Origin of the sequence: Paracoccus sp. Arc7-R13 (assembly GCF_004010775.1) — a bacterium.
GTDB lineage: Bacteria > Pseudomonadota > Alphaproteobacteria > Rhodobacterales > Rhodobacteraceae > Paracoccus > Paracoccus marcusii.
In genome coordinates this window covers 2570653-2626183 of the sequence record NZ_CP034810.1, presented here as the reverse complement: position 1 = coordinate 2626183, position 55531 = coordinate 2570653, and the positions used below count along the sequence as shown (strand labels likewise).

Sequence of the window (55531 nt, the reverse complement as noted above, 5' to 3'; positions counted from 1 at the left end):
TCTGTCCGATTAGGGCGGCGCGGGTCAGGTCGCGCGCCGCGGCCTGGGTCGCCAGCGCCTTCCAGAATGCATCTTCCAGCGACACCGACGTTCGGTGCCCGTCTATGGTCACCGACCGCTTCAGCGGCGGCGTCATGGCGGGCAGGTCGATCATTCGTCGGGCGTGTCGCGCCGATGCGCGTCCAGCATGCGGGCCGCGCGGTCGCGTTCGGCCTGGCGCGCGTCGCGCAGCGGCTTGGCCTCTCCGTGCAGGGCGGCGTTCGCGTCGCCCTTGGCACGCTTGGCGTCGCGGTCGCGGGCCTTGCGGGCCTGGCGCAGGTTGATGATGCGGGTCATGGCGGTCCCTGAAACGACGAAGGGCGCGCCACTGTGGCGCGCCCCCCGGCCTTGGGTCAAGAGGGTCAGCCCTTGGGGCTGATCATGTCCTCGGGGCGGACGACGCGGTCGAAGGTCTCTCCGTCGACGAAGCCCAGGGCGATGGCCTCCTCGCGCAGCGTCGTGCCGTTCCTGTGCGCGGTCTTGGCGACCTTGGTGGCGTTGTCATAGCCGATGGTGGGCGCCAGCGCCGTCACCAGCATCAGCGATTCGCGCATCAGCTGGTCGATGCGCTTTACGTTGGCTTGGGTGCCCACGACCATGTTGTCGGTGAAGCTGGAGGCCGCATCGCCCAGAAGCTGCATGGATTGCAGCACGTTGTAGGACATCATCGGGTTGTAGACGTTCAGCTCGAAATGCCCCTGAGACCCGGCAAAGCCCACGGCGGCGTCGTTGCCCATCACATGCGCGCAGACCATGGTCAGCGCCTCGGCCTGGGTCGGGTTCACCTTGCCTGGCATGATCGACGATCCCGGCTCGTTCTCGGGCAGGATCAGTTCGCCCAGACCCGAACGCGGCCCCGACCCCAGCAGGCGCATGTCGTTGGCGATCTTGAACAGCGATCCGGCCACCGTCTTCAGCGCGCCCGAGAACATGACCATCGCGTCATGGGCGGCCAGCGCCTCGAACTTGTTCGGCGCGGTGACGAAGGGCAGGTCGGTGATCTTGGCGATTTCCGCGGCAATCGCCGTGTCCCAGCCCTTTTTGGTGTTCAGGCCGGTGCCGACGGCCGTGCCGCCCTGGGCCAACTCATAGATGTCGGGCAGGCAGGCCTTGACCCGCTCGATCCCCTTGCGGACCTGATGGGCATAGCCACCGAATTCCTGACCCAAGGTCAGGGGCGTCGCATCCTGGGTGTGGGTGCGACCGATCTTGATGATGTCCTTGAACTCGGCCGACTTTGCCTCCAGCGCGGCGGCCAGCTTCTCCAGACCCGGCAGCAGCGTGTCGCGCGCCAGCATGGCGATGCCCACATGCATCGCGGTCGGGAAGGTGTCGTTCGACGACTGGCCCATGTTGCAGTGGTCGTTCGGGTGGACGGGTTTCTTGGACCCCATCTCTCCGCCCATGATCTCGATCGCGCGGTTGCTGATCACCTCGTTGGCGTTCATGTTCGACTGGGTGCCGGACCCGGTCTGCCAGACGACCAGCGGGAAGTTGTCGTCGAACTTGCCCTGGAACACCTCGGTCGCGGCCTGCTCCATCGCATCGGCCAAATCGGCGGGCAGGTCGCCCGAGGCGCGGTTCACCCGCGCGGCGGCCAGCTTGATCGCGCCCAGGGCGCGGATGATCGGCACCGGCTGGCGTTCCCAGCCAATCGGGAAGTTGATGATCGAACGCTGCGTCTGCGCGCCCCAGTATTTCGAGGCGTCAACCTCCAGCGGGCCGAAGCTGTCGGTTTCGGTGCGGGTCTTGGTCATCGGGTCGCTCCCTCACGGTTTCGTGGCGGGTTGTAGCGGTCCGGGCCATCGGGCGCAATTCGTATGCAACGGTATGCTGGCGCAAACAGCGCCTTCAGTCGTCCAGCGCATGCATCGCCGCGCGCAGGCGCGGGGTCAGCGCGTCGGGCAGGGGCAGGATCGGTCGGGGCGGCTGCGCGTCGGTCAGATCCATCAGCCGGGCGCAGGCATGAACGACCCGCAGGCTGCCATGGGCCTGGAACAGGTCCCACATCGGCTGGAACCGCGCCTGCCAGCGGGCCGTTTCGGGGCGGTCGCCCGCACGGGCGGCACAGGCCAAGGTCAGCGTCTGGTCGGGCCACAAGCCCGCCGCCACGCTGAACCAGCCGTCGGCATGGTTCAGAAGCGCGTCGGGACAGCCCCAGTCGCCGCTGTAGCCGATGACGAAATCGGGCGGCAGATCGGCGCGCAGGGCCGCGATCTGGCCCGCGAAGTCCCCGCCCGCGGGCAGCGGCATCTTGACCGCCGTGACGGTCGGCAGCGTCGCCAGCCGGGCGATCAGCACGGGCGAAAAGGTGAAATGCGTGGTCGATGGATTGTTGTAGATGCAGATCGGCAGGTCCGACGCCCCTGCGACAGTTTTGAAATGCCCAAAGACCTCATCCTCGGTCAGGGGGGTGTAGGACATCGGCGCCAACAGCAGGCCCGTCGCCCCCGCATCTGCCGCATGACGCGCCAGCGCGGCCGAGGTGTCGCTGCGCAGCGCGCCCACGCCCGCGATCACCGGCACCCTGCCGCCGGCGGCGTCAAGCGCGGTCTCCAGCACCTCCCGGCGCTGGTCGGCCTCCAGATACGCATAGCCGCCCGTCGATCCCAGCACGCCGATGCTGTCCACGCCCGCCCGCGCAAGGCGCAGGATCAGGCGGCGCAGGTCGGCGGGCAGGGGGTGGCCCGCGGCGTCGGTCGGCGTGATCGGAAAGGCCGACAGGCCGCGCATGGTCATGGCGCTATTTCCGCCAGCGGTCCAGGCGCACGACATCGGCGCCGCCCGACGGGGGCGTGTCGTCGCCGTCATCCTCGGCGTCCAGCTGGTATTCGGCGTCGGCCTCGGCGTCCTCATCCTCGTCGTCGTCGCTGTCCTGCGTCTCGAAGCGCAGGCCGAATTCGACGGAGGGGTCCACAAAGGTACGCAGCGCATCGAACGGGATCTTCAGCGGCTCCGGCTGGTTGCCGAAGTTCAGCGTGATGGTGAAATGGTCGGGCTGGATCGTCAGGTTGTCGAACCAGTGCTGGATGACGATGGTCATCTCCTCGGGATAGCGTTCGCGCAGCCAGTCCGCCATCTCGACACCGTCGTCGCGGGTGTCGAAGGTGATGAAGAAATGATGCTCTCCGGGCAGACCGTCGCGGGCGACCTGGCGCAGCACCTCGGCGATCAGCCCCTGCATCGCGCGATGCATCATTCCGCCGTAATCCAGTCCCGATCGCGCCATGACGTTACCCTACCTTTTCTTGGCGGCAAGCATAGGGATATGACCGGGGATGAAAAGGGGGGCGGAGGTGGATTCCGCGTCCCCTCACGCCGCGCGGTCCAGCAGGTCGCGCCGCAACGCGCGCAGATCGGCCGCCATGGTCGCCGCGGGCTTTGGGCCGAACCATTCCAGCGACGCACCCATCCCCGTCGGCACCACGCGCAGGAACGCCGCATAATCGACGGCACCCGTCAGCAGCGGGCACATGCCGTCCCGGCTGCCGCGCGGATCGTGGACGTTGTCCGGGTGAAAGACCGACAGGCGGTCGCGCGCGGTCACGGATTTCAGGTGCAGGTGATCGACATGTTCGCGCAGCGCCGTGAATGCAGGCACGGGGTCGACCCCCGACTCCCACACATGCAGCACGTCGAAGTTCACGCCGACCGCGGGATGGTCCAGCGTATCCAGCAGGTCCAAGGTCGCGGGCAGGCTGTCGGCCAGGGTCTGCGGATGCGTCTCGACCGCGATGCGCAGGCCGCGGTCATGGGCCATGTCGGCCGTCGTGCCCAGGTCGCGCAGGATCGCGCGGCGCTGGTCCGCCCCCGCTTGATCGCGCCCCACGCCTCCCGCGAACAGCCGCAGCCGTGGCGCGCCCCAGGTCCGGGTCAGGTCCAGCAGGTCGGCCGCGTCGGCGCGGCTGAAACAGGCAGTGCCCAGGGGCAGATAGCCCGCCAGCATCGGCACCGGGGGACGCTGCGGCAGGTCACGCCATTCGACGGCCAACGTGCGGGCATGCGGGGCCCAGATCTCCAGCCCGTCGAACCCCTCGCGGCCGACATAGCGGGCCAAGTCGCGGGCGGTCACGTCCAAGTGGCGGAAGGCCACGGAACAGGCATTGATCCTCATGCGCGCGCCCCCTGCCAGCGGTCGAACCACTGGCCCACGGTGGCCTTGATGCCCCGTTCCAGCATGGTCAGCCGGTCCAGATCGGCCAGCACCTGCAGCAGATCGTCGCCGTCGCCGCCGCGGGCAAAGGCCACCGCGCGCAGATGGGCCGCGTTCAGCCCGCCATGCAGCGCCGCGATCCGGTTGCAGCATTCCTCGAACGCGTCGTGATCGGCGCCCTCGATGTCGCCGAAGATCGCCAGCGCGTGCTCATAGGCGTATTTGCGGATTGCAATGACTGGCAGTTCGCGCAGCGCGGGTTCCAGATCGGCGCGCGGCAGGTCGGCGACATGGGCCTGCACGATGCGGCGGATCGCGTCGATCAGCGGCACGGCCTGCGCGTCGAAGGTCGCGTGGTGCATCGCGGCGATGGTGGCGTCGTCCGCGGGATGCGCGTCCGCATTGTCGAAGGCAAAGCCACCGGCCACGGTCGGCGCCAGGAATGCCGCCCGCAGGTCGCGGGCGGGCAGCGGCCCCTCCCACCGGAAATCCGGGTCGCGCATCAGCCAGGTGTCGGGGTCCGCCGTGGGCTCCAGCAGAGCATAGTGGGGAAAGCTGGCCTGGGCGAACTTGTTGTCGCGCTGCGGCAGCAGCGCCATGTCGACCATCGGCATGACGTAGCGGCCGGGCCGCCAATCGGCCAGCAGCGCGTGCAGGTGGTCCAGGTTCCGCGCGCCCGGCGCGGCATCCTCATGCCAACGCGTCACCTGCAGGCCGAACAGGCGACCAGCCCAATGCAGATAGAAGCCGTGATCGATCCCCGGCGCGTGATAGGACAGGCGCATCCTGTCGTCGACGATCACCTGCCCGTCCCACAGGCCCAGATACAGCGGGCGGTGGTCGATCCCGCCGCGGTCCTTCAGCGCCTGGCACAGGCAGCTGACGACGCAATGGACCTTGATGTCGACAGGTTCATCGGGCGCGGGGGTCACGCCCGCCAGCGCCATCGAAAGCGCCTGCACGGTCATTCCGGGGGCGCGGTCGAACGTATCCTCGGCCATGGTGATGCCCGCCTCGTCCAGGTGCAGCATCAGCGTCATCAGGGCGACCGAATCCAGGCCCAGGTCATGGCCAACCCGCGCGTCGGGACCAAAGGCCGCCATGCGCGGGCAAGCCATAGGACCGGCCAGGATCGCGCGGATGCGGTCCTGCATGTCCTGTGGGGCGGGGATGGGGCGGGGGTCGGTCATGCGGGGGCCTCCGACAGGGTTTCGGCCAGGGCGCGGCGGGCGATCTTGCCGTTCGCGCCACGCGGCAGGGCGGGCAGGCGGACCAGACGCACCGGCCGCTGGCGCGGCGACAGCAGGGCCGCCAGATGGGCATCCAGCCGCGCCTCGGCGATGTCGCCGGAATAGGCAAGTGCCGGGCGCTGATGCGCGACGGGGTCCGGGACGGCGAATGCCACCGCGTCGGTGATGCCCGGCAGGCTCAGGGCCGCGGCCTCGATATGGGCGGGATAGACGTTCAGGCCCGCGACATCGATCACCTCGGCCTGGCGCCCGGCAAAGATCAGGTGGCCGCGGGCGTCGATCACGCCCAGATCGCCGGTCTGCACCGTCGCGCCTGCGGCATGGACGGAGACGGGGCCGGGTGCGTCCCGTCCGGCCTGCAGGCGGACATGCGGCAGGGGCAGGCCCATATCCTCGGGCCGGTCGGGGTTCTGGGCGATGGCCAGGCATCCCGCCTCGGAACAGCCGTACTGCTGGAACAAGTGGCGCGCCGCGCAGCGGATCGCGTCAAACCACGGCTGCGGCAGCACCGTCCCCGACGACATCACCGCGTGCAGCCCCTGCGCCCCGGCCAACCGCGCCAGCACATGCAGCAGCGGCGGTGCGGCATAGATCAGCGGATCGCGGAACTGGGCCAGCTGGCGCAGGATGGCGCGCGGGTTGGCGTGGTCCAGCACCACCGGAGCATGTCCCCGTGCCTGTCCGACCAGCACCCCGGCGATCAGTCCATAGGAATGGGTGATCGGGGCCGCGATCACCGGCGTCATCCCGGCCGCCTGCGGAAAGGCCTGCAGATAGGCGTCGATCTCGGTCTGGATGGCGGCCCAGCTGCGGGCGATGATCTTGGGTGCGCCGGTGGTGCCCGAACTGGTCTGGATCAGCACCCCACCCGGCGCATGCGGCGCGTCCTGTCCCAACCCCTGCAGACCCGTATCGGTCATCATCAGGTCGCAGCCCGCCCGCCTTGCCAGATCGCGCGCCTGATCGGGGGGCGTTTCCGGGTGGATCGGATGACAGGACGCGCCCGCATCCCGCAGGCGCAGGATCTGTGTCAGGCAGGCCGCGCGGTCAGTCATCAACAGTGCGATGCGCGTGCGGTCGGGGTCGCGGCCGGCCAGCAGGTCGGGGGCGTCCGGGCCGAACGGATCGAACAGCGTGTCGTTCAGGTGGAACAGGCGGGTCATGGCGGGCTCCTTCAGCGGGTTCGGCGCAGGGTGGGTTTCGGTGCGGCCCAGCAGCCCCGCGGCCAGGCTCTCCGCCGGAACCGTCGCGGCGTCGGTGCACAGGCTGGGAGCATGGGGCAGGGCGGCGCGGGCCAGCCGCCAGAAGATCGCTTCGGACAGATGGCCGGTGCGGTGCAGCAGATCCGCCAGATCCGACAGCACGTGGGTAACCAGACAGTCGGCCACCAGATCGCGCAGGTCGGTGGCCCGGCCCATGCGGTGATAGGTGCCGTCCGGTGCCCCCGCCATCGCCGGTTCGATGGCCGCAAGGTCCGGGGCGGGCAGGCTCAGCCGGTCCGGCAGGTACTCCAGGCTTTCGCTGAAATCGCGGGCCACCAGCCCGGTCGGCCAGCCGCCGTCATGGGTCATCAGCAGGTTCTGGCCATGCGCCTCCAGCGCGATCCCGTGATGGGTCATCAGGCGCCAGACGGGCTGCAGGATCGTCAGCAGCCGCGCGGTCCACGCCTGGGTGCCATGCGCGGCCAGCCAGGGCGCGATCAGTGCGCGCCCGTCCGGCTGGGTCAGCGACAGGGCCGACAGGGGCATGGCACCTGGGGGCGGGGGGCTGCGCCGGATCGCAGCCAGCCTGCCGCCCAGCAGCTTGCGTGCGACGATGGCCGCGCCATGTTCCGGGAGGATCGTCAGCCCGGCCAGGTGCCGATCGGACGCCACCACGCGTTCCAGCCAGTCCGATATGGCCGGCGCCACCGCCACCGACCACGGCATCAGGTCGCGGACCGAGGAGGTCACCCCCACGCCAAGCGACAGCTTCAGGTGATCGCCCCCGTCGCAGGCGGCCAATGTCCGCAGCGACGCCGTGGCCTGCATCCGCGGCCCCTCCGCCGGCAGCACCTTCAAGGCCCCGCGCGCCATCAGCGCCTGCACCGCCGGGTCACGTTGCAGGCGCCGCCACTGCCACGGGTGGACCGGGATGGCCCCCGGCGGCGCCCAGCCCTGCGCGGGGTCCGTTCCTGCACGCGTCACGATTGCGGGGTCGACCGACAGCCAGACCGGCACGATGGTCCTGCCGCCTTCGGGGCCGAAGGCGGCATTGTCAGTGTCCGAAAACCCGGCGCGGGACTTGAAGCCGGGATGATACGGATGCCCCTCGATCAGGCTCGCCTCCAGCGCCGGGCCGGTCAGCGACAGGCGGTTGTCGCGAACCGGCCCCGCCGCGCGCAGGAAATGCGCGCTGCGCCGCATGGCGGTCATCAGCGCCGCGGGATCGTGGCCGGCCCTGGCCAGCGCGCGTTCCAGGTCGTCCGGTTTCAGCAATCCGCCGGTGGCATCGCGCGGGTCGTCCAACAGCCTGACACGGCCGCTGGCCTGCAGGCGATATGGCGCCTGGATGGCCAGGCCGTCCACCGTCCAGCCGCCCTGCGCCGGGCGCAGGATGCGTTCGAACGCCAGAGCCTCTATCGTCTGGCGCAGGGCGCGGGTCTCAGGCGACATCGGACAGCATCCCGGCATGGGCCAGCGCGGGCAGGGGGTTCGGCACGCGGATCATCGGTGCGCGTTCCCCGGGGATCAGCAGTTCGTCCACACCGCCCAGCTGGGTCAGCAGATTGCCCTTGGCGGGCAGATGCGGCTGCGTCAGCCAGCGGCGGGCCAAGGCACCGCCATGACCCGGCAGGCGGGTCAGACCGCCAAGATGGGCTGCCAGCGCGGATAGCGCCCGCCGCTCTGGCCAGATTCCGTCCAGCGCCATGCGGTGGACCACGCCAAACACCTGGTTCACGATCAGCGAATAGGTCAGGGCGTCCTCTGCCTCGGCGCGCGGATAGACCAGGTTGGGAATGGCGCGCAACGCGGCGCAGGCCATGTCGTCGGCCACATAGAAGCCCTGGTTGTCGCGGATGTCGCAGCGGCGCGGCAGACCTTGGGACAGGTCCAGCAGGGCGTTCTGCTGATGTGCCTCGACCGCGATGCCGGTGGCGTCATACAGGCGTAGCAGGGGGGCGACGGTGCAGTCCAGATAGGCGTCGAACCATGCCGCCGGGTCGTGTCCCGCCATGACCTGCGTCAGCATCGACGGCCGTCCCGGCAGGGGTTCGGCGACCAGGCCCGCGACCTGCATCACCTGCCCCCCGCGTCCCCCGCGCCAAGGGTTGCGGCGCAGGATCACCTCCAGCCCGGATTCGGCGCGACCGGGCAGGGCCAGGGTCAGCCAATGCGGGTCATCGATCAACCGCTCCGCCCGAACCGCCCCTGCAGCGCGCCGATGCGGGCCGACATCGCCGCGCCCGCCAGCAGTTCGTGACGCTTGTTCACGCGCTGCGAGTTGGTGATGGTGACCGGCAGCGACACCTTGACCTGCCACGGGCTGTCGCCGCGCCACAACGTCCGCACCGAGGATGTCGCCCACCATGCCGGTCCCACCGGTCCCAGCTCGCGGATGGCACCCTGCGACAGCAGCGCGGCAACGGCCGGATCGCGGCGGGCGCGGTCCCAGGTCAGCGGATGCGCGGGCAGCAGGATGCGTCCGGGACCGGGGTCCAGATCCATGCCCGGCAGATCGCGCACACGGTCAGGGTCGGTGCCTGCGATCAGGTCTTTGCGGACCGACAGGCCGACAAGGTGCAACGCGCCGCACCAGTCCGGGGTCATCGCGCGTTCCTCGGGCAGGGACATGCCGGACAACGCCTTGGGGCAGGGATGCATCCAGTGGCCAAAGATCACCGCCTGTTCGGCGGTCAACCAGTCGGGTGCGGGGTGCGGCCGCGCCAGGCGCTGTCCGCAGATCGTGGCGATCCGATGACGGCTGGCCTGCACGCGACGGGCCAAGGCGGCGCCTGCAGGTCCGTGATCGCCTGTCAGTCGGTCCAGGATCAACGACAGCGCCAGGGTCGGGTCGATGGGGCGCGATCCGTCCGGCCCGTGCCGGATCAGCCCGCGGATGCGCGGCAGGCCCGATGCCATCGGCGCATCGGTCAAGACCTCTAGCCAGCCGCCGGCGACCGGGACCAGATCGCACCCGCCGCCCACCTCGCGCCTGTCGCAGATCAGAAGGGCGCGCAGGCTGGCCAGATCGGCGATGCCCTGCGCGTCGGACGTAGGGCAAGGATCGTGCGGGGTGCCGGCCCCCGGACCCGCTTGTTCAGGTTGACGGACAGCCAACAGGCAAGGGTCGGAAAAGGTCATCTGCGCCTCGGAGTGCGGCCATGGGCCGTGGGATCACGAGGCTGGCAGATGCTGGCAAGGCGTGGGTTATTATTGTTTATTATTTATGTCAAGTATATCCCATGAACGTGTAGGTACCGCCGCATCCGCTACCACAGGTCGACTGTCGGGGTACTGTCGGCCGCCGGCGCCATCCCGCCAAGGCGAACGGCCTGCGCCCGCAGATCCAGGCCAGCCGCGGCTTGGCCTGGGTTGCAGGGCTGCCCCGGCGGGGTCTGCTGCGCCAGCACGCCCAGAAACCGCGACAGCCCCTCGACCTCCTGACGCAGCAGGTCGGCGGCCTGCAGCGACTGGGCCGCCGCATCGGTCACCTGCAGCATCGCGCCCAAGGCGGCATCGATCCGCCCCAGGCCTTGGGCGATGCGATGCGCCTCGGCGGCGGCGCGATGCAGGGTCGCGTTCAGGCAAGGATCGGGCGTCGCCGTCATTGCAGCTTGCCCGTCACCGATTCGATGCAGCGCAGCAACGCCTCCTTGGTGAAGGGCTTGGCGATGAAGTTGTTCATGCCGGCGCGCTGGCCCCGCTCGATCATCTCGCGCGTGGCGGTGCCGGTGATCAGGATGAAACCGATGCGCTGGGTGCTGGGATTCTGACGCAGCGCCTCCAGCAGGCCAAGGCCGTCCATTCCGGGCATGTTGTAATCCGAAATGACCAGATGAACCGGAGCCGCGGCCAGCCTGCGGAACGCCGTCTCTCCGTTCGCCTCGTACTGGACGTTGACCAGGCCGGCCCAGTCCAGCGCCTGTTCGATCAGCGATCGGCTGATGGTCATGTCGTCCACCACCATCACATGAAGGTTCGATTTCAGTGCCATGTTGTCCCTTTCACGTCTTGGCAGAGGCCGGCGTCGCATTGCGCCGGTATTGGGTTGTGCCTGTTGCGGCGAACAGGCCCGCGGCCGGGCCGTCCAGCCGTTCCGAATGACCGATGAACAGCGCGCCGCCCTCGTTCAGGGCGCCACCGAAGCGCAGCCACAGGCGCTGGCGCGCGGCACTGTCGAAATAGATCGCGGTGTTGCGGCAGAAGATCACGTCGAACTTGCCGGAAAATGGCCAGTCGTCATGCAGGTTCAGTTCGCCGAACCGCATGATGCGCCGGACTTCAGGTTTGGCCTCGAAGCCCGCGGCATGGGGCTGGAAGTACCGCTTGACCTGCGCAGGCGGGACCGGGGCCAGCGCATCGGCTGCAAAGCGGCCCTGCTGGGCGCGGTCCACCATCTCGGGGTCGATGTCGGTGGCCAGGATCAGAACGTCATGCTGCGCCGCATCGGGAAACGCGTCCAGCAGCGTCACGGCCATCGAATAGGGTTCCTCGCCCGAGGAGGAGGCCGCGGACCACAGCCGCAGCCGCCGTCCGGCGCGGGCCTGGGCGATCAGCGGGGGCAGGACCTCATGCGCCAAGGCCTGGAAATGGTGACCCTCGCGGAAGAAGGCCGTGACGTTCGTCGTGATGGCCGACAGCAGGTGGCGGCGTTCCTGTGGACCTTCAGGCCCTTCCAGACGGTCGCAATAAGCACCGTAATCGGGCAGCGTCAGGACCCGCAGGCGGCGGTTCAAGCGCGCCATCAGCAGGCTGCGTTTGGACTCCGACAGGATGATGCCGCTGTCCTGATGCACGATCGCGGCAATCTTGCGGAATTGTCCATCGGTCAGGACCGGCCCCGCTGGTGTGGGGGCCGAAAGGGGTGCCGTTCTCACGCGTCGACCCCGTGGGCCGCGGGCAGCAGCTGCGCCAGGTCGATCTTGCGCAGGATGCGTCCGTCTTCCAACGTGATCATGCCGACGATGAACTCGCGCGCGGGGTTCGACGCAATGTCGGGCACCGCCTGGATGTGATCGTCGTTGATGGGCAGGATGTCGGACACCAGGTCCGCCAGCAGCCCCACGATCCGCCCGGCATGCATCGCGATGATGACGACATGGCGGTGGGACGGCGTCGCGGCGCCGAAGCCGAGCCGCGCCGACAGGTCGACGACCGTCACGACCGATCCGCGCAGGTTGATCACGCCTTTGACGTAGTCAGGCGCGTGGGGCAGCATGGTCGTTGGGGTCCAGCCACGAATTTCGCGGACCAGCCCGATGTCGATGCAGAAGTCCTGGTCGGCCAGCTTGAAGGCCACGACGTCGCTTTTGCCGACGGAATTATGCGAGATGGATTGCAGCATGCGTCACCCGTTCGATGCCATGGCGGCCATGCGGCGGCCCTGGTCGTTGGACATGGAAAGAAGGATTTCTTCGGGATCGATGATCAGGGCGATCTTTCCGTCGCCCAGGATCGTGGCGGCCGACACGCCCGGCACGCGGCCATAGTTCTGCTCCAGGCTTTTGATCACCACCTGCCGCTGATCGAAGATCGCGTCGACCCGGAAGGCTGCGCGCCTGCGGCTGTCGGTCTCGACCACGATCAGCACGCCGGTGTCGGGACCCTCCGCGGGCCGGGTGACGCCGAAGCTGGTGCACAGGTCGATGATCGGGATCAGCTCTCCGCGATTGGACAGCAGCTGCGATCCGTGGCCCACGCCGTGCAGCATCGTGTTCTCGGGGCGCAGCGTTTCCTGGACCGCGGTGATCGGCAGGACCATCGTCTGGTCGCCCAGCTGGATCAGCATCCCCTCGACGACCGCCAGCGTCAGCGGCAGCGCGATCGAGAAGGTCGTGCCCTGACCCTCGGTCGACTGGATCATCACGCGGCCGCCCAGGTTCATGATCTCGCGGCGCACCACGTCCAGGCCGACGCCGCGACCGGACAGGGCCGACACCTCGTCCTTGGAGGAGAAGCCTGGCAGGAACAGCAGCTGATCGATCTCGGCGGGCGACAGGTTTGCGCCGGGCGCGATCAGGCCGCGATCCTCGGCGATCTGGCGGACCTTGGCACGGTTGATGCCGCCGCCATCGTCCGACACCTCGATCTGGACGCGACCGGACCGATGGGCGGCCGACAGGGTGATCGTGCCTTCCTGCGGCTTGCCGCGACGCTGGCGCGTCACGCTGTCCTCCAGCCCATGATCGACCGAGTTGCGGATCATGTGCGTCAGCGGTTCGACCAGGCGTTCGATCATGGTCTTGTCGACCTCGGTCTGCTCGCCGATGGTGATCATGCGGACGGGCTTGCCGGTGGCGTCAGCCGCCTCGCGCAGGATGCGGTGCATGCGCTGGAACACCAGCTTCAGCGGTTGCGCCCGGATCGCCATCACGCTTTCCTGGATGTCGCTTGCCAATTGCCGGATCGCATCCAGACCGGCGACGACGTCGGGCTGTTCGTGCAGGCCCGCCGTCTGGATCACCTGGGAAAGCATCGCCTCCTTGATGACCAGTTCGCCGATCATGTTCATCAGACGATCGACACGGTCCAGCGCCACGCGGATGGTCGGTGCGGCCTGGGCGCTGTCCTGTTGCTGGACCGCGCGCGGCGCGGCGGTGGTGGGGGCATCGCGGACGATCTGGGCGACGGGGGCGGTGTCTGCAGGCGCGGCTGAGGGTTCGGGGGTGGGCGCGGGCAGGTCGTCCTCGGTCAGCGGGCGGACCGTCAGCGCGCAGCAATCCTCGACGAACTCGAACACGGACATGACATCGGGCTGGCTTGCCGCGCCGCTCAGTCGGACCCGCCACGACAGCGCGGGCTGTTCGGGCGACCAGTCCTCCAGCAGAGCGACCGCGCCGCAGTCCACGTCGACGTCCGCATCGCCCAGCTTGCGCAGGGCGTTCAGCAGGGCCATCGGATCGTTGCCCGAACGGTACAGCTGAAAGGTGGGCGTCATCTGGACCAGCAGGCCCGACGCCGGTGGCGGGATCGGATCGAAGGACAGGGGCACATCGAAGTCCAGCGAGATCGGCGTGAACTCGAACGCGGTCTCCTCGGGGGTTTCCGTGTCGATCAGGGCCGCCAATTCGGTCATCAGCCCGTCGACCTGGGCCTGATCGGTATCGCGGCCCGACCGGGCGCTGGCGACCAGATCCGTCAGGCAGTCCGAACAGCGGTGCAGCAGCGCCATGATCTGGGGCGTCACGTCCAGCCGGTCCGACCGGACCAGGTCCAGGACAGTCTCGAAGCGGTGCGCAAAGGTGACCAGCGTGGTCAGGCCGAAGGCGGCAGCGCCCCCCTTGACCGAATGCACGGCGCGGAACACGGCATGCACCGTTTCCACGTCGAAGCCGAGCTGCTCGATCTGGCGCAGGCCGGTGGCCAGCACCTCGAGCAGCTCGTCGCATTCGACGAAGAACATGTCGCGGAATTCGTCCATGTCAGCCATCGTCAGCGCCCCAGGACCTTGTCGATGACGGCGATCAGACGCTCATCCTCGAAGGGTTTTACGATCCAGCCGGTGGCCCCCGCGCTGCGGGCGCGCGCCTTCAGGTCAGCGCCGCTTTCGGTGGTCAAGACCAGGATGGGCACGTCGGCATAGGCGCCGGTCGCGCGGACGTTCTCGATCAGGCCGAAGCCGTCCATGCGCGGCATGTTGATGTCGGTGATGATCAGATGCGGATCGGCCTCGCTCAGCGCGCCGACGCCGTCCACGCCGTCCACGGCCAGGAACACGTCAAAGCCCGCATTGCGCAGGGCCTTGGACACAAGCGCGCGGATTGTCGGCGAATCGTCGACTGCCAGGATACGGGTCGTCATGCGGGTCCCCCGGTTTGAAGAAGCTGGACCGAGGCGCCGACAGCCTGGATCGTGGTCAGAAACGGGTCCGAGGCGTCACGGATCGACAGCGTCTTGCCGTCGGCCTGCCACTGCTTGCGCGCTGCGATCAGCAGCTCGACCGCAAGGGTGCCCATGCGCGCGACCCCGGACGCATCCAGGACCGCATCCGCGCCCCGATGGTCCAGCAGGGTGCGGGCAAAGGCAGAGACGGCCTTGCGGTCGAACGTCTCGGGCAGGGGCAGGGCATGCATCTCAACTACCTCGTATTGTCGTCGGCGTCCCCATCGCTAACAGCCATGAGTTAAGGAACCATTGCTGCCATGGATTAATTTCGCGTCCGGCAAGTCTCTCACGGGAAACGATATTTTAATCTTTCCCGGCGATGGTCCCCTGACCCATCCAGGAGTGTCCCTGTGTCGAATCCGGTCCTGCTGATCGTTGACCCGAACCCCGCCCGCCTGACCGCCCTGCTGCGCCGATGCGAGGAACAGGGCGGTGTGACCGTGCTGGGCGCCACCACGCCCGGCGAGGCCTATGTGCTGATCGAACTGCACCTCCCGCGCCGCGTGGCCGTGGCCGCCGAATTCGCCGAATCGATCGAATTCGACGCATTGGCGGACATCCTGACAATGATCGACGCGGGCGTGGTCATCTATGGTCAGATGCGTGTGCCGGCGGGCGGATATCCGGTGATGTCCAGCCCGGAACAGATGCTGTCGCGCCTGTTCGGTGGGCTTGAGCCCGCCCGCGCCGCACCGATCCGTGCCGCAGACCCCGTACCACCCACGGACGCGGCGGCCGGGCTGATCCTGCTGGGCGCCTCGACCGGCGGAATCACCGCGTTGGAGGCCGTTCTGGCCGGATTTCGCGCCGACTGTCCACCGACGATGATCGTGCAGCATATTCGCCCAGGCTTTGCCGAAGGGCTGATCCGCCGGCTGGATCAACTGCTGGCGCCGCAGGTCGTCGCGGCGCAGGACAACATGCCCCTGCGGCGGGGCGTCGTCTATCTGGCCGCCGCGCCTGACAGGCATCTGGGCGTGACCCTGCGGGGCGGACCCCGCGCGCGTCTGTCCGCGACCCCACCCGTATCCGGGCACCGTCCGTCCGTGGACGTGCTGTTCTCCGACGGTGCCGCGATTGCCGATCGTCTGGACATCCGTGCCGCGCTGCTGACGGGGATGGGGGCCGACGGCGCGCAGGGGCTGTGCGCGCTGCGTCGGGCCGGGGCGCACACGATCGCCCAGGACCGTGCCACATCCGTCGTCTGGGGCATGCCGCGCGTCGCGGTGGAGCTGGGCGGTGCGGTTGACGTGCTGCCCCTCACGCGTATCGGCCAGACGCTTCTGACGCGGGAACCCGCCCGCCTGCGGAGGCTGTCATGATCCGCGATGCCGCGACGCGCGTCATCCATGTCGTTCAGGGCGAACATGCCATCAGCGACGATCCTGACGCGATCCTGACCACCGTCCTGGGGTCCTGCGTGTCGGCCTGCATCATGGATGCGGACCGGGGCATCGGCGGGCTGAACCATTTTCTGCTGCCCGATGCGGGCCCGGGCGGCCCCGACATCCGCTATGCCGCCGCCGCAATGGAAGTTCTGGTGAACGGGCTGATGCGCCGCGGCGCCGTGCGCAGCCGCCTGCGCGCCAAGCTGTTCGGCGGCGCACGGATGATGGCCGGCCTGCCCGACATCGGCCAGCGCAATGCCGATGCCGCCCGCCGCTTCCTGCAGGACGAGGGCATTCCGCTGATCGCCAGCGACCTCTGCGGCACGCAGGCGCGGCGCATCCGGTTCTGGCCCGTCATCGGTCGGGTGCAGCTGCACCTGCTGGGCGAGGCCCGCGCACCCGTTCGCGAACAGCCGATGCCGCAGCGTGGCGGAGACGTCGAACTTTTCTGACCAACATACGCCGACAGCCGCGGCCCAACTGACACACCGACCCGCAATGCGCCCTCGTGGCGCTTCGCCATCCCCGTTCCGGAGAAAGACATGATGATGAAGAATACCCGCATCGCGACGCGCATCGCGGCAGGCTTTGGCCTGATCCTGCTGATGCTGGCGGTGCTTGCCGGCTTTACCTGGAACCGGATGGACCGGTTGCAGGCCATCGACGCCCAGGCCCATGATGCCGAGGTGCTTGCGCTGGCGGCGGCGGACATCAATTTCGGCGTGGCCCAGGCCGGTCTGGCGCTGGACGATTTCATGGTTTCGGCCTCGGATGCGGATCGTCAGCGGGTGCAGGACGGCATGACCTCGGTCATGGTGCTGGCGGAAAAGGCGCAGGCCTTGGGGAGCCCGCATGCCGGGGCCTTGGTCGCCCTGAAGGAGCGGCATGTGACCGAGGCCGACCAGTTGTTCGACAGCTTCCAGCCGCTGTCCGCGCTGACGGCACAGATGCGCGAGCTGGGCATCACCCACCGTCGCAACATGGAACAGCTGCAGACCCTGTACCAGCAGCGTGGTGATCGCGATGCGGCTTATGCCGCGCTGCAGGCCGCCAACGAATTCCTGGTCGCGCGTGTGCGCATCGACCGCTTTCTGGAAGGCAGCGCCGTGAAGGATTTCGACGACGCGGCCGCGCCCTTCCAAAGGTCGCGGCAGGCCTTGTCCGATCTGCAGCCCCGCGTGATGGGCGATGACGCGCGTACCCTGCTGGCAACCACGCTGTCCGGTATCGACGAATACTGGTCGATGGCGCAGCAGAGCCGGACGCTGGAGCTGGTCGTGCGCGACCATCTGGCGACGCTGTCGCTGACCGAGATCGAGGTCTTGGCCGCCGTCGAACGGATCCGCGACGACGCCATGTCCAGCCTTGCCCGGCTGGAGGAGGAGGCAGCGGCGGTGATGGATGCCACGGTGATGTCACTGCTGGCAGGGGTCGCGGCCACGATCGTGATCGGCGCAGTCATTGCCGCATGGATCTCGCGTGATCTGGGGCGTCGCCTGGCGGTGACGGTCGACCAGACCAACCGGTTGGCGCGGGGCGATCTGGACGTCGAGATCCGCGGAACCGAGGGTCGCAACGAGCTGGCACAGCTGGCCCAGGCCCTGGCGATCTTTCGCCAGAACGCGGTCGAGGCGCGCACCTTGGCCGACGAGGCCCGCCGCCTTGAGAACGAGGCTGCCGCCGCCCGCGATATCGAGGCCCGCCAGCAGGCCCGGGTCGTGCGCGACATCGGTGCCGGGCTGAATAGGCTGGCGCAGGGGGACCTGACACAGCAGATCCCGAACCCGCCGTCGGACCCGTTCCCGGCCGGCTATGACGGGCTGAGAGAGGCGTTCAACAGCGTCGTGTCGAACCTGACCGGCACCATCAACCGCATCACCGACGTCGCCGATCAGGTCCGGGGTGGCGCAAGCGAGATCACCTCGGCCGCGCAGGACCTGGCCTCCCGGGCCGAGACGCAGGCCGCTACGCTGGAGCAGTCCGCTGCGGCCCTGAACCAGATGAACGCCAGCGTCACCTCGACCGCCGAACGCGCGCGCAATGCCGAGCAGGCCAGCCGTCAGAACCGCGACATCGCCGAAACCAGCGCCGAAGTCGTGCGCGACGCCGTGACCGCCATGCGCGGAATCGAGGCGTCGTCCGACCAGATCACCCGCATCATCGGTGTCATCGATGACATCGCGTTCCAGACCAACCTGTTGGCGCTGAACGCGGGCGTCGAGGCCGCCCGTGCCGGAGAGGCCGGCCGCGGCTTTGCGGTCGTGGCCTCCGAGGTGCGGGGCCTTGCACAGCGCGCCTCGGATTCCGCGCGGGAGATCAAGTCGCTGATTTCGCAGTCCGCATCGCAGGTCAAGGCGGGGTCCGCCCTTGTGGGGCGGACGGGCGACAGCCTTGGTCAGATCCTGTCCAAGGCGCATGAGGTGTCGGAACAGATCACCGCGATCTCGCTTGCCGCCAACGAACAGGCGATCGGCTTGGCCGAGGTGAACACGGGCGTGAACCAGCTGGATCAGGTAACCCAGCAGAACGCCGCAGTGGCCGAACAGGCCAACGCCGCCGCCGCATCGCTGCAGCAGCGGTCCGAGGATCTGATCCGCGAGATCGCCGGGTTCCGGATCGGCAGCGGCACCAGCCGGCCCGAGGTGGTCCGCACACGTGCATCGGCGCCGCTTCCCGTGGTCGAACCGGTCCCCCTGCGTGTCGTGGGTGGCCGCGGCGAAGGCCAGATGTTCGAGTTCTGACCGAAGCGACCTGCACCATGTCCGACCCGCGCCGATCCTGTCGGCGCGGGTTTGGCAATGCGGCCATGCCCAAGTGCCTTTCCGGCACGGCCCCGATCGGCTAGATCAGGACCGGGTTACGCAGAATGGGACATCGGCATGCTGCCTTGGGTGCAACTGGCCAGCGCGATCGCGCCGGATGGCGACACGCTGCGGCTGATGCGGCGGGGCGACGAATTCTCGATCAGGCTGCAGGGCGGAAACGAGCTGATGAACAGCCGTCTTGGTGGGTCCGAGGAGGCTTTGGCGACGCTTGCGCTGGACCGGCTGGCCGACCGGCCCGCGCCGCGCGTGCTGATCGGCGGGCTGGGCATGGGGTTCACCCTGCGCGCGGCCCAGGCCGTGGCCAGCCCCCAGGCCCGGCTGATCGTGGCCGAGATCGTGCCCGAACTGGTCGGATGGGCGACGCAGCACATGGCGGCGGTCTTTGCAGGCTGCCTGTCCGACCCGCGGGTTCAGGTGCGGATCGGCGATGTCGGCGCGCAGATCCGTCAGGCCACGACGGCGTTCGACGCGATCCTGCTGGATGTCGACAACGGTCCCGACGGGCTGACGCGGACCGGGAACGATGCGCTGTACGGGATGGCCGGTCTGCAGGCGGCACGGCGCGCGCTGTCGCCCGGCGGTGTGCTGGCCGTCTGGTCGGCAGAGCCGGACGCCGCGTTCGAACGGCGCCTGGCCGGGTGCGGCTTTGCCGTCAGCACGCACGGGGTGCGCGCCGGCGGGTCAGGGCGCGGATCGCGGCACGTGATCTGGATCGGCGTGCGGCGGGATGACTGAACCGCGCGCCCTGTTGGGGCGCGCGGCGCGAGGTTAGACGGCCTGGCGGTAGGTCTGCTGATGCACCTGCGGGCGGGGGGCCGCCATCGTGAAGCTGCTGACGATGCGTGTCAGGTCCTTGACCTCTGCGTTCAGCAGGGTGCTGGTGGCGTTGGCTTCCTCGACCATCGCGGCGTTCTGCTGGGTCACGTCGTCCAGGTACCGGACCGCGCTGTTGATCTCGGAGATGCTCAGCGACTGGCGTTGGGCGGTGGAGGACATCTCGGTCACGATCCCCTCGATCTCGTTGAAGACAAGGATGATGTCGGACAGCGCTTGGTGCGTCGCGCCGACCAGCGACACGCCATGTGTCGTCTGCTGGACGCTGCGGTCGATCAGTGTCTGGATGGTGCGCACCGCCTCGGCCGATCGTTGGGCCAGGGCGCGGACCTCGGCGGCGACGACGGCAAAGCCGCGGCCGGCCTCACCGGCGCGGGCTGCCTCGACGCCGGCGTTCAGGGCCAGCAGGTTGGTCTGGAAGGCGATCTCGCTGATCACGCCGATGATCTGGCCCATCTCTCCGGCGCTGGAGGAGACGTCGTCCATCGCAGTGCGTGTCTGATCCATGATCTGGCTGCCATGCGCGGCGACCTGGCGGGCGCGGGCGGCCATCTCCTCCGCTTGGCGGCTGCGCGTAGCGGAATCGCGCACGGCCTCGGTCATCTCGTTCAGCGCGGCGGCGGTTTCCTCCAGGCTGGCCGCCTGCTGTTCGGTGCGGCGCGCAAGATCGTCGGAGGCCGCCGCGATCTCTCCTGTGCCGTTGCCGATCTGGCCGGCGGAATGGCGCACCGATCCGATGATGTTGGCCAGCTGTTCGACCGTTTCGTTGAAGCGGGTGCGGGCCGACAGTTCCGGGTCCAGCCGGGTGGTCAGATCGCCTTCGGCCAGACGGCCAAGGGCGCCCGACAGGGCCTCGAAGGCACGTTGCTGGGCATCCTCGACCTCTTTGCGGCGACCGTCGATCTGGTCCAGATAGGTCGAGATCGACAGGTCGATGTCCAGCAGGGACGCCCGCATCAGGACCGAGATGTCATCGGCCAGGCGCTTGCGGCTGGCGGCGGTCCAGGTGCGGCGTTCGCCCAGCATGTCGCGGATCACATAGTCCAGCACAAGGCCATAGCCGCCGATGTACCAGCGCGGCTCCAGCCCGATCCGTGCATGCACCGCGCCGATGCGGCGGACTGACAGCGCATAGTCGGCGCCGAACTCTCCGGATGCGATACGGGCCCAGTGCTGGGCCTGGCTGCTTCTGGCGCGTTCGGTATGGGCATTGTCGGTGAAATATCGGCGCAGGACGGGGGTCGACGCGATCTTGGTGTAGAATTCGGACAGGGCAGGGCCGACGCTGGCCGCGATCCGGGGGGCCAGGGCCCTGAGCCGGGCCTGCGCCGGGGCGTCCAGGCCCAAAAAGTCCAGCCTGTCCTGCAGGTGGATCGTGTCGTGGGAATCGGGGTGTGTCACCGCTTGATCCTTTCGCATGGCAAAGGCGGACAAGCGCAGCAATAGACCCCGCGCGTTAAGGAACGCTGAATACCGGACAGGGCGGTTCAAAAATATCAGGGGGGATAAGGTGCAGGATTCTGTTGCCAGGCTCCTGCGGGCCCCGCCTTACGCTGCTAGGCGCAAGGGCTTAGGTTTCGATCTTGCGGACTGCTTACGCAGCCAGCGCGACCGGAGCACGGTTGTCATTGGCAACTGTACGTTTTGCACCGATAACGGTAGTAGCTCACCGAGACAAAGCATAACCCCTTTAGACGTTCGTCGATCCTGTTTCGGCCCCATTCGCCCCCAATGAAGGGTTGTTTGGTGGAGCCGCCGGGTACCGCCCCCGGGTCCGATCCGCTTATTACGAGCGCGTTTATGTCCATAGTCGGAATTGCTTCCGACAGCATCGATATAGGTCATCGGCAGGGATGCGGCAAGGGGTCGGAACCACGGGCCTTGGGTGCGGGTTTGACCGCAGACCCACAACCGGAGAGAACGATGACCTTCCGCACCCTGACCGCCGCCGCCCTGATCCTGTCGCCCACCGCGCTGATGGCGCAGGAGGCCATGCGCGGTGCCCCGCCGGCCGATGCGATGGCCCTGTCCGAGATCGTCGCCAAGATGGAGACCGACCTGTCCGCAGAGCTGGGCTATATCGAGGATATCCAGTGGGACGACGATGGCTATTACGAGGTCGAATACCCCACCCAGGACAATCGCGAGGTCGAGATGCGTGTCGATCCGACGACCGGCGAAGCGATGGCGCGCTGATTGCGCCATTCAGAATGCGAACGGGCGGCCCTTGCGGCCGCCCGTTTCGTTTTGTGCCTCAGGCCACCTTGGCCAAGGGTTGCGCCGTCTGTTCGATCAGCGCGCCGTGCAGGGCCTTGATCCCGGGCGCCAGCGCCGTGCGTTCCAGGATGAACTGCACGTCCACCGGCCGCGGTCCCTGCGTCGCACCGATCGCCTCCAGCCCCGCGGCCGCCAGCGCGTTCAGACCGCGGCTGAGCACCGCCAGGCCCTCCAGGTCGCGGCCCACGGCCGAGGCCATGGCCGCCGCCCGCGACGACACCTGCGCCGAAGGATAGCGTTCGGCCAGGTCCTTTTCCACGCGGCGGAGCACCTTGAGGCTGCTGTCGACATAATGCGTGATCGTGTTGGCGTTGGACACCTTGCTGACGATGCGCACGCGGTGGCGGGTCAGCACTTCCAGGATGAACGCATCATAGCCCTTGGCGCCGACCATGTCCTGTTCGAACAGTTCCAGCGCAAAGACGTTCAGGCCTGTCACGATCTCCACCGCCGGGGTGGCGGCGGGCTGGTCGTCGATCAGCGTGCCGGGATCGTGCGGCTCGAACGCGTTGGTCACGCGCAGCGGGACGCCGGACTGGCGCAGGGTCTTGGCGGCCTTGGGGTGGATCGCCTCCATCCCCAGGTTCGACAGCTGGTCGGCCACGTCATAGTTCGTGCGACCCAGCTTGCGCACCGCATCCGCCCCGACCAAGTTCGGGTCGGCCGAGGACAGGTGGAACTCCTTGTGGATGATTGCCTCGCGGGCGCCGGTCAGTGCCGCCAGCCTTGAAAACGTCACCTCGGAATAGCCGCGGTCAAATTCGCGCATCAGCCCCTCGGTGCACTGGGCGTATCCCGTGACGATGGGCATTTCGGTCGTGGGATCGACGCCGGCCATCGCGCCGGTGATGCGCTCCTCCAGCGTGACCAGTTCCGTGTCGCGCCATCCCGACAGGTCGACGAACCGTGCCTGGATGCCCACGCGCTGCAGCATCAGGGTGGTGACGAAGGCGGAATGCGCCTCTCCCAGTCCCGACAGCAGTTCACGCGTGTGCAGCATGTGTTCCTCCAGCCGGAAATGGCCATAGGAGCACAGGCGCTGCAGGTCGATCAGGCAGTTGCGCGCCCCGACCAGCCGGTCGCGGACAAAGGCATCGGCGCGTTCCAGATCACCGGGATGATCCAGAACCGCCCGATGCGCCTCGATCATCGCCTCGCTGGCACGGTCCAGCGCGGCCAGCCAGCCGTGATCGCCGTCGCCCGACGCGAAGGCGGCGTAGACGCCCGGCTCTCCGGACTTCTTGTGTTCCAGAAGCAGGTTCGTGATGCCGCCAAAGGCCGACACCACGAAGATCCGGCCATAGGGCGCGTCGCGGTCGGCGATCAGCACCGTGTCGCGCAGCTCGTGCACGCGCGACATCGAGGTGCCGCCGATCTTCTCGACCGTATGACCCATCACGCGGTCTCGGCAGGGGCGTAGCTGCCGTCCTCCTGATGCACCTCGGTCCCGGTGACGGGCGGGTTGAAGCAGCAGGCCATGACCAGCGTCTCCTCGGCCCGCAGGATGTGCTTGTCATGCAGGTTCAGCGCATACATTACGCCGGGCGTGATCTCATGCGTCTCTCCGGTGCCCAGATCGGTGATCGAGCCCTTGCCCTGCATGCAGAACACGCTTTCGAAATGGTGCTTGTAGTGGAACTGGTGCTCCGACCCGGCCTGCAGCGTGGTGATGTGGAACGAAAAGCCCATCCCGTCATCGGCCAGCAGCATCCGGACCGAATTCCATTGCGCGTCTGACACCGAACGGTCGGTGTCCTTCAGTTTGTTGAAATCACGTACGATCATGTGAATTACTCCGCAGCAATCTTGGTGGTGGCAAGGACGTCGCGGGCGGCATGCAGCAGGATGTCGAAGCCACGCGACAGCAGCGTGTCGGGGGTGGTCAGCGGGGCCAGGACCTTGACGACCTGATCCTCGTTACCCGATGTCTCGATGATCAGCCCGCCGTCAAAGGCGCGCTTGCAAATGGCGGCCGCCAGATCGCCCGATCCGACGTCGACGCCGCGCATCAGGCCGCGACCCTTCAGATAGGCGCCGGGCACCAGTTCGGCCAGTTCGGTCAGCCGGGTCTGGATCAGGTCGGCGCGCCGCGCCAGGTCGGCCTCGAACGCGTCGTCGGACCAGAACTTCTCGATCGCCACGCGGGCGGTCACGAAGGCATGGGTGTTGCCGCGGAACGTGCCGTTGTGTTCGGCCGGACCGAAGACGTCATGTTCCGGGCGCACCAGAACCATCGCCAGCGGCAGGCCAAAGCCAGAGATCGACTTTGCTAGCGGCACCAGGTCGGGCATCACGCCCATCTCCTCGAACGAGAAGAACTTGCCGGTGCGGCCACAGCCTGCCTGGATGTCGTCCATGATCAGCAGCGCGCCGTGGCGCTTTGCAATGTCCGCGATGGTGCGTACGAATTCGGCGGACGCGGCGTTCAGGCCGCCTTCGCCCTGCACGGCCTCCAGCATGATGGCGGCGGGGGCGTCGATGCCGCCCGAATTGTCCGACAGCATCTGGTCCAGCAAGGCCGCGCTGTCCAGCCCGTCGGCATAGCCGTCAAACGGCACGCGGGTGACGCCCTGCGTCTCCATCCCGGCGCCGCCGCGGTGGTATCCGTTGCCGGTCGCGGCCAGTGCGCCCATCGTCACGCCATGAAAGCCGTTGGTGAAGGCCACGACATTGGTACGACCGGTCGACTTGCGGGCAATCTTCATCGCCGCCTCGACTGCGTTGGCACCGGTGGGGCCGGTGAACATCACGCGATGATCCATGCCGCGCGGCGTCAGGATGTGACGCTCGAAGGCGTCAAGGAACGCAGCCTTGGTCGTGGTGTGCAGATCTAGGCCATGGGCGATCCCGTCACCCGCGATGTGGTCGATCAGCGCGGACTTCATGTCCGGATCATTGTGGCCATAGTTCAGCGACGAGCAACCGGCCAGAAAGTCGATGTAGTCGCGTCCGTCCGCCCCGGTCATCACCGATCCGCTGGCCTTGGTGAAGACCGTGGGTATCCCCCGGCAATAGGATCGGGCCGCGCTTTCGCGGCGTTCGAAGATGGCGGTTCCGGGCATGGTGGCGGTCATGTCTTTGGGCATGGGAAGTCCTTTCGCATCATGTGCGTCAGTCTGAATGCTTCGACGGGCAAAGGGATCAGGCGGCGCGGGCCTGATCGGCGTGACGGGGCAGGGTGATCGTGACCATATGCTCGGTCGCGTGCCGTCCGTCGAAATGATCGTGGCGGGTATAGTGAGGATCGTCGGTCAGCCGCCCGCCCTGCTGGCGGGCAAAGCTGCGGAACAGCGCCCATGACGCGTCGTTGTCGCGGGTGATCGTCGTGTTCAGCCGCTGCGCATCGGCGCATTCATCGCGTTCCACCAGATGCGTCAGCATCTTGCGGGCCAATCCCAGACCGCGCGCATCCGGTCCGACAGCTACCTGCCACACGAAAAGCGCGTCCTCGTTCGGGATCATGTGCCCCGAGATCCAGCCCACGATCTGGTCGTCCAGCAGGGCCACGACGCAGGTGTCGCGGAAATGCTCGGCCTGCACCAGATTGCAATACATCGAATTCTCGTCCAGCGGCTTGCAGACCCGGACCAGCTCCCAGATGGCGGCGCCGTCGGTCGGGTCGGGCTTGCGCAGCGTCAGCTGGCGGGGGCGTTCGAGTTCTTGCACGTCTTTGGGCATGGGCGGCGGATCCTCAATTGCTTCGACCCTCTAACTAGTCAAAACGCGCCTTGGTTGCAACCTTGGCGTGGAAAATACGCGGGAATTCGTCTAAGACCTTACGCTAGCGTGATATTTGGACACGGCCGCGTGACCGCGAGGTTCGCCTGCCGAAATATCAGGTTCCGAAAGCATGCCATATTGCCCTGTTCCGCGCGCTGATGGCATACAGGAGGGCATGAGCCAGCCGCCCGCCATTCCGCGTACCGACGCCGCGCTGATCGCGCTGCGGCGGATCCTGCGCGCCACCGAACATTATGAACGCGACCTTGCCCAGGCCGCCAAGCTGACCCCTGCCAAGCTGCGCGTCCTGCAGATCCTTGCCGGAACCGTGACGCGGTCCGCCATGCCGACCCAGCTGTCGACCCAGATGGGCGTCAGCCAAGCGACTGTGACGGCGCTTGTCGATCAGCTGGACAAGCTGGGCCTGACGCAGCGTCAGCGGTCCAGCACCGACCGCAGGCAGCTGCACGTGATCCTGACGGATGCCGGGCTGGACGCGCTGCGCAATGCGCCCGACGCGCTGCAGCAGCATTTCGTGACCGGTTTCCAGGCCCTGCAGGATTGGGAACAGGCGATGCTGGTCGCATCGCTGGAACGCGTCGCGGCGATGCTGAACGCGCAAGGCATCGATGCATCGCCGCTGCTGACCCTGGGCGACATCAGCCGCCCGCGCGGCTGATCAGGTCGCGCTGCCCCAGGGGCCGTGCGGATCGTCGATCCCGTCCAACCGCTGGAAGCCGTGGGCACCGAAGAAGTCGCGCTGCGCCTGGATCATGTTCGCGGTGCCGCGCGCGGTGCGCATCATGTCAAACCACATCAGCCCGGATGCCAGGGCGGGCAGGGCGTGGCCCGCGGCGATCCCCTGCGACACCACCCGGCGCAGACCCGGCAGGGCGCCTTCGATCAGGTCGGCGAAGAACGGCGCCATGATCAGGTTGCGGGCCGGATCGTCCGCCAGCGCGTCGGCCATGTCGTTCAGCATGGTCGACCGGATGATGCACCCCGCCCGCCAGACACGTGCGATCTCCGGCAGGTCCAGCGTCCAGCCGAACCGTTCCGAGGCGCCCGCGATCATCGTGAAGCCTTGGGCATAGCACAGGATCTTGCCCGCGATCAGCGCCTGTTCCAGATCGTCGGGCGTCAGGTCGACCGCACCGGGGGCGGCCCCGAAGCGGGCCTGGCCCGCCTGCCGTTCATCCAGGCGCGCGCTGACGTTGCGGGCCATCACCGCAGCCTCGATCACCGGGATGGGCGCGGACAGGTGCTGCGCCTCGATGGCGGTCCAGCGGCCGGTGCCCTTCTGGCCGGCGCGGTCCAGGATCACGTCGGGCATCGCGGCCCCGGTATGCGGGTCCCGCGCCGCGGTGACCTTGGCCGAGATCTCGATCAGGTAGCTGGACAGCGTGCCGCGGTTCCAGTCGGCGAAGATATCGGAGATCGCCGGGGCCTCTAGCGTCAGCCCGTCGCGCATCAGGCCATAGGCCTCGGCGATCATCTGCATGTCGGCATATTCGATGCCGTTATGGACCATCTTGACGAAATGCCCCGCGCCCGCGTCGCCCATCCGTGCGGCACAGGGGGTGCCGTCATCCGCCTTGGCGGAAATGGCGGTCATCACATGCGCCACGCGGTCCCAGTCCGCGGCGTCGCCGCCGCCCATGATCGCGGGGCCGTGGCGTGCGCCCTCCTCTCCGCCGGACACGCCCATGCCCAGGAACCGGAAGGGCAGGCCGGCCGCGGCGCGGCGGTTGGTGTCGTGAAAATCCGCATTGCCCGCGTCGATCACCAGATCGTCGGCGTCCAGCAGCGGCGCCAGCGCCTGCAGCTGATCGTCGACCGCCTGTCCCGCCGGGACCATCAGGATGATCGCGCGCGGCGGCGCGATGGCCTGGACCAAAGCCTGCAGGGAATCCGTCGGGATCACGCGGGGGGCCAGATCGCCGGCCTGGGCAGCAAAGCGGTGCGTGACCTCGGTCGTGCGGTTCCACACGGCGATGGGAAAGCCCTTTTCGGCGATGTTCAGGGCCAAGGCGGCCCCCATCGTCCCAAGCCCGATCAGCCCGATTTCTGCCTGCGCCATCGCCGTCCTCCTGCGGATAGTTTGGTCGCGGTTTACGCTAACGGCCGGGCGGTGTCACGGGGGCGCGGCCCCGGACGCAGATCAGCGTCTGCAGCCCGGTCGCGACATGGGTCCGCGCGGATCCGTCGACCGCATGGACGTCCAGCTGGCACACGGTCAGCGTCCGCCCCGCCTTGACGACCCGGCCGATGGCCTCCAGCCAGTCGCCCTGCGCGGGGTTCAGCAGGTTCAGCTTGAATTCTGTCGTCAGCACGTCGTCGCCCTGGGGGAACAGCGTCAGCGCGGCATAGCCCCCGGCGCTGTCGGCCAAGGCCGTGGTCGCGCCGGCATGAAAATATCCCATCTGCTGGGTCAGTTCCGGCCGGAAGGGCAGGCGCAGCGTGACCTCGGCGGGGCGAATGGCGGCGATTTCGGCGCCAAGATGGCGCATCAGGCCTTGGTCGCGAAAGCTGTCCTCGATGCGGGCGATGGTGTCGGGTGTCAGGGTGGTGGGGGTCAAGCGCTGCTCCTCCTGCTGGCTTGGGCGCAGTCTGGGCGCGGGCGGGGCAGGGGAAAAGCCCCGATGGCGGGGCGGACGCGGGGTCACCATGCGAAACGGGGCCCGCATGGGGCCCCGTCGCGGTCATTCGGCGGTCTGATTCAACCGCGGCGGGTGACCGCCTGCAGGGCCAGCGCGCCCAAGGCGATCTTGACCATGTCGCCCAGGATGAAGGGTGCGACGCCCACGGCCAGCAGCCGGTCGGCCGGCACGAAGGCCGACAGCCAGATCAGGCCGGGCACATAGATCGCCACGGTTCCGGCCAGCATCGCCACCGCCCGCATGCCCAGGCCGCGGCCCTGCGCCAGCGCGCCGGTCACGATCATGGACAGGGCCATGCCGATCAGAAAGCCGGTGGTAGGCCCCGCAAGATAGGCCAGGCCCAGCCCGCGTTCCGGCGAACCGGCAAAGACCGGCAGCCCCGCCAGTCCCGCCGCCATGTAGGCCCCCATCGCGGCCAGGCCGAGGCGCGGCCCCAGACCGGCGGCGATGACCAGCACAGCCAGCGTCTGCAGCGTCATCGGCACCGGCCAGAACGGCACCTGCACCTTGGCGCCAAGCGCGATCAGCGCGGCGGCGGCCAGGGTCAGTCCGATCTTGGCGCCAAGGCTTTGTTCGGCGATGCGGTCGCGTGCGAGCAGCATGAGATGTCCCTTTCATCGAGATGTCGCGAATCGAGGGCAGCCTGCTGCGCCCCGGTTGCCGCACATCAGACCCCAAACGGGGGGGCGCGCACAAGCCTTCAGATGACAGGCGCCGGACATGCGGCCACAAGGCCCTGTCGGCGCGGCATTTTCGATGCTCGAAGCGCTGCGCCAAAATGTCGCAATCCGGCGACAGCAGGGGTCACCGGACGGATGCGGCCGGAAACCCGATACCTATTTACAGGGCGCGCGCGCACGTAAGGGCGGCCACCGTGCCCCGATGCGCAATTTTCGGTCGTCAGCGCCGATTTAGCCGCCCCAAGCGACTGTTTTCCGCCGACCAAGGGTGCTAAGCCATCCGCCAATTGCATGCCGCGACAAGGGTTCGAGACATGGCTGACGACTATCCATCGGTGGACCGCGTCATGGGAGGGCCTGCGGGCTGGATCTCGATCGCGTTCCCGACGATCCTGTTCCTGTACTTCCTGGGACTGCTGCCGGAAATCGCGCAAGGCCCGCAGGTCTATGGCTTTGACTGGGTGCCCTCGCTGGGGGTGCAGCTGTCGGTCCTTCTGGACGGGCTGTCGATGACATTCGCCCTGCTGATCACCGGGATCGGCGCGGCGGTCACGCTGTATTCGGCGCGCTATCTGGGCGATCACCCGGATTATCCGCGTTTCGTCAGCTATCTGCTGATGTTCATGGTCGGCATGCTGGGCCTGGTCCTGGCCGACAACCTGATCATGCTGTTCGTGTTCTGGGAGATCACGACCATCGCGTCCTATCTGCTGATCGGCTTCAACGCCGACAGCGCGGCGTCGCGCCGGTCCGCGCTGCAGGCGCTGCTGGTGACGGGGACGGGGGGCCTGATCCTGCTGGCCGGCCTGATCGTGCTGGGCACGGTCGCGGGCACGTCGCAGCTGTCGCAGATCGTGACGATGGGCGACATGATCCGCGCGCATCCCTGGTACCTGGGCATCCTGCTGCTGTTCCTGGCGGGCGCGTTCACGAAATCGGCGCAGGTGCCGTTCCACTTCTGGCTGCCCAACGCGATGGCAGCCCCTACGCCCGTATCGGCCTATCTGCATTCGGCCACGATGGTGAAGGCGGGCGTGTTCCTGATGGCGCGCATGAACCCCGCGCTGGGCGGGACGGATGCGTGGTTCTGGATCCTGACGCTGTTCGGCGGGGTCACGGCGGTCTTCGCCTCGGTCATGGCGCTGCGCCAGACCGACATCAAGCAGGTGCTGGCCTATACCACGCTGATGGCGCTGGGCACGCTGACCATGTTCATCGGCGCGGGCACGCATTACGCCATCGTCGCGGCGATGCTGTTCCTGGTGGTACACTCGCTCTACAAGGCGGCGCTGTTCCTGATGATCGGCATCGTCGATCATGCCACCGGCACGCGCGATGCGGGCGTCCTGGGCGGCCTGTCCAAGGCGATGCCGCTGACCGGGCTTGCCGCCGCGCTGGCCGCGATCAGCATGGCGGGCATTCCGCCGATGATCGGCTTTATCGGCAAGGAATTCATGTACAAGGCCGGCCTGGGGCTGGACGGGTTCGGCGCGTTCTGGGTGACCGCGATGGCCTTCGCGGCATCGGTCCTGATGTTTGCCGTCGGCGGCATCGTCGCGCTCAAGCCGTTCCGCGGCGATCTGCGCCCGACCCCCACCACCCCACACGAGGGGCCGTGGGCGATGCTGGCGGGTCCGCTGGTCCTTGGTGCGCTGTCGTTGATCTTCGGCCTGCTGCCAGGCGTGCTGGGCCACTACCTGGTCGGCCCCGCCACCCATGCCGTCTTCGGAGAGGTCCGTGAGGTGCACCTGTACCTGTGGGGCGGCATCAACATGGCGCTGATCCTGTCGCTGCTGACCTTCCTGGCGGGCTGGCTGGTCTATCGCCGCCATCAGGCGATCCGCGACCGCCTTGCCGCGTTCGAGGCGCGCAGCCCGATCGACTTCGACGCGGGCTGGGACCGTCTGCTGGACGGGTTCAAGGCCTTCGCCGCCTGGCAGACCAACCTGATCCAGACCGGCAGCCTGCAGCGCTATATGGCCGTGATGTTCGCGACCTTCGTCGTGATGGTCGGCGGCTCGTATCTGATCAAGGGCGCGTTCCAGGGCGTGCCGGGCCTGTCGGCCGAGGGCGTGCACCCGATCCAATGGACGGTGCTGGGCCTGATCGTGGCGGGCGCGATCCTGACCGTCTGGACGCACAGCCGCATGACGGCCATCGCCGGGATGGGCGCGTCGGGCATCGGCGTGTCGCTGATCTTCATCATGTTCAGCGCCCCCGACGTGGCCATCACGCAGCTGCTGGTCGAGGTGCTGGTCGTCGTGCTGGTCAGCGTCGTCATGCTGCGCCTGCCCTATCTGCCGCGCCGGTCCAAGACCCGGTTCCGCACCGGGCACGCGGTCATCGCGGGGGGCGCGGGCCTTGTCACAACCTTCCTGCTGATGTCCGTGATGGCGACCGATTTCGACCGCCGCCTGACGTCCTTCTTCGAGGCCGCGTCCTATCCCGAGGCGCATGGCCGCAACATCGTCAACGTCATCCTGGTCGACTTCCGCGCCCTGGATACGTTCGGAGAGATCACCGTCGTGGCCATCGCCGCCATCGCCGCGTTCGCCCTGCTGCGCGGTGCCACCCGCCGCAAGCCCGAGGAGGAGAGCTGAGATGCAGTCGCTGATCCTGACCACCACCACGCGCCTGCTGGCGGCCCTGCTGCTGATGTTCTCGGTCTATGCGCTGCTGCGCGGGCACAACCTGCCCGGCGGCGGCTTCATCGGCGGGCTGATCGGGGCCACGGCGTTCATCCTCTATACCATCGCCACCTCGGTCGAGGAGGCGCAGGCCGCGCTGCGCATCGATCCGTCGAACCTGGCGATGGCGGGCCTGGGCGTCGCGGCCCTGGGGGGCATCGGCGCGGCCTTCGCGGGCCAGCCCTTCTTCACCGGACAGTGGCTGTTCCTGTTTCGCGACGGCGACAGCTATGTGCCGCTGTCCACCGTCCTTGTCTTCGACATCGGAGTCTACATGGCCGTCTTCGGCGGAATCCTGACCCTGGTCTTTGCCTTGGAACAGGAGATCTGATTTGGAAATGCTGCTTGCCCTGTCCGTCGGCGTCCTTGTCGCCGCGTCGGTCTATCTGATGCTGGACCGCAACATCCTGCGCTTCCTGTTCGGGCTGGCGCTGCTGTCGAACGCGGTCAACCTGCTGATCTTTGCCAGCGGCCGTCTGACCCCAGGCGCGCCCCCGCTGATCGATGCGGGCGAATATGCGCCCACCGGCGTGGTCGCGAACGCCCTGCCGCAGGCGCTTGTGCTGACCGCGATCGTGATCGGGTTCGGCCTGCTGGCCTTCACCCTGGCGCTGGTCTATCGCGCGTTCATGACCCTGGGCACCGTCAACAGCGACGAGATGCGCGTGGCCGAGCCCGTCGACGCGGGCAAGGAGGCCGGGAAATGAGCTGGCTTCTGGTCTATCCGATCCTGATCCCGCTGCTGACGGCGGTCCTGTCCTATCTGTTCCGCAAATCGCCCGCCGGGCGCTGGATCTCTGTCGCGGGGACGGTCGCGCTCTTGCTGGCCAGCGTCGTCCTGATGGCCGAGGTGCTGGAGGAGGGCGTCGTCGCCGCCCAGATGTCGAACTGGCAGGCGCCCTTCGGCATCACGCTTGTGGCCGACCTTCTGGGCGCGGTCATGGTCGTCATCACCGCCATCACCGGCCTCGCGACCGTAATCTATACCCTGTCCGAAATCCCCGAACGGCTGGAACGGCTGGGTTTTCACGCCCTGCTGCAGACGCTGCTGATGGGCGTCTGCGGGGCCTTCGTCACGGGCGACCTGTTCAACCTGTATGTCTGGTTCGAGGTCATGCTGATCTCCAGCTTCGGCCTGCTGGTGCTGGGGGCCAGCCGCGAACAGCTGGACGGCGGCATCAAGTACGTGCTGCTGAACCTGGTCTCGACGATCATGTTCCTGGCGGGAACCGGTCTGCTGTACGGCCTGACCGGCACGCTGAACATGGCCGACCTGCACCTGGCCGTCCGCGAGGTCGAGAATACCGGCCTGCTGACCACCGTCGCGGTGATGTTCATGGTGGCCTTCGGCGTCAAGGCCGCGCTGTTCCCGCTGTTCTTTTGGCTGCCCGCCTCCTATCACACGCCCCCGGTGGCGGTGTCGGCGATCTTCGCGGGCCTGTTGACCAAGGTTGGCGTCTATGCCCTGATCCGGATGTTCACGCTGGTCTTCGACCAGGATGTCGGCTTCACGCACACGATCCTGCTGTGGGCGTCGGTGGTGACGATGGTCACGGGCGTTCTGGGCGCGGCGGCGATGAACGACTTCCGTCGCATCCTGTCGTTCCACATCATCAGCCAGATCGGCTACATGGTCCTGGGACTGGCGCTTTATACGCCGCTTGGCCTGATGGGGGCGGTGTTCTACCTGGTCCACCATATCATCGTAAAGGCGAACCTGTTCTTCGTCGCGGGCGTGGCCAAGCGCATTGCCGGATCGACCGATCTGGCGCGCATCGGCGGCCTTTACGCCCATGCCCCGGTGCTGGCCTTCCTGTTCCTGATCCCGGCATTCTCGCTGGCGGGCTTTCCGCCGCTTTCGGGCTTCTGGGCGAAATACGTGGTCGTCAAGGCCGCGCTGGACCTGGAAATGTGGTTCGTGGCCGGGGTGTCGCTGGCGGTCGGTCTGCTGACCATCTTCTCGATGACCAAGATCTGGGGCTCGGCCTTCTGGCCCGCGCATCCCGACGGGGTCAAGCCGCGCCTGTCGGACCTGCCGATGGGCGACCGGATGGCGCTGATGCTGCCGATCGTCGCGCTGGCCGCGCTGACCTGCATCATCGGCCTGTTCCCGGAATCCTTCGTGCTGTTCGCCGAACGGGCGGCCACGCAGCTGCTGGATCCAACCGACTATGTCACGACCGTCTTGGGGGTGCAGCCATGAACCTGTTCGCCATCAACATGGTGCTGGCCTTTGCCTGGGTCGCGCTGACCGGCGGGCTGACCCTGGGCGGGCTGACGACCGGCTATCTGGTCGGCATGGCCGCGATGTGGCTGGTCCGTCCGCTGTTTCCCGATACCGGGGTCTATTTCCGGCGCCTCTACTACTGGACGCGGCTGATCGTGATGTTCGTCTATGAACTGGTGGTCAGCTCGATCCCGGTCGTGCGCGACGTGCTGACGCCAGGACAGTCGTCGCAGCCCGCGCTGATCGCGGTGCCCATCACGGTGACGACCGACCTGCAGATCACGCTGCTGGCCAACTTCATCTCGCTGACCCCAGGCACGCTCAGCCTCGACGTGTCCGAGGACCGCAGCACGCTGTATATCCACGCAATGTTCGGCGACGACCCGGACGCGATCCGCGCGCAGATCCGCGACCGGTTCGAGGTCTGGGTCCGCGAGGCGACGGAGTGAACGATATGACCCTGCTGGAATTTGTAATCCTGTTCGGCTTTGCCTTGGTGATCCTGGGCGTCGTGCTGGCCGCGATCCGGCTGGTGCGGGGGCCAAGCCTGGCTGACCGGATCGTGGCGCTTGACCTGATGACGGTGCAGCTGGTCTCGTTCGGCGGCCTGACGGCGCTGCTGTCGGGCAGCGCGGGCTTTCTGGACGTGGCCGTCGTGCTGGCACTGGTCGGCTTTCTGGCGACCGTGTGCCTGGCGCGCTATCTGGAGCGTCGCATCCTGCTCAAGGCGGAGGAACTGACATGATGCATGACATCATCGTGGCGATCTTGGTGCTGTCCGGCGGCATCTTCTGTTTCGCGGCGGGGATGGGGGTGCTGCGGCTGCCCGACCTGCTGACGCGGATGCATGCCTCGACCAAGGCGGGAACACTGGGTTCGGGCCTGATCCTGGTGGCCGTGGCCGTGCAGTTCGCCGAAGGAACGGTCATCGCGCGGGCGGTGGCGGCGATCCTGTTTTTGCTGATGACCGCGCCGGTCGCGGCCCATCTGATCGGCCGTGCGGCCTTTCGCACGGGCGTGCCGATGGTCGACCGGACCGTCTGCGAGGACGGCGTGGCCGACGCGCTGCGCGCCCGTCCGGGCGAGCAGGCGCCGGACTAGGACCTGTGCCCCGGCGGCGGGCGACGGGGCTTTTCAACGCGCTGCCGTGGGCGTAAAGCTGTCCAATTGGCGGACGAACCGCCCGATCTGAAAGAGCGCATGAGCCAGGACATCCCCACCATCACCCGCACCGAAGACCTCGCCCGTTTCTGCGAGGCCGCAAAGCTTGCCCCCTATGTGACCGTCGACACGGAGTTCCTGCGCGAGCGGACCTATTGGTCCAAGCTGTGCCTGATCCAGCTGGCGATCCCGCCGGCATCGACGGCCAAGACCGGCGGGGGCGACGCCGTCCTGGTCGATCCCCTGTCCGAGGAGCTGTCGCTGGAACCGCTTTATGACCTGTTCCGCCACGAGGCGACGGTCAAGGTGTTCCACGCCGCCCGCCAGGATCTGGAGATCTTCTATCACGACGCGCAACTGTTCCCTGTGCCGCTGTTCGACACCCAGGTCGCGGCCATGGTCTGCGGTTTTGGCGAACAGGTCGGCTACGAGACGCTGGTCCGCAAGATCGCCCGGGCCGACCTGGACAAGTCTTCGCGTTTTACCGACTGGTCGCGCCGTCCGCTGTCGGATGCGCAGGCCGCCTATGCGCTGGCCGACGTGACCCATCTGCGGGTGATCTATGAATACCTGTCGGCCGAGCTGAAGAAGACCGGCCGCGAGGCATGGCTGGCCGAGGAGATCGCGGTCCTGGAGGACCCCGAGACGTATATCACCCGCCCCGAAGAGGCCTGGCTCAAGGTGCGTACCCGCACCAACTCGCCCCGCTTCCTGGCGATCCTGCGCGAACTGGCGCGGTTCCGCGAAAGCTATGCCCAGGCGCGCGACATCCCCCGCAGCCGCGTCTACAAGGATGACGCGATGATCGAGCTGGCCTCGACCAAGCCGCTGACCGAGGCCGATTTGGGCAAGTCCCGCCTGCTGCTGCGCGAGGCGCGCAAGGGCGACATCGCCAACGGCATCCTGGCCGCGGTCAAGGCCGGGATCGAATCCAAGGACCTGCCGCAGCCCAAGGGCGAGGAGCCCGGCAAGCCCGGCAATGCCGCCCTGTCGGATCTGCTGCGCGTGCTGCTGAAGGCCAAGGCCGATGCGGCGGGCGTCGCGCCAAAGCTGATCGCGTCGTCGTCCGAACTGGACGCGCTGGCCACCGGCAGCCGCGACCTGCCGGCATTGCAGGGCTGGCGGGCCGAGGTCTTTGGCCGCGACGCTTTGCGTCTGGCCGCCGGGGAGATCGCGCTGTCGGCCAAGGGCGGCGCGGTCCGGGTCGTGCCGGTCGGATAGGCGATGCACCCGCCGGTCGCCCTGACGCGCCCCTGGCCCGAGGATGCCGACGACATTGCGGCAGCCCTGGCCGATTGGGACGTCGTGCGCTGGTTGACCACGCTGCCCTGGCCCTATGGCACGGCTGACGCGCGCGATTTCATCGCAGCCGCGGGGTTGGACGAACATGCGATCCGTCAGGACGGACGGCTGGTCGGCATGGTCCAGGCGGGCCGCGTCTTTGGCATCTGGATCGCACCGGACCGGCAGGGGCAGGGGATCGGCCGCCGCGCGGGCGTGCTGGCCCTTTCGCGCCTGTTCCTCTCCGGCGCGACCGAGGTGCATGCCCATTGCCTGATCGGCAACGACCGGTCAGCGCGCCTTCTGGCTTGGCTGGGGTTTCGGCCCTGTGGCCGGACAGTGCTTCGGTCGCGCCCGCTGCGGGCCGAGGTCCCGGCCGAGATGCTGCATCTGGACCGCGACACGTTCCAGCAGCGCCACGCGATTGCGTTGACGACGCCGCGCTTGCGCATCGATGCGGTGACCCCGGACGACCTGCCCGCGCTGCACCGCATCGTGACCAAGCCCGAGGTGGCACGGATGCTGCTGCGCTATGACCCCGCGATGACGCTGGACGATGTCCAGCCACTGCTGCTGCAGGGCGCGCTGCTTCCGCCGTTGCGGCTGGCGGTCCGATACAGGGGGCAGGTCGTCGGCATCGTGGGCCTGTCCGAAGGCCCACCGCCGCGCATGAACTATTTCCTGGACCCCGCCCATGCCGGACAGGGCCTGGGGCAGGAGATGGTCGCCGCGGTCTTTGCAGAACTGGTGGCGCGGTTCGACCCCCCCGAGGTTCTGGCAGCTGCCTTCGTCGACAATGATGCGTCACGCAAGATCCTGAAGAACCTTGGTTTCCGTCGGGGCGAGGACCTGGAGCTGCAGAGCCTGGGGCGTGCGTCGCCGGCGCCGGCCGCGCTGTATCGCTGGCGGCCGGCGCTGCTGGGCTAGGCGTCGGGCTGCCGGGGCTGGATGACCCGGAACAGGGCGCGCCGTTCCTCGGGGGTTTCGGCCTGGGGGAAACCGCGCAGGGGCTTTTCCGCTGCGGGTTTGTCCGGCACGGCCCCTCGCGGCTTGAAATCGGCGCGTCCTTCGGCAAAGCCGATGGCCGAGGGCGAGGGCTTGACCGTCGTGCCGCCTTCGATGATCGGCATGACCTCATCCGCCAGGATGTCGAAGCGGCGGGGCGCGATGCCGGTGTCGCCCTCCGCCACCAGGCAGCCCAGGGCGCGGGTGACGTCGCCCAGATCCGACCGAAGCGGCAGCAGCAGCATCTGGGCGTTCAGCTGCGGGCGGCCATAGTCGGGCTTGCCCTGCAGCGTCAGTCGCGCCATCTGGGGCGCCTTGAACACGCTTTCCAGCACGTCCGAGAACCGCCCCCGCGACGAGGTGTTCAGGAAGGCGCAGACGGGCATGCCGCGCACCTCCATGCCCATCAGGTCGATCAGGTGCCGTCCCGCCAGACGCAGGCGACCCGCGCCCGGCGCGATGCGTTCCAGGATGAACGCATAATCCAGCGTGCGCGCGATGCCCCGCGGATCGACATCCGACCGCGCCGGGATCGCCCGGCCCTTGCGGATGCCGTCCCAGTATTCGCGCATCTCGCGCAGAACGCGGTCCGGCGTGCAGGTCTCATAGTCCTGCAGGCGCACGATCCGTCCCATGGCGTCCTGGGGCGGCATTCCCGGCTTGGTGTCTGGTCCGTCTTCCCGGTCCGGCACGGTCAACCCTTTACTCTCTCCGGCCACGGCCGGTCACTGCTCACCCCTGACAATAGCGCGTTCCCCGCCCGCTCGCCGAGTCATTTAATGAACGAATGGTTAAGATGCCTTCCGGTTGCGGGTCTTGACCCCTGCGGCGCGACGGGGCATCCCCGGACGCATCGCGACCAACCGCCAGGGAACATGCCGCCATGATCGAACGCACCGGCCTGATGGTCATCCTGTCATCGCCCTCCGGGGCGGGGAAATCCACGCTGGCGCGGCGGTTGATGGACTGGGACGCGGGGCTGCGCTTCTCGGTCTCGGCCACCACGCGGGCGCCGCGGGCTGGAGAGATCGACGGAGAGCACTACCATTTCACCACCCGCGACGGCTTTCTGCGGATGGTCGCCGAGGGGCAGATGCTGGAACATGCCGAGGTCTTCGGAAACCTTTACGGCAGCCCGCGCGGGCCGGTCGAACAGGCGATGCTGGCCGGGCGCGACACGCTGTTCGACGTGGACTGGCAGGGCGGCCAGCAGATCCGGGCATCGGCCCTTGGGGCGCATGTCGTGTCGATCTTCGTGCTGCCGCCGTCGCTGCCCGAACTGGAACGCCGCCTGCGCGGCCGCGGCCAGGACAGCGACGCGGTCATTGCCGGGCGCATGCAGAAAAGCCGATCCGAGATCAGCCACTGGGCCGAATACGATTACGTCCTGGTCAACGACGACCTGGACCAGACCGAGGCGCGGATGCGTGCCATACTGACGGCGGAACGCCTGCGTCGCGACCGGCAGGCGGGGCTGGGGGCCTTTGTCCGCGACCTGATGTCCGAAGGTGTCGCATGATCTGGTCGCTGGACGGGATCACGCCGCAGATCGACCCGCAGGCTTGGGTCGCGCCGGACGCGCAGGTGATGGGGCGGATCGTGCTGGCGCCGGGGGCGTCGGTCTGGTTCGGGGCGGTGCTGCGCGGTGATACCGAGGTGATCGAGGTGGGGCAGGGCAGCAATGTCCAGGACCTGTGCGTGCTGCACACCGATCCGGGCCACCCGCTGGTGATCGGGGCCGATTGCACGATCGGGCACCGTGCGATCCTGCACGGGTGCCGGGTCGGCGACGGTGCACTGATCGGCATGGGGGCGACGGTGCTGAACGGCGCGATCATCGGCGCGGGTGCGCTGATCGGGGCAGGGGCGCTGATCCCCGAGGGCAAGGTGATCCCCGACGGCGCGCTGGTCATGGGCGCCCCGGGCCGCGTCGTTCGGATGCTGGACACCGATGCGCAGGCGGGGCTGCGGGCATCCGCGGCGCGGTACCGGGACAACGCGGCGCGGTTCCGGGCCGGGCTGTCGCCGGCGGGGGACTGACGCGATGGCGGCCGGGCCGCGCCGGGTCGAAGGGTTCCTGGACGGCATTCCGCTGCCCATGCTGGCCGTCGACCGCGAGGCGCGGGTGATCGCCGCCAATCCGCTGGCGCTGGCGCTGTTCGGTCCGGCCCTGGTCGGGCGACCGTTCGTGACCGTGCTGCGCCATCCTGCCATCGTGCAGGCCGTGGACTGGGTCCTGGACCCGGAGGGGGTGCCTGCGCCCACGCCCGATCAGACGCTGCCCACGGCACCGGACGGAGTCGCCACCCTGCGCGCGACCTGCGTCGCCGACGGCCGCGAGATCCTGGCCGAGGTGACGGTGGCGCCCCTGCCAAGCCCCCTGGGGCGTGGCGCGACGGTCGCCGTCCTGGACCGCAGCGTGGCCGAGGAGGCCGAGCAGATGCGCCGCGATTTCGTGGCCAATGTCAGCCACGAGCTGAAGACCCCGCTGACCGCCATGACCGGCTTCATCGAGACGCTGCGCGGTCCGGCGCGTGACGACGCCCGCGCCCGCGACCGGTTCCTGGACATCATGGAGCGTGAGGCCGCGCGCATGAACCGCCTGATCAGCGAGCTGCTGTCGCTGAGCCGGGTGCAGGCCGAGGAGCGGTCGCGCCCCTCGGGCCGGGTCGATCTGCCGGGGCTGCTGCGTGGAACGCTGGCCATGCTGGCGCCGCGCATCCAGACCGCCGGGGTAAGCGTCGCGACCGAGGGGCTGGACATCGACCTGCGCCTGCCCGGCGACGGCGACCAGCTGACCCAGGTGTTCCAGAACCTGATCGAGAACGCGGTGAAATACGGCGGATCGGGCGGCGTGCTGCGCGTCACGCTGTCGCGCATCGCGCACGAACCGCTGCTGCGCGGACCGGCCTGGGCCGTGGCCATCGAGGATCGCGGCGACGGCATCGAGGAGCAGCACCTGCCGCGCCTGACCGAGCGGTTCTATCGCGTGGACACCCACCGGTCGCGCGAACAGGGCGGTACCGGGCTGGGCCTGGCCATCGTCAAGCACATCGTGAACCGCCACCGTGGCCGGCTGCGGATCGAGAGCGTGGTGGGGCAGGGCAGCCGCTTTACCGTGATCCTGCCCGAAGGGCTGGCGCGCGGCTGACGGGTCGCAGCCTCTCGCCCTTGGCGGTGGCTTGGCCTATAAGCGGGCGAACGGATTTTTCAGGGGATGTCGTCATGTCGCAATCACCGCAGGTCGATCCCGCCAAGCTGGCCGCCGCCAAGGCGGCGGTCGCGCTGGTCGAGGACGGGATGAGGCTGGGCCTTGGTACCGGCTCGACCGCCAGCGTCATGGTGCGCGAACTGGCCGCCCGCGTGCAGGCGGAGGGTCTGTCCCTGCGCTGCGCCGCGACGTCGCGCGCCACGGCCGAGCTGGCCGAGAGCCTGGGCCTGCGCATCGAGAGCCTGGACGACATCGGCTGGCTGGACATGACCATCGACGGCGCGGATGAGGTCGATCCCGACCTGCACCTGATCAAGGGCGGCGGTGCGGCGCATCTGCGCGAGAAGATCGTGGCCGCCGCCAGCGACCGCATGGTGGTCATCGCCGATCCCGGCAAGGTGGTCGAGACGCTGGGCGCCTTTCCCCTGCCGGTCGAGGTGCTGGAATTCGGGTTCGAGACCACGCGCAAGCTGATCCGCCGCGCGCTGGAGGGGCTGGAGCTGGGCGATCACGACATCCTTCAACGCCTGAAGGGCAGCGACCCGGTCGTCACGGACGAGGGCAACCTGATCCTGGACCTGCACCTGGAGGTGATCCCCGATCCGTCCGCCCTGGCGCGGGCGCTGTCCTGCATTCCCGGCGTTGTCGAACACGGGCTGTTCCTGGGGATGTGCGATCTGGCCATCATCGGCCGCGAGGACGGCAGCGTGATCGAACTGGCGCGCAACGACATCGACGCCGACATGCTGGCGCAGGAAGGGGAATGACGTGACCTTCGACTATGACCTGTTTGTCATCGGCGGCGGCTCGGGCGGGGTGCGCGCGGCGCGGATCGCGGCGGGCGAGCACGGCGCCAAGGTCGGCCTGGCCGAGGAGAGCCGCATGGGCGGCACCTGCGTCATCCGCGGCTGCGTCCCGAAAAAGCTGATGATCTTTGCCTCTCAGGCCGGGCTGATGGCCGAGGAGATGCGCGGCTATGGCTGGTGCGACGCGCAGGCCGGGGCATTCGACTGGGAGGTGTTCCGCGAGAAGCTGGACGCCGAACTGTCGCGCCTGGAGGTGATCTATCGCGCCGGCCTGACCCGCGCGGGGGTCGAGATCCACGACCAACGTGCCACGCTGGACGGCCATCACCGGGTCCGGCTGGCCGACGGTACGACGAAGACGGCCCGCCACATCCTGATTGCGGCCGGCGGCCGTCCCGCGCCCATCGGCATTCCCGGAGAGGAGCTGGCGATGATCTCGGACGACCTGTTCCTGATGGACAGGCTGCCGGGGCGCATCCTGCTGGTCGGCGGCGGCTTCATCGCCTGCGAATTCGCGACGATCCTGGCGGGGCTGGGGGTGGACACGGTGCAGGCCTATCGCGGCGACGCGGTGCTGCGGGGTTTCGACCGCGAGGCGCGCGACCTGGCGACGCTGCAGCTGAGCGCGGTGGGCGTGGACCTGCGTCTGGGCCTGACGCCCGCGGCGCTGGAACGTGACGGCGACGGCATCCGTGTGCGGTTCGGCGACGGATCGGACGATCGTTTCGACGCGGTGCTGATGGCGACTGGGCGCGACCCCTATACCCGGGGCCTGGGCCTCGAGACGACCGAGGTCCGCACGAAACCCAACGGCGCGATCGAGGTCGACGAATGGTCGCAGACCTGCGTGCCGTCGATCTTTGCGGTGGGCGACGTGACCGACCGCGTCAACCTGACCCCGGTCGCGATCCGCGAGGGGCATGCGTTTGCCGACACGGTTTTCGGCGCACGGCCCCGGACGGTCGATCACGGGTTGGTCGCCAGCGCCGTCTATCTGCGCCCGCACGAGTTGGCCAGCATCGGCCTGACCGAGGAGGAGGCCAAGGCGCGCGGTCCGGTCGACGTCTTCGCGACGACCTTCCGGCCGATGCGGTCTATGTTCGCGGGCAGCGACGCCAAGGTGATGATGAAGCTGCTGGTCGATCCGGCGGACGACCGCGTGCTGGGCTGTCACATCTTCGGCCCCGAGGCCGGGGAGATGATCCAGCTTGCCGCCATCGCCATCACCATGGGCGCGACCAAGGCGCAGTTCGACGCGACCGTGGCCGTCCACCCGACCGCGGCCGAGGAGTTGGTGACGATGCGCCAGCCCACGCGCCGGCATCAGGGCGTGGCGGGCTGACAATCCCGTGGGCGCGGCCTTGGGTCGCGGCCATGGACGGGTGTCAGGGTTGACATTTCGGCCCCGCGCCCCAGTTTTCAACTAACGGAAATTTCTACGAAAGAAGGTCTATCGGATGGCAAATCAGGGCCCCTGGGGCGGAGGCGGCGGCGGCAACGGCGGCCGGGATGACGGGGATCGTGACAAGAAGCCTGCCGGCCGTCCCTGGGGTGAACAGCCGCCCCCCGGCGGGCCGCGCCGTCCGAACAACGACCCGCAGCGCCCCGAGATCGAGGACCTGATGAAGAAGGGCCAGGAACGCCTGCGCGTGCTGATGGGCGGTCGCGGCACCGGCGGCGGCACGGGCGGGGGTGGCGGCGGCGGTCGCAGCCCGATGGGTCCGGACTTTGGCCTGAACCGCTCGACCCTGGTCGTGGCGGGCCTGGCAGCGGTCGGCCTGTGGGCCTTTGCCAGCTTCTATCGTGTTCAGACCAACGAACAGTCGGTCGAGTTCCTCTTCGGCCGCGCCATCGCCGTGGGGACCGAGGGTCTGAACTTTGCCCCCTGGCCCGTCGTCACCGCCGAGGTCGTGCCCGTCACGAACGAACGCGTGACCGAGATCGGCACCGGCCAAGCCGGCCCGATGGACAGCGGCCTGATGCTGACCAGCGACCAGAACATCGTGAACATGGAATACCAGGTGGTCTGGAACATCCGCGATCCGCAGATGTACCTGTTCAACCTGGCCGACCCCGCAGACACGATCCGCGCCGTGTCCGAGGCCGCGATGCGCGACATCATCGCGCGCAGCGAACTGGCCCCGATCCTGAACCGCGATCGCGGCGTGATCGCCAGCGACCTGCGCGCCGCCGTGCAAAGCACGCTGGACAGCTATCAGTCGGGGATCAACGTGATCCGCGTCAACCTGGACCGGGCCGACCCGCCCGAGGAGGTCATCGACGCCTTCCGCGAGGTGCAGGCCGCCCAGCAGGAGCGTGACCGTCTGCAGAACGAGGCCGACGCCTATGCCAACCGCGAACTGGCCGCAGCCCGGGGTCAGGCGGCCCAGATCCTGGAACAGGCCGAAGCCTATCGCGCCGAGGCGGTCAACACCGCCGCGGGTGAGGCCGCGCGCTTCAACTCGATCTACGAGGAATACGTGAACGCGCCCGATGTGACCCGTCGCCGGATGTATCTGGAGACGATGGAGCAGGTTCTCGGCGGCGTGAACAAGATCATCATCGGCGAGGGCATCGGCGGTGGCGAGGGTGGCTCGGGCATCGTGCCCTATCTGCCGCTGGACCAGCTGCGCGGCACGGGGCAGGGCGGCGCCACGCCCCCGGCGCCGACCGCCGGCCAAGGCGCGGGCCAGACCACCGGCACGCAGGCGGGCACCCAGCCCGGCACCACAACGACCAGCGGAGGGACGAACTGATGGCTGCGCGCAAGAACCTGCTGACCGCCCTGGCCCTGCCGGCCGTGGTCGTCGTTGCCGTCCTGGCCGGATCGGCCCTGTTCATCGTGGACGAGCGGGAAAAGGCGCTGGTGCTGCGTCTTGGCCGGGTCGTCGACGTGCAGGAGACGCCGGGCCTGAACTTCAAGCTGCCCTTTATCGACAACGTGGTGAAGTACGACGGGCGCATCCTGGGTCTGCCGACCAGCCCGCTGGAGGTCACCCCGCTGGACGACCGCCGCCTGGTGGTCGACGCATTCGCCCGCTGGCGCATCACCGATCCAGTGCGGTTCCGCCAGGCGGTCGGCGTGCAGGGCATCCAGGCCGCCGAAATGCGCCTTGAGCCGATCGTGATCGACGCCATTCGCGGCGTTCTGGGTACGGTGCCCTCGACCTCGGTCCTGTCGGATGACCGGACCAGCCTGATGAACCAGATCCGCGACGAGGCGCGGTCGAATTCGGGCGGCCTGGGGATCGAGATCATCGACGTCCGCCTGACCCGCACCGACCTGCCCGAGCAGAACCTGAACGCGACCTATGCCCGGATGCGGGCCGAGCGTGCCCGCGAGGCCGCCGACGAGGTTGCACGCGGCAACGAGGCTGCGCAGCGCGTCCGCGCCGCCGCCGACCGGACCGTGGTCGAGCTGACCTCCGAGGCCGGCCGCCGCTCCGAGATCGTCCGAGGCGAGGCCGACGCGCAGCGCAACGCGATCTATGCGGACGCCTATGGCCGCGACCCCGAATTCTTTGCCTTCACGCGCTCGCTGACCTCGTATCAGCGCGCGCTTCAGGGCAGCAACAGCTCGCTGGTGATGCAGCCGGACAGCGAGTTCTTCAGCTATCTGTCCAGCGACGGGGCTGCGAACGCCAACCCCGCATCGACGCCGGTACCGCCGGGCAATTCGGCCGAGCGGCTGGGTCTGAACAGCCCTGCCGAAACGCCCGAAGGCGAGGAGCTGGTCGTTCCCGAGGTAGTCGACCGCGACGGCAACCGTCTGGGCGAATCTGCCGGGATCGAGCTGACCCCGGTGCCCGAGAATCTGGCCACGCCCCCGCAGGAGCCGTCCGAGATCCTGTCGCCGGACGCCCCGGTGGAGGGCGCTGCCCAGAGCGAGGATGCGCCAGCTGAGGAAGCCCCGGCCCCCGAGGCCCCGGCCGAGGATACGGCGGCGGAACCCGCGCCCGCCAACTGACGAACCCGAGGCGGGCGGAGGGAAACCTTCGCCCGTTTCTGCAACGAAAATCACGATCTGTTCACAAGTCGAGAGCGTGGTTTATTTGCCACGGCACCCTACATTGGCGTCATATCCAACAGGCAGTCCGGGCACCCGCCCCTGATCGCTGCCGTCGAGAGATGAGGACATCCCGCATGAAACCGCTTTTCCCTCGCCATATCCTGACCGCGTCGGCGCTGGCGCTGGCGGTGGGGCTTGGCCAAGCCGGCGCGCAGGCCGTCGACCCGGCCAATGACGACGTGCCCCCCGAGGTCAGCCAGCAGGCCCAGGAGGCCGCCGAGGCCAACCAGCCGCTGGGGGCGGATGCCGCGACCGCCGACACGTCCCAGGTCATGCCCGGCAGCTTTGCCGACCTGGCGCAGCAGGTCTCGCCCGCGGTGGTGAACATCACCACGACCTCGGTCGTGTCGCAGCCGACCGGCGGGCCGGCCTTCCCCGAAGGCAGCCCCTTTGCCGACCTGTTCCGCGAATTCGGCCTGCCCGGCGGCCCCGGTGCACCGGAAGGGATGCCGACGCCTCGCAGCCCGCAGCGGTCCAACGCGCTGGGGTCGGGCTTCGTCATCTCGGCCGACGGGTTCATCGTCACGAACAACCACGTCATCGAGGGCGCCGACCAGATCGAGATCGAGTTCTATTCCGGCGAGACGTTGCCCGCCGAGGTGGTGGGTACCGACCCGAACACGGACGTGGCCCTGCTGAAGGTCACCAGCGAGACGCCGATCCCCTTCGTCACTTTCGGCGACAGCGACAGCGCCCGCGTGGGCGACTGGGTCCTGGCGCTTGGCAACCCGCTGGGTCAGGGCTTTTCGGCCAGTTCGGGTATCGTGTCGGCCCGCAACCGCGAGCTGTCGGGGACCTATGACGACTATCTGCAGACCGACGCGGCGATCAACCGGGGCAACTCCGGCGGGCCGCTCTTCAACCTGAAGGGCGAAGTGATCGGCGTGAACACCGCGATCCTGTCGCCCAACGGCGGATCGATCGGCATCGGTTTCTCGATGGCGTCGAACGTCGTTTCGCAAGTCGTTGAACAGCTGAAGGAATTTGGCGAGACCCGTCGCGGCTGGCTGGGTGTCATGATCCAGGATGTGACCCCTGAAATGTCCGAGGCGATGGGTCTGAACGTGGCTGGCGGCGCGATGATCACCGACGTTCCCGAAGGCCCGGCGCGCGATGCAGGCCTACAGACGGGCGACGTCATCACCAGCTTTGCCGGCACCGAGGTCGAGGACACCCGCGGCCTGGTCCGCCGCGTGGCCGAGGCCCCGGCGGGAGAGACCGCGCAGGTCGTGGTGATGCGCGACGGCGACGAACTGACGCTGGACGTGACCCTGGGTCGCCGCGAGACGGCGCAGAACGGCGCGTCGGAATCGCCCGCGGCGGCAGAGCCGTCGGAGAGCGATGTCCTGGGCATGACCGTGACGGTGCTGACGCCCGAAATGGCGGCCGAGCTGGGTGCGCCGCGCGACGCGACCGGCCTGGCCATCACCGGCATCGACCCCGAGGGTGCGGCCGCAGAGAAGGGCCTGGCCCCCGGCGACATCATCACCGACGTCAACCAGCAGTCCGTCGCCAGCGTGGCCGACCTGAACGCCCGCATCGACGAGGCCCGCGAGGCCGGTCGCCGGTCGGTCCTGATGCTGATCCGCCGTGGCGGAGAGCCGCTGTTCGTGGCGCTGCCCCTGTCAGAGACCGCCCCTGCGGACGAGGACACGGCTCCGGTCGAATAAGCTGCGGCCCCTGGCAAAAGAGGGGCGGCCTTTCGGGGCTGCCCCTTTTCAATGGCCGTCCGATCCCGTAATTCCGGGTGACACAAGGGAACAAGCACTCATGGCGAAGATTACCTATATCGAACACAACGGCACCCGCCACCAGGTCGAGGTCCGCCCCGGCATGACCGTGATGGAGGGTGCGCGCGACAACGGCATTCCCGGCATCGACGCCGATTGCGGCGGCGCCTGCGCCTGTTCGACCTGCCATGTCTATGTGGCGCCGGAATGGACGGACAAGCTGCCGCCGGTGGACCCGATGGAGCAGGACATGCTGGACTTTGCCTACAAGCCCGACCCCGAGCGGTCGCGCCTGACCTGCCAGCTGAAGGTGACCGAGGCGCTGGACGGTCTTGTCGTGCAGATGCCCGAACGCCAGATCTGATCGTCCTTCACGGTGACGTGTCGATGGCCGCGCCCGCAAAGGCGCGGCCATCTGCGTATCAGGCCCTGGCGGCGGTTGTCCGGCACCGCGTTTCGTGGTGACCTGCCACGTCATGTCACGACCGTCACGGGGGAACGGATGCAGCATCGTCGCAGGATCGGGATCGCGGCCTTGGTCGCCGCAACCACGCTGGCCGCGCCCGCGATCGCGGGCACCATCCAGGTGACGGTGACCGGCATCCCCGATGACCGCGGCGTGCTGGCCTGCAGCCTGCATGCCGATCCCGCGGGGTTTCCCGACGGGGCGGGCGCGGTCCATGACGCGTCCCCGCCGCGCGGTGGCCAGGCTGTCTGCATGTTCGAGGGCGTGACGCCGGGGCGCTATGCGGTGGCGGTGCTGCATGATGCGAATGGCAACGGGCGGCTGGACACAAACGTGCTGGGAATGCCACAGGAACGCTGGGGCATTTCTGTCGGGCCTGCACCGCGCCTGCGCGCGCCGCGTTTTGACGAGGCCGCGTTCGACATGGGCACCGACCCGCTGCAATTGCGGATCGACCTGGATCCGTGAGTGCGACCCGTTGACCGACAAGGATTCTCACGCATGACATTCCGCTTTCTGCACGCATCGGACCTGCATTTGGGCAAGCCCTTCGGCGGCTATCCCGAGGGTATCCGCAACCGCCTGCGCGAGGCGCGTCATGCCGCCATCGGGCGCCTGGCCCAGGCTGCCCGGCAGGGCGGTGCACAGGTCGTGCTGCTGGCGGGCGACAGTTTCGACGCGGAAACCCCGGCCCCCGACACCCTGCGCCAGGCCCTTCGCGCGATGGCGGAGGAGGCAGACATCCGCTGGATCATGCTGCCCGGCAACCATGACAGCCTGGCGGCGACCGAGCTGTGGCGGCGCATCGCGACCGATGGCCCGGCGAACCTGAAACCCCTGCTGGATGACGGCCCGGTGACCTTGGCCGACGACGTCTGGCTGCTGCCCGCGCCTTGCACGCAGCGTCGCGCCGGGCGCGACCTGACGCAGGCGATGGACGCGGCCACGCCGCAAGGCGCGCGGCGGATCGGCCTGGGCCACGGCCCGGTGACGGATTTCGACGAGGGCGGCGGGCGAACGGGCATCATCCCGCCCGACCGTGCGGCGCGGTCGGGGTTGGATTATCTGGCACTTGGCGATTGGCACGGACAGCGCCAGATCGGCCCCGCAACCTGGTATTCGGGCGCGCCCGAGGCCGACAGCTTCAAGCATGACGGCCCGGCGGGTGCGCTGCTGGTCGGACTGGGCGCCCAAATGACGGTGCAGGCGGTGCCCGTGGGGCAGTTCCGCTGGACCCGCCCGCACCTGGACCTGCTGCCGGGCGCGGATGTGCGGGCGGCGCTGACGCGCGCCCTGCCGACGGAACGGGCACGCGATCATCTGGTCAGCGTGACGGCAGGCGGCAGGCTGGCCCTGTCGGACCGTGCGGCGCTGGACGCGGCCCTGCAGGCGGCTGCGCCCGATTACGGCTGGTTCGCCGTCGACTTGTCCGCCCTGCAGGTCGAGGCCCGGCCCGACGATCTGGACCTGATCGACCGCGCGGGCGCGCTGCGCCACGCCGCCGACGCCCTGCTGGCGGACACGACCGACCCGCAGCGGTCGCAGGCCGACCGCGACATCTCGGCCGCGGCGCTGTCGCGCCTGTACAGCTTTGCGCAGGAGGTGCAGGCATGAAGCTGCGCGCGATCGAGTTGACCAACCTTCGCCGCTTTGCCGGGCGCCGGGCGGTGCTGTCCGACCTGGGCGACGGCATCACGGTTCTGTCCGAACCGAACGAGTTCGGCAAATCCACCTTTTTCGATGCGCTGCACGCGCTGTTCTTTGAACGCCACCGCAGCAGCCGCGCGCCGGTCAAGGCGCTGCAGCCTCATGCCGGCGGCGCGCCGGAGGTGGCGGTCGAGATCGAATCGACCCAAGGGCGGTTCCGCATCCACAAGCGGTTCCTGTCGCGGGCGCAGGCGCGGATCACGGACGCGCAAGGCCGCCTGATCGCCCAGGAGGACGAGGCCGAGGCCTGGATCGACCGCCTGCTGGATGGGGGACTGGCCGGACCGTCGGGTCTGTTGTGGGTCCGCCAGGGCCTGCTGGGGCTGGAGCCGGAGGGCAACAGCGCCGCAGACCGGCAGGACCGCGATCGCAACCTTGGGACGCGGCGCGACCTGCTGTCTTCCGTTGCCGGAGAGATCGACATGATGACCGGGGGGCGGCGCATGGACGCGGTCCTGGACCGCGTCGGACAGGAGATGGCACGGCTGGCCACCGCCACCGGCCGCCCCAGGGCCGGGGGCGAATGGCAGCGCGCCATCGAGGAGGCCGAGCGACTGTCCCGTGCCGAAACCGAGGCCCGCGACAAGGCCGCGCGCCTGTCCGGCGACTTGGCACGCCGCTCCGAGGTGACGCGCATGCTGGCCCGCGTGACAGACCCGGAGGCCGCCCGCGCCCGCCAGGCTGCCCTGACGCAGGCCGAGGAGGCGCATCAGGCCGCCCGCAAGCATGCAGACCGGCTGGCGCAGGCGGAACGCGACCTGACGCTGGCCCGGATGGCCGAGACGACCGCGCGCCAGCAGATCGACCAGACCCGACAGCTGTCCGACCGCGTGACCCAGGCCCGCGAGACGCTGCGCCTGGCCGAAGCGCGCGCGGTGGCCGCCCGCGATCGCGCCGAGGCGCTGGCCCTGCGCGATGCGCAGGCGGCCGAGGCGCACCGCCAGGCTGGCGAGGTCGCGCGCGATCTGCGCGGACGCCTGTCGCGGGCACAGCAGGCGCGGCTGGCGCTTGCGGCACGGTCGCGGGTGGCCGATCTGACCCATCGGCTGGACCGGGCGCAGGCACTGCAGGCGCAGCTGCACGCTGATCGGGCACAGCGGGCGCGGCTGACCATCACGCCGAAGACGATGGCACGGCTGGATCAGGCACAGACGGTGCTGGACCGCCTGGACGCGCGGGCCGAGGCACAGACGGTGATCATCGAATTTCACGCGGACGGGCCTCTGGCGACGCTGGCGGACGGAACCTCTGTCGAGGGTGCATGGGCGGTGCCGGGGCGGACGCACGTCACGCTGCCGGGCTTCGGCGCGATCAGCGTCGATCCGGGATCGGGGCGGGGGGCGCAGCTGGCCGCCGATCTGGGGCAGGCGCAGCGGGACGTGGCAAGCGCGCTGCAGGATTGTGGGGCGGCCGATCTGGCTGATGCGCGTGACCGGCTGAACCGCGCGACGCGGCTGGACGATGCGCTGCGCCAGGGGGCGCAGGCGCTGGACGATCTGGCGCCGCAGGGCCTGGATGCCTTGCGCGAGGCCCTGGCCCTGGCCACGGCCGAGGCTGCCGATGCCCCTGCGGATGCAGAGGATGCCGCGGTGCTGGAACCCCTGCTGACCGCCGCCGATACCGCCGAGGCGCAGGCGCAGGCCCAGTCCCGCAGCGCCCGTGAGGCCGCGACCGCCGCCGGGGAAGCTCGCGCCGATGCCGAGGGAGAGCGCCGTTCCGCCGAACGCGCGCTGGCGGATGTCCTGGCCGAGGCTGGATCGCTGGACGATCTGGCGGCGCGTCTGGATGCGCTGGCCGCCACGCTGCCCGACCTGTCGGCCCGCAGCGCCGAGGCCGCCCGGCTGTGCGCCACCCTGTCGGATGCGGCCCCCGACCTGACCACCGCCCAGGCCGCGCTGTCGCGTGCCACCAGCGCCGCCGAACAGGCCCGGCGCGACGCGGAGACGATGGAGCGCGACCTTGCCGCGCTGAACACCCGCATCGCGCTGTTGGCCGAGGAGGGGATCGAGGAAACGCTGGACGAACTGTCCGGCCAGCGCGCCGAGGCCCAGGCCCGCGCCGACCGTTACGCCGCCGAGATGGCCGCCCTGACGCGCTTGCGCGACACGCTGGAGCAGGCGCGCACGCGCCAGCGCGATGCCTATTTCAAGCCGGTGGTGCGCGAGCTGCAGCCGCTGTTGTCGATCCTGCATCCCGGCGCGGCGCTGCAGATCGACGACCAGACCCTGCTGCCCCATGCGCTGACCCGTGACGGACAGGCCGAACCGCTGGACATCCTGTCGGGCGGCACGCGCGAACAGGTGGCGATCCTGACGCGGCTGGCCTTTGCGCGCCTGTTCGCGCAGGCCGGGCGGTCGGTCCCGGTGATCCTGGACGATGCGCTGGTCCACACCGATGACGACCGGATCGAGGCGATGTTCACCGCCCTGCACCGCGTCGCCACCGATCAGCAGGTGCTGGTCCTGACCTGCCGCCAGCGGGCGTTCCAGTCCCTGGGCGGCACCCGCGCACATGTCCGGATCGAGGACCTGTAACCTCAGCGGGCCAGCAGCCGGGCCATCGCGCGCGCGGCCTCGGGTACGGGCTGGATCAGCGGCACGGGGGACAGGGGCGCCAGCCGGACCGCCGCTTGCGCCAATGGGCCGCCACCGATGATCACCGCCTCGGCACCGGCTGCCGCGGCCCGCATCACCGCGTCCAGCAGGGCGTGATCCAGCGCGTCGGGAACGCGCATCACGTCGGGGCTGTCGGTCAGGTGACACCCCAGATAGCGGCCGGGCTGCCCCCGCATCAGCGCGTCGATCCGGTCCCGCAGGGCAGGGGTGGTGGTCGCGACCGCAAAGGCGCGCCCCCCTTGCGCCGCCGCCCGCGCGGCTGCGGCCCCGATGCCGATCACCGGCACCGCAAGGCGGGCTGCCAGCCGATCCGCGCCCGGATCGCCGAAGGCGGCGACGATCACGCCGCGACACGCCGCGGGCGGGTGCAGCGCCGCGATGCCGTCGGCCGCACGGTCCAGCTGGTCCGGGGTGACGATCACCTGCGGCCCTGTGGGCGCCGTCCACGCCTGAAGGCCCGCCAGCCACGGCGCCGCGATCGCGCACATCGCCGCGGTCGTGACTGGGTTCGCGTTGGGATTGGCCAGCAGGATCATCCCGCGCCTGTGGCCCGCTTATCGATGCGCTGTCCATCCCGAAAGACCGGCCGCGATGGCGAAAACATTGCGTGCAGGAATTGTCAGCAATCTGACCGCCCGGCGTGCATCGCGCAGGTTTTTTGCGAACCGACGCCCGCGTGATGGCCGCCCGCCGCTGCGCAGCCCTGCCGAGGCGGTCCAAGGTGATCCCAATTCGGGGCAGCAACGACCCCGGCCAACAGGGAGAACGACCGTGCTTGATCTGAGAAAAGGCATCGCCGCATTGGCGCTTTCGGTGGCGGTGCTGGCCGGACCTGCGGCCATGGCCCAAGGCACACTGCGCATCGGCATGACCGCCGCCGACATCCCGCTGACCACCGGCCAGCCCGATCAGGGCGGCGAGGGGCTGCGCTTCATCGGCTATACGGTCTATGATGCGCTGATCAACTGGGATCTGACGCAGGGCGACGGGCCGTCCGGCCTGGTGCCGGGCCTGGCCACCGCATGGGAGGCCGACGAGGCCGACCGCACCCGCTGGACCTTCACGCTGCGCGAGGGGGTGACCTTCCACGACGGCAGCCCGTTCAATGCCGAGAACGTGGTCTGGAACCTGGACAAGCTGCTGGACGAAAGCGCCGAACAGTATGATCCGCGCCAATCGGCGCAGGGCAAGTCGCGCATTCCCGCCATCGCCAGCTATCGCGCCGTAGACGATCTGACGGTCGAGATCATCACGCATGAGCCGGACGCGACGCTGCCCTATCAGCTGGCCTGGGTGATGATGTCGTCCAAGGCCAACTGGGAGGCGTTGGGCAAGGACTGGGAGCAGGTCGCTGCCAAGCCGTCAGGGACGGGGCCGTGGATGATGGAATCCTTCGTCCCGCGTGAACGGGCCGAGCTGGTGCCCTTTGCCGATTACTGGGACGAGACGCGCATCCCCAAGCTGGACCGGCTGGTGCTGATCCCGTTGCCGGAATCGAATGCACGTTCGGCCGCGCTGATGTCGGGGCAGGTCGACTGGATCGAGGCGCCGGCCCCCGATACCATTCCCGCGATGCAGGGCAACGGCTTTGCCATCACCCAGAACGCGCTGCCGCATAACTGGACCTGGCACCTGAGCCGGGTCGAGGGGTCGCCCTGGAACGACATCCGCGTGCGCAAGGCCGCGAACCTGGCCATCGACCGCGAGGCGATGGGCGCGCTGCTGGGCGGGCTGATGATCCCGGCCAAGGGGTTTGTGCCGCCGGGGTCGCAATGGTTCGGAGAGCCGGATTTCGACGTCACCTATGACCTGGAGGCCGCGCAGGCCCTGATGACCGAAGCCGGGTTCGGCCCCGACAACCGGCTGAAGGTCAAGGCGCTGATCTCTCCCTCCGGGTCGGGCCAGATGCTGCCGCTGCCGATGAACGAATACATCCAGCAGTCGCTGGCCCAAGCCTGGATCGACGTCGAGTTCATGGTCGTCGAGTGGAACCAGATGATCAACCTGTGGCGCGCGGGCGCCGCCGATCCCTCGGTCGAGGGATCGCAGTCGATCAACTTCACCTATTTCATCCAGGATCCGTTCACCGGCTTCATCCGGCACCTGGATTGCGACCTGGTGGCGCCCAACGGCACCAATTGGGGGCATTACTGCGACGAGGACATGCAGGGCCTGTTCGAGGAGATCAAGACCACCTTCGACCCCGCCGAACAGGACGCGGTCCTGCGTCGCACGCATGAAAAGTTCGTCGATGATGCGCTGTTCCTGATGGTCACGCATGACGTGGCGCCCCGCGCCATGTCGCCCAAGGTACAGGGCTTCGTGCAACCGCAGAACTGGTACCTGAACTTCTCGTCCATAACGATGGCCGACTGACCCGCAACCGGCCGCGCCCGTTGCGGGTGCGGCCCAGCCAGGGACGCATGACGTGCTCAGCTATTTCCTTCGACGCCTGATCCTGGTGTTGCCGGTGGCCTTCGGGGTGTCGGTCGTCTGTTTCGCTCTGGTGCAGATCGCGCCGGGCGATCCGCTGACGGCTATCATGCCGGTCGATGCCACCGCCGAACAGCAGGCCGCGATGCGCGCGGCATACGGTTTGGACAAGCCGGTGCCGGTGCAATACCTGATCTGGGTCGGCAACCTGCTGCAGGGAGAGATGGGCCGCTCGATCGCCTCGGGCCGCCCGGTGGCCGACGAGGTCTTCGGCGCGGTCGGCAATTCGCTGCTGCTGGCGGCGGCGGCGGCGGTGATCGCCTTTCCGATCGGCATCTTCCTGGGGTTCCTGGCAGGATATTTCCGCGACACGGCGCTGGACCGGGCGGTGACGGCGCTGTCGATCACGGGCGTGTCGGTGCCGAACTATTGGCTGGGCATCGTGCTGGTCATCATCTTTTCGGTCAATCTGGGCTGGCTGCCGTCGATGGGCGCGGGGCCGGGCGGGTCGCAGGACTGGCAATGGGACTGGGCGCATCTGCGCCACCTAGTCCTGCCTGCGGTGACGCTGGCCGTGGTGCCCATCGGCATCGTCGCGCGCACCGTCCGGGCGCTGGCGGGCGACATCCTGTCGATGGATTTCGTCACCGCGCTTTACGCCAAGGGCCTCAGCCGCGGCGACGTGCTGCGCCATGTGGCCCGCAACGCCGCCGCGACCGCCCTTTCGGTGATGGGGTTGCAGCTGGGATACCTGCTGGGCGGGTCGATCCTGATCGAGACGGTCTTCAACTGGCCCGGTTCCGGATTCCTTCTGTCCAACGCGATCTTTCAGCGCGACCTGCCGCTGTTGCAGGGGACGATCCTGGTGCTGGCCATGTTCTTCGTCGGCATGAACCTGATCGTCGATGTGGCCCAGGCCGCCATCGACCCCCGCGTGAAAAGGAACTGAGCGCATGGTTCAGGTGACCACAAATATCCCCGCCGTTCCGCCCGCGCAGCGCGGATACTGGTCGGGCGTGCTGTCGCGGCTGCGCCGCGATCCGGTGTCGATGATCTGCGCAGGCGTGCTGGCGCTGTTGATCCTTTCGGCGGTCTTCGCACCCTGGCTGGGCCTGGCCGACCCCTATCAGGGCAGCATGATCAAGCGCCTGGCCGCCCCCGGCACGCCCGGCCACCTACTGGGCACGGACGAACAGGGCCGCGACATGCTGTCCCGGCTGA

The 55531-nt window shown here is 68.5% G+C and carries 57 protein-coding genes and 1 other RNA gene (2 of these 58 running past the window's edge); 30 read left to right on the top strand and 28 right to left on the bottom strand.

Annotation, left to right across the window (positions count from 1 at the left end; genetic code table 11):
- The 17 genes from EOJ32_RS13075 to EOJ32_RS13000 all read right to left on the bottom strand — a co-directional run.
- A protein-coding gene (locus tag EOJ32_RS13075) for a ribbon-helix-helix domain-containing protein (RefSeq protein WP_084693622.1) crosses the window boundary here: on the bottom strand, positions 1-154 show its 5' portion. Its footprint begins 86 nt before the window's first position; only the first 154 of its 240 coding nucleotides appear in the window; it begins with the start codon at positions 152-154; the stop codon falls past the left edge of the window.
- Positions 151-336, bottom strand: coding sequence for a DUF4169 family protein (locus EOJ32_RS13070; RefSeq protein ID WP_127898861.1), 186 nt, complete (start codon positions 334-336; stop codon positions 151-153). Before EOJ32_RS13070 ends, EOJ32_RS13075 begins: the two co-directional genes overlap by 4 nt.
- A gap of 65 nt (positions 337-401) precedes the next feature.
- Positions 402-1796, bottom strand: coding sequence for a class II fumarate hydratase (gene fumC, locus EOJ32_RS13065; RefSeq protein WP_127898860.1), 1395 nt, complete (start codon positions 1794-1796; stop codon positions 402-404).
- A 94-nt stretch (positions 1797-1890) separates the two neighbouring features.
- Complete coding sequence (locus tag EOJ32_RS13060) at positions 1891-2778, bottom strand: dihydrodipicolinate synthase family protein (RefSeq protein ID WP_127898859.1); 888 nt, start codon at positions 2776-2778, stop codon at positions 1891-1893.
- Positions 2779-2782: 4 nt separating this feature from the next.
- Positions 2783-3268, bottom strand: a complete 486-nt coding sequence (locus EOJ32_RS13055; protein ID WP_045998839.1) for an SspB family protein — start codon at positions 3266-3268, stop codon at positions 2783-2785.
- 84 nt (positions 3269-3352) lie between these two features.
- The gene (locus EOJ32_RS13050; RefSeq protein WP_164871446.1) at positions 3353-4153 is read right to left on the bottom strand and encodes a sugar phosphate isomerase/epimerase; all 801 of its coding nucleotides are present in this window, start codon (positions 4151-4153) and stop codon (positions 3353-3355) included.
- Complete coding sequence (locus tag EOJ32_RS20160; protein WP_164871445.1) at positions 4150-5382, bottom strand: DUF6005 family protein; 1233 nt, start codon at positions 5380-5382, stop codon at positions 4150-4152. The genes EOJ32_RS13050 and EOJ32_RS20160 overlap by 4 nt, the downstream gene beginning before the upstream one ends.
- Positions 5379-8096, bottom strand: coding sequence for an IucA/IucC family protein (locus tag EOJ32_RS13045; protein WP_164871444.1), 2718 nt, complete (start codon positions 8094-8096; stop codon positions 5379-5381). The genes EOJ32_RS20160 and EOJ32_RS13045 overlap by 4 nt, the downstream gene beginning before the upstream one ends.
- A complete protein-coding gene (locus EOJ32_RS13040; RefSeq protein ID WP_127898856.1) occupies positions 8086-8832 on the bottom strand; it encodes an IucA/IucC family C-terminal-domain containing protein in 747 nt (248 codons plus the stop codon). Before EOJ32_RS13040 ends, EOJ32_RS13045 begins: the two co-directional genes overlap by 11 nt.
- Entirely contained in the window at positions 8829-9785 is a 957-nt protein-coding gene (locus EOJ32_RS13035) for an IucA/IucC family protein (protein WP_127898855.1), read from the bottom strand. Before EOJ32_RS13035 ends, EOJ32_RS13040 begins: the two co-directional genes overlap by 4 nt.
- A gap of 128 nt (positions 9786-9913) precedes the next feature.
- A complete protein-coding gene (locus EOJ32_RS13030) occupies positions 9914-10252 on the bottom strand; it encodes a hypothetical protein (protein ID WP_127898854.1) in 339 nt (112 codons plus the stop codon).
- Positions 10249-10638: a response regulator gene (locus tag EOJ32_RS13025; protein ID WP_045998843.1), complete on the bottom strand. Its 390-nt coding sequence runs from the start codon at positions 10636-10638 to the stop codon at positions 10249-10251. The genes EOJ32_RS13030 and EOJ32_RS13025 overlap by 4 nt, the downstream gene beginning before the upstream one ends.
- A gap of 10 nt (positions 10639-10648) precedes the next feature.
- Entirely contained in the window at positions 10649-11521 is an 873-nt protein-coding gene (locus EOJ32_RS13020) for a protein-glutamate O-methyltransferase CheR (RefSeq protein WP_240542435.1), read from the bottom strand.
- Positions 11518-11988 (bottom strand): chemotaxis protein CheW, encoded by a 471-nt coding sequence (locus EOJ32_RS13015; protein ID WP_042250654.1) that lies wholly within the window; start codon positions 11986-11988, stop codon positions 11518-11520. The genes EOJ32_RS13020 and EOJ32_RS13015 overlap by 4 nt, the downstream gene beginning before the upstream one ends.
- Before the next feature lie 3 nt (positions 11989-11991).
- Positions 11992-14073, bottom strand: coding sequence for a chemotaxis protein CheA (locus EOJ32_RS13010; protein WP_127898853.1), 2082 nt, complete (start codon positions 14071-14073; stop codon positions 11992-11994).
- A gap of 2 nt (positions 14074-14075) precedes the next feature.
- Positions 14076-14444 carry a response regulator gene (locus EOJ32_RS13005; RefSeq protein ID WP_127898852.1) on the bottom strand — a complete coding sequence of 123 codons (369 nt, stop codon included), beginning with the start codon at positions 14442-14444 and terminating at the stop codon, positions 14076-14078.
- On the bottom strand, positions 14441-14716 hold the full coding sequence (locus EOJ32_RS13000) for an STAS domain-containing protein (RefSeq protein ID WP_042250649.1): 276 nt from the start codon (positions 14714-14716) through the stop codon (positions 14441-14443). Before EOJ32_RS13000 ends, EOJ32_RS13005 begins: the two co-directional genes overlap by 4 nt.
- A gap of 162 nt (positions 14717-14878) precedes the next feature.
- On the opposite strand from EOJ32_RS13000, the gene EOJ32_RS12995 reads away from it, so the two are divergent.
- The 4 genes from EOJ32_RS12995 (at position 14879) to EOJ32_RS12980 (ending at position 19476) form a co-directional block, all read left to right on the top strand.
- Positions 14879-15850 (top strand): CheB methylesterase domain-containing protein, encoded by a 972-nt coding sequence (locus EOJ32_RS12995; RefSeq protein WP_127898851.1) that lies wholly within the window; start codon positions 14879-14881, stop codon positions 15848-15850.
- Positions 15847-16368, top strand: a complete 522-nt coding sequence (locus EOJ32_RS12990) for a chemotaxis protein CheD (RefSeq protein ID WP_127898850.1) — start codon at positions 15847-15849, stop codon at positions 16366-16368. Before EOJ32_RS12995 ends, EOJ32_RS12990 begins: the two co-directional genes overlap by 4 nt.
- A 90-nt stretch (positions 16369-16458) precedes the next feature.
- A complete protein-coding gene (locus EOJ32_RS20440) occupies positions 16459-18657 on the top strand; it encodes a methyl-accepting chemotaxis protein (RefSeq protein WP_240542434.1) in 2199 nt (732 codons plus the stop codon).
- Between the two features lie 138 nt (positions 18658-18795).
- Positions 18796-19476, top strand: a complete 681-nt coding sequence (locus EOJ32_RS12980; RefSeq protein ID WP_127898849.1) for a spermidine synthase — start codon at positions 18796-18798, stop codon at positions 19474-19476.
- Positions 19477-19509: 33 nt separating this feature from the next.
- Here the strand turns inward: EOJ32_RS12980 and EOJ32_RS12975 are convergent, their stop codons facing one another.
- Positions 19510-20976, bottom strand: coding sequence for a methyl-accepting chemotaxis protein (locus EOJ32_RS12975; protein WP_240542433.1), 1467 nt, complete (start codon positions 20974-20976; stop codon positions 19510-19512).
- Positions 20977-21084: 108 nt separating this feature from the next.
- Positions 21085-21441: a transfer-messenger RNA gene (gene ssrA, locus EOJ32_RS12970) on the bottom strand.
- Positions 21442-21498: 57 nt separating this feature from the next.
- Here ssrA and EOJ32_RS12965 point away from each other — a divergent pair.
- Positions 21499-21771 (top strand): PepSY domain-containing protein, encoded by a 273-nt coding sequence (locus EOJ32_RS12965; protein ID WP_127898847.1) that lies wholly within the window; start codon positions 21499-21501, stop codon positions 21769-21771.
- Between the two features lie 58 nt (positions 21772-21829).
- On the opposite strand, the gene EOJ32_RS12960 is transcribed toward EOJ32_RS12965, so the two are convergent.
- The 4 genes from EOJ32_RS12960 to ectA are packed head-to-tail and all read right to left on the bottom strand — an operon-like array spanning position 21830 to position 25530.
- Complete coding sequence (locus EOJ32_RS12960) at positions 21830-23248, bottom strand: aspartate kinase (RefSeq protein WP_127898846.1); 1419 nt, start codon at positions 23246-23248, stop codon at positions 21830-21832.
- On the bottom strand, positions 23248-23637 hold the full coding sequence (locus EOJ32_RS12955; protein ID WP_127898845.1) for an ectoine synthase: 390 nt from the start codon (positions 23635-23637) through the stop codon (positions 23248-23250). The genes EOJ32_RS12960 and EOJ32_RS12955 overlap by 1 nt, the downstream gene beginning before the upstream one ends.
- A gap of 5 nt (positions 23638-23642) precedes the next feature.
- Positions 23643-24938 (bottom strand): diaminobutyrate--2-oxoglutarate transaminase, encoded by a 1296-nt coding sequence (ectB, locus tag EOJ32_RS12950; protein ID WP_127898844.1) that lies wholly within the window; start codon positions 24936-24938, stop codon positions 23643-23645.
- Between the two features lie 55 nt (positions 24939-24993).
- Positions 24994-25530 (bottom strand): diaminobutyrate acetyltransferase, encoded by a 537-nt coding sequence (gene ectA, locus EOJ32_RS12945; protein WP_127898843.1) that lies wholly within the window; start codon positions 25528-25530, stop codon positions 24994-24996.
- Positions 25531-25747: 217 nt separating this feature from the next.
- Between ectA and EOJ32_RS12940 the strand changes: the two genes are divergently transcribed.
- Positions 25748-26251 carry a MarR family winged helix-turn-helix transcriptional regulator gene (locus tag EOJ32_RS12940; RefSeq protein ID WP_127898842.1) on the top strand — a complete coding sequence of 168 codons (504 nt, stop codon included), beginning with the start codon at positions 25748-25750 and terminating at the stop codon, positions 26249-26251.
- On the opposite strand, the gene gndA is transcribed toward EOJ32_RS12940, so the two are convergent.
- The 3 genes from gndA to EOJ32_RS12925 form a co-directional block, all read right to left on the bottom strand.
- Positions 26252-27652 (bottom strand): NADP-dependent phosphogluconate dehydrogenase, encoded by a 1401-nt coding sequence (gene gndA / locus EOJ32_RS12935; protein WP_127898841.1) that lies wholly within the window; start codon positions 27650-27652, stop codon positions 26252-26254.
- 37 nt (positions 27653-27689) lie between these two features.
- On the bottom strand, positions 27690-28151 hold the full coding sequence (locus EOJ32_RS12930; RefSeq protein WP_341872744.1) for a PaaI family thioesterase: 462 nt from the start codon (positions 28149-28151) through the stop codon (positions 27690-27692).
- A gap of 140 nt (positions 28152-28291) precedes the next feature.
- A complete protein-coding gene (locus EOJ32_RS12925; RefSeq protein ID WP_045998856.1) occupies positions 28292-28834 on the bottom strand; it encodes a biotin transporter BioY in 543 nt (180 codons plus the stop codon).
- Between the two features lie 392 nt (positions 28835-29226).
- Between EOJ32_RS12925 and EOJ32_RS12920 the strand changes: the two genes are divergently transcribed.
- The 9 genes from EOJ32_RS12920 to EOJ32_RS12880 all read left to right on the top strand — a co-directional run bounded on the left by EOJ32_RS12920 (position 29227) and on the right by EOJ32_RS12880 (position 37195).
- The gene (locus EOJ32_RS12920) at positions 29227-31512 is read left to right on the top strand and encodes a putative monovalent cation/H+ antiporter subunit A (protein WP_127898840.1); all 2286 of its coding nucleotides are present in this window, start codon (positions 29227-29229) and stop codon (positions 31510-31512) included.
- A gap of 1 nt (position 31513) precedes the next feature.
- On the top strand, positions 31514-31930 hold the full coding sequence (locus tag EOJ32_RS12915; RefSeq protein WP_045998858.1) for a Na+/H+ antiporter subunit B: 417 nt from the start codon (positions 31514-31516) through the stop codon (positions 31928-31930).
- Positions 31931-31937: 7 nt separating this feature from the next.
- Positions 31938-32306, top strand: a complete 369-nt coding sequence (locus EOJ32_RS12910; RefSeq protein WP_232303266.1) for a Na+/H+ antiporter subunit C — start codon at positions 31938-31940, stop codon at positions 32304-32306.
- A complete protein-coding gene (locus tag EOJ32_RS12905) occupies positions 32303-33802 on the top strand; it encodes a Na+/H+ antiporter subunit D (RefSeq protein ID WP_127898839.1) in 1500 nt (499 codons plus the stop codon). The genes EOJ32_RS12910 and EOJ32_RS12905 overlap by 4 nt, the downstream gene beginning before the upstream one ends.
- Positions 33799-34275 (top strand): Na+/H+ antiporter subunit E, encoded by a 477-nt coding sequence (locus tag EOJ32_RS12900; RefSeq protein ID WP_045998861.1) that lies wholly within the window; start codon positions 33799-33801, stop codon positions 34273-34275. The genes EOJ32_RS12905 and EOJ32_RS12900 overlap by 4 nt, the downstream gene beginning before the upstream one ends.
- A gap of 5 nt (positions 34276-34280) precedes the next feature.
- Positions 34281-34571, top strand: a complete 291-nt coding sequence (locus EOJ32_RS12895) for a monovalent cation/H+ antiporter complex subunit F (protein WP_052715060.1) — start codon at positions 34281-34283, stop codon at positions 34569-34571.
- Entirely contained in the window at positions 34568-34927 is a 360-nt protein-coding gene (mnhG, locus tag EOJ32_RS12890) for a monovalent cation/H(+) antiporter subunit G (protein WP_052715061.1), read from the top strand. The genes EOJ32_RS12895 and mnhG overlap by 4 nt, the downstream gene beginning before the upstream one ends.
- A gap of 111 nt (positions 34928-35038) precedes the next feature.
- On the top strand, positions 35039-36208 hold the full coding sequence (rnd, locus tag EOJ32_RS12885; RefSeq protein WP_127899399.1) for a ribonuclease D: 1170 nt from the start codon (positions 35039-35041) through the stop codon (positions 36206-36208).
- A gap of 3 nt (positions 36209-36211) precedes the next feature.
- A complete protein-coding gene (locus EOJ32_RS12880) occupies positions 36212-37195 on the top strand; it encodes a GNAT family N-acetyltransferase (RefSeq protein WP_127898838.1) in 984 nt (327 codons plus the stop codon).
- Here EOJ32_RS12880 and EOJ32_RS12875 read toward each other — a convergent pair.
- The gene (locus EOJ32_RS12875) at positions 37192-37965 is read right to left on the bottom strand and encodes a PAS domain-containing protein (protein WP_240542432.1); all 774 of its coding nucleotides are present in this window, start codon (positions 37963-37965) and stop codon (positions 37192-37194) included. The two genes, EOJ32_RS12880 and EOJ32_RS12875, sit on opposite strands and share 4 nt — an antisense overlap.
- 194 nt (positions 37966-38159) lie before the next feature.
- Between EOJ32_RS12875 and gmk the strand changes: the two genes are divergently transcribed.
- From gmk to EOJ32_RS12815, 12 genes are all read left to right on the top strand, one after another.
- Positions 38160-38792 (top strand): guanylate kinase, encoded by a 633-nt coding sequence (gene gmk, locus EOJ32_RS12870; RefSeq protein ID WP_164871474.1) that lies wholly within the window; start codon positions 38160-38162, stop codon positions 38790-38792.
- Positions 38789-39313 carry a gamma carbonic anhydrase family protein gene (locus tag EOJ32_RS12865; RefSeq protein ID WP_127898836.1) on the top strand — a complete coding sequence of 175 codons (525 nt, stop codon included), beginning with the start codon at positions 38789-38791 and terminating at the stop codon, positions 39311-39313. Before gmk ends, EOJ32_RS12865 begins: the two co-directional genes overlap by 4 nt.
- Before the next feature lie 4 nt (positions 39314-39317).
- A complete protein-coding gene (locus tag EOJ32_RS12860; protein WP_127898835.1) occupies positions 39318-40424 on the top strand; it encodes an ATP-binding protein in 1107 nt (368 codons plus the stop codon).
- 74 nt (positions 40425-40498) lie between these two features.
- Positions 40499-41251, top strand: coding sequence for a ribose-5-phosphate isomerase RpiA (gene rpiA / locus EOJ32_RS12855; RefSeq protein ID WP_127898834.1), 753 nt, complete (start codon positions 40499-40501; stop codon positions 41249-41251).
- 1 nt (position 41252) lies between these two features.
- Entirely contained in the window at positions 41253-42632 is a 1380-nt protein-coding gene (gorA, locus tag EOJ32_RS12850; protein ID WP_127898833.1) for a glutathione-disulfide reductase, read from the top strand.
- 115 nt (positions 42633-42747) lie between these two features.
- Positions 42748-44046, top strand: coding sequence for an FtsH protease activity modulator HflK (hflK, locus tag EOJ32_RS12845; RefSeq protein WP_127898832.1), 1299 nt, complete (start codon positions 42748-42750; stop codon positions 44044-44046).
- A complete protein-coding gene (gene hflC, locus EOJ32_RS12840; protein ID WP_127898831.1) occupies positions 44046-45257 on the top strand; it encodes a protease modulator HflC in 1212 nt (403 codons plus the stop codon). Before hflK ends, hflC begins: the two co-directional genes overlap by 1 nt.
- 176 nt (positions 45258-45433) lie before the next feature.
- Complete coding sequence (locus tag EOJ32_RS12835) at positions 45434-47029, top strand: DegQ family serine endoprotease (RefSeq protein ID WP_127898830.1); 1596 nt, start codon at positions 45434-45436, stop codon at positions 47027-47029.
- Positions 47030-47129: 100 nt separating this feature from the next.
- Positions 47130-47453: a 2Fe-2S iron-sulfur cluster-binding protein gene (locus EOJ32_RS12830; protein ID WP_045998869.1), complete on the top strand. Its 324-nt coding sequence runs from the start codon at positions 47130-47132 to the stop codon at positions 47451-47453.
- 138 nt (positions 47454-47591) lie between these two features.
- Positions 47592-48023 (top strand): DUF2141 domain-containing protein, encoded by a 432-nt coding sequence (locus EOJ32_RS12825; RefSeq protein WP_127898829.1) that lies wholly within the window; start codon positions 47592-47594, stop codon positions 48021-48023.
- 33 nt (positions 48024-48056) lie between these two features.
- The gene (locus tag EOJ32_RS12820; protein WP_127898828.1) at positions 48057-49169 is read left to right on the top strand and encodes a DNA repair exonuclease; all 1113 of its coding nucleotides are present in this window, start codon (positions 48057-48059) and stop codon (positions 49167-49169) included.
- Positions 49166-51796, top strand: a complete 2631-nt coding sequence (locus EOJ32_RS12815; RefSeq protein ID WP_127898827.1) for an ATP-binding protein — start codon at positions 49166-49168, stop codon at positions 51794-51796. Before EOJ32_RS12820 ends, EOJ32_RS12815 begins: the two co-directional genes overlap by 4 nt.
- A 2-nt stretch (positions 51797-51798) precedes the next feature.
- On the opposite strand, the gene EOJ32_RS12810 is transcribed toward EOJ32_RS12815, so the two are convergent.
- Positions 51799-52413 (bottom strand): aspartate/glutamate racemase family protein, encoded by a 615-nt coding sequence (locus EOJ32_RS12810; protein ID WP_127898826.1) that lies wholly within the window; start codon positions 52411-52413, stop codon positions 51799-51801.
- Between the two features lie 235 nt (positions 52414-52648).
- Here EOJ32_RS12810 and EOJ32_RS12805 point away from each other — a divergent pair, with 235 nt between their 5' ends.
- The 3 genes in view from EOJ32_RS12805 to EOJ32_RS12795 are tightly spaced (at most 52 nt apart) and all read left to right on the top strand, a layout consistent with a single transcriptional unit that may run on beyond the window.
- Entirely contained in the window at positions 52649-54253 is a 1605-nt protein-coding gene (locus tag EOJ32_RS12805) for an ABC transporter substrate-binding protein (protein WP_341872748.1), read from the top strand.
- A 52-nt stretch (positions 54254-54305) separates the two neighbouring features.
- Entirely contained in the window at positions 54306-55259 is a 954-nt protein-coding gene (locus EOJ32_RS12800) for an ABC transporter permease (RefSeq protein ID WP_127898825.1), read from the top strand.
- 4 nt (positions 55260-55263) lie between these two features.
- Positions 55264-55531 carry the 5' end (the start) of an ABC transporter permease gene (locus EOJ32_RS12795; protein WP_127898824.1) on the top strand. The gene runs 614 nt beyond the window's last position, so the window shows 268 of its 882 coding nt (coding positions 1-268); it begins with the start codon at positions 55264-55266; the stop codon falls past the right edge of the window.

What these genes read in the sequence shown, in the direction of transcription:
- EOJ32_RS12990 (WP_127898850.1), top strand. Translation starts at nt 15,847, where the DNA reads ATGATCCGCGATGCCGCGACGCGCGTCATCCATGTCGTTCAGGGCGAA.
- gndA (WP_127898841.1), bottom strand. Translation starts at nt 27,652, where the DNA reads ATGGCGCAGGCAGAAATCGGGCTGATCGGGCTTGGGACGATGGGGGCC.
- EOJ32_RS12915 (WP_045998858.1), top strand. Translation starts at nt 31,514, where the DNA reads ATGCAGTCGCTGATCCTGACCACCACCACGCGCCTGCTGGCGGCCCTG.
- EOJ32_RS12920 (WP_127898840.1), top strand. Translation starts at nt 29,227, where the DNA reads ATGGCTGACGACTATCCATCGGTGGACCGCGTCATGGGAGGGCCTGCG.
- EOJ32_RS13050 (WP_164871446.1), bottom strand. Translation starts at nt 4,153, where the DNA reads ATGAGGATCAATGCCTGTTCCGTGGCCTTCCGCCACTTGGACGTGACC.
- EOJ32_RS12940 (WP_127898842.1), top strand. Translation starts at nt 25,748, where the DNA reads ATGAGCCAGCCGCCCGCCATTCCGCGTACCGACGCCGCGCTGATCGCG.
- EOJ32_RS13070 (WP_127898861.1), bottom strand. Translation starts at nt 336, where the DNA reads ATGACCCGCATCATCAACCTGCGCCAGGCCCGCAAGGCCCGCGACCGC.
- EOJ32_RS12810 (WP_127898826.1), bottom strand. Translation starts at nt 52,413, where the DNA reads ATGATCCTGCTGGCCAATCCCAACGCGAACCCAGTCACGACCGCGGCG.
- mnhG (WP_052715061.1), top strand. Translation starts at nt 34,568, where the DNA reads ATGATGCATGACATCATCGTGGCGATCTTGGTGCTGTCCGGCGGCATC.
- EOJ32_RS13060 (WP_127898859.1), bottom strand. Translation starts at nt 2,778, where the DNA reads ATGACCATGCGCGGCCTGTCGGCCTTTCCGATCACGCCGACCGACGCC.
- EOJ32_RS12965 (WP_127898847.1), top strand. Translation starts at nt 21,499, where the DNA reads ATGACCTTCCGCACCCTGACCGCCGCCGCCCTGATCCTGTCGCCCACC.
- EOJ32_RS12910 (WP_232303266.1), top strand. Translation starts at nt 31,938, where the DNA reads ATGCTGCTTGCCCTGTCCGTCGGCGTCCTTGTCGCCGCGTCGGTCTAT.
- ectB (WP_127898844.1), bottom strand. Translation starts at nt 24,938, where the DNA reads ATGCCCAAAGACATGACCGCCACCATGCCCGGAACCGCCATCTTCGAA.
- EOJ32_RS12925 (WP_045998856.1), bottom strand. Translation starts at nt 28,834, where the DNA reads ATGCTGCTCGCACGCGACCGCATCGCCGAACAAAGCCTTGGCGCCAAG.
- EOJ32_RS13015 (WP_042250654.1), bottom strand. Translation starts at nt 11,988, where the DNA reads ATGCTGCAATCCATCTCGCATAATTCCGTCGGCAAAAGCGACGTCGTG.
- EOJ32_RS12900 (WP_045998861.1), top strand. Translation starts at nt 33,799, where the DNA reads ATGAACCTGTTCGCCATCAACATGGTGCTGGCCTTTGCCTGGGTCGCG.
- EOJ32_RS12825 (WP_127898829.1), top strand. Translation starts at nt 47,592, where the DNA reads ATGCAGCATCGTCGCAGGATCGGGATCGCGGCCTTGGTCGCCGCAACC.
- EOJ32_RS12905 (WP_127898839.1), top strand. Translation starts at nt 32,303, where the DNA reads ATGAGCTGGCTTCTGGTCTATCCGATCCTGATCCCGCTGCTGACGGCG.
- EOJ32_RS13035 (WP_127898855.1), bottom strand. Translation starts at nt 9,785, where the DNA reads ATGACCTTTTCCGACCCTTGCCTGTTGGCTGTCCGTCAACCTGAACAA.
- EOJ32_RS20440 (WP_240542434.1), top strand. Translation starts at nt 16,459, where the DNA reads ATGATGATGAAGAATACCCGCATCGCGACGCGCATCGCGGCAGGCTTT.
- hflC (WP_127898831.1), top strand. Translation starts at nt 44,046, where the DNA reads ATGGCTGCGCGCAAGAACCTGCTGACCGCCCTGGCCCTGCCGGCCGTG.
- EOJ32_RS12960 (WP_127898846.1), bottom strand. Translation starts at nt 23,248, where the DNA reads ATGGGTCATACGGTCGAGAAGATCGGCGGCACCTCGATGTCGCGCGTG.
- EOJ32_RS12835 (WP_127898830.1), top strand. Translation starts at nt 45,434, where the DNA reads ATGAAACCGCTTTTCCCTCGCCATATCCTGACCGCGTCGGCGCTGGCG.
- EOJ32_RS13000 (WP_042250649.1), bottom strand. Translation starts at nt 14,716, where the DNA reads ATGCATGCCCTGCCCCTGCCCGAGACGTTCGACCGCAAGGCCGTCTCT.
- EOJ32_RS12895 (WP_052715060.1), top strand. Translation starts at nt 34,281, where the DNA reads ATGACCCTGCTGGAATTTGTAATCCTGTTCGGCTTTGCCTTGGTGATC.
- EOJ32_RS12980 (WP_127898849.1), top strand. Translation starts at nt 18,796, where the DNA reads ATGCTGCCTTGGGTGCAACTGGCCAGCGCGATCGCGCCGGATGGCGAC.
- EOJ32_RS12955 (WP_127898845.1), bottom strand. Translation starts at nt 23,637, where the DNA reads ATGATCGTACGTGATTTCAACAAACTGAAGGACACCGACCGTTCGGTG.
- EOJ32_RS13025 (WP_045998843.1), bottom strand. Translation starts at nt 10,638, where the DNA reads ATGGCACTGAAATCGAACCTTCATGTGATGGTGGTGGACGACATGACC.
- rpiA (WP_127898834.1), top strand. Translation starts at nt 40,499, where the DNA reads ATGTCGCAATCACCGCAGGTCGATCCCGCCAAGCTGGCCGCCGCCAAG.
- EOJ32_RS13055 (WP_045998839.1), bottom strand. Translation starts at nt 3,268, where the DNA reads ATGGCGCGATCGGGACTGGATTACGGCGGAATGATGCATCGCGCGATG.
- EOJ32_RS12830 (WP_045998869.1), top strand. Translation starts at nt 47,130, where the DNA reads ATGGCGAAGATTACCTATATCGAACACAACGGCACCCGCCACCAGGTC.
- EOJ32_RS12815 (WP_127898827.1), top strand. Translation starts at nt 49,166, where the DNA reads ATGAAGCTGCGCGCGATCGAGTTGACCAACCTTCGCCGCTTTGCCGGG.
- EOJ32_RS12860 (WP_127898835.1), top strand. Translation starts at nt 39,318, where the DNA reads ATGGCGGCCGGGCCGCGCCGGGTCGAAGGGTTCCTGGACGGCATTCCG.
- EOJ32_RS20160 (WP_164871445.1), bottom strand. Translation starts at nt 5,382, where the DNA reads ATGACCGACCCCCGCCCCATCCCCGCCCCACAGGACATGCAGGACCGC.
- EOJ32_RS13030 (WP_127898854.1), bottom strand. Translation starts at nt 10,252, where the DNA reads ATGACGGCGACGCCCGATCCTTGCCTGAACGCGACCCTGCATCGCGCC.
- EOJ32_RS13005 (WP_127898852.1), bottom strand. Translation starts at nt 14,444, where the DNA reads ATGACGACCCGTATCCTGGCAGTCGACGATTCGCCGACAATCCGCGCG.
- ectA (WP_127898843.1), bottom strand. Translation starts at nt 25,530, where the DNA reads ATGCCCAAAGACGTGCAAGAACTCGAACGCCCCCGCCAGCTGACGCTG.
- EOJ32_RS12820 (WP_127898828.1), top strand. Translation starts at nt 48,057, where the DNA reads ATGACATTCCGCTTTCTGCACGCATCGGACCTGCATTTGGGCAAGCCC.
- EOJ32_RS12865 (WP_127898836.1), top strand. Translation starts at nt 38,789, where the DNA reads ATGATCTGGTCGCTGGACGGGATCACGCCGCAGATCGACCCGCAGGCT.
- EOJ32_RS13045 (WP_164871444.1), bottom strand. Translation starts at nt 8,096, where the DNA reads ATGTCGCCTGAGACCCGCGCCCTGCGCCAGACGATAGAGGCTCTGGCG.
- fumC (WP_127898860.1), bottom strand. Translation starts at nt 1,796, where the DNA reads ATGACCAAGACCCGCACCGAAACCGACAGCTTCGGCCCGCTGGAGGTT.
- EOJ32_RS13010 (WP_127898853.1), bottom strand. Translation starts at nt 14,073, where the DNA reads ATGGCTGACATGGACGAATTCCGCGACATGTTCTTCGTCGAATGCGAC.
- hflK (WP_127898832.1), top strand. Translation starts at nt 42,748, where the DNA reads ATGGCAAATCAGGGCCCCTGGGGCGGAGGCGGCGGCGGCAACGGCGGC.
- EOJ32_RS12880 (WP_127898838.1), top strand. Translation starts at nt 36,212, where the DNA reads ATGCACCCGCCGGTCGCCCTGACGCGCCCCTGGCCCGAGGATGCCGAC.